Genomic DNA, 56,248 nt, shown 5'->3' with positions numbered 1-56,248 from the left:
TTCACCGGCGCGACCACCGGCCCCGACGGCTCCCTCACCCTGATCACCCCGGACGCGCTCGACGAGCGCGTGGCCGCCTACCGCGGCTTCGCGGCGGACCGCACGACCCCGGCGGAGCTCAACCACCTCGTCCAGATCGTCGCGCCGGGTCCCGCCCGGCGGGCGGCGGCCCGCGAGCACGCCGGGCGGCTGGGCCTCACCGAGGACGACGCGCTGGCCCACCCGGCCGTCCTCACCGGCACGCCGAAGGACATGGCCGAGCAGCTGCGGGCGCACCGCGAGCGCTACGGCTTCAGCTACTTCACCGTCCTGGAGCCGGCCATGGAGACCTTCGGGGCGGTGATCGAGGAGGTGCGCGGGGAGTGAGCCCCGGCCCGCCCCGGAACACTTTGCCGTTCCTTTACCATGGAGGCTCTGCGACCGCAGAAGAACCACCACCGACGAAAGGCGTGAGCGTCCTCCATGGGCGAGCCTCCCAGTAGCCCCCTCCGTCCCCGCCGGCACCGCGCGCCGCTGCGGCCCGTGTCCGACCATGGGACGGAGGTGACCGCCCGATGACCGAAGCGCTCCTGCTGGCACTGACCGTGCTGCTGACGCTGGCCTGCGCCGTCTTCGTCGCGGCCGAGTTCTCCCTCACCACCGTCGAGCGCGGCGAGCTCGAACGCGCCGCCGAGGCCGGCGACCGGCGTGCCCGCGGCGCGCTGCGCGCGGTGCGGGGGCTGACCTTCCAGCTCTCCGGCGCCCAGCTCGGCATCACCGTCACCGGCCTGGTCATCGGCATGATCTCCAAGCCGTCCCTGGCCAAGCTGCTCACCGGGCCGGTCGCGGCCCTCGGGCTGCCGCACGCGGTGGCGGTCTCGGTGGCACTGGCCCTGGGCACCGTGCTGTCCACCGTGGTGCTGATGGTCGTCGGCGAACTGGTGCCCAAGAACTGGGCGATCTCCCGCCCGCTGCCGGTGGCCCGCGCCGTCGCCGGGCCGCAGCGCGCCTTCTCCCGCCTCTTCCGTCCACTGATCCGGCACCTGAACAACACCGCCAACCGCGTCCTGCACCGCCTCGGCATCGAGCCCGCCGAAGAGCTGGCGACCGCCCGCGGCCCCCGCGAGCTGGCCGCCCTCGCCCGGCACTCCGCGCGGCAGGGGGCCCTGGAGGCGGACACCGCCGAGCTGTTCGTCCGCACCCTCAACCTCGCGGACCTCACCGCCGGGCACGTGATGACCCCGCGCGTCCAGGTCACCGCGCTCGACGAGCGGGCGACCGCCGAGGACGTGGCCAACGCCACCCGGGCGACCGGTCTGTCCCGCTTCCCCGTCTACCGCGGCAGCCTCGACTCCGTCGTCGGCGTCGCCCACATCAAGGACGTGCTCGCCGTCCCGGCCGACGAGCGCCCGCAGCGGCCCGTCGCCGCGCTGCTGCGCGAGCCGCTGCTCGTCCCCCAGTCCCTCACCGTCGACCGGCTGCTGGACCGGCTCTCCGCCAAGCGCAGCATGGCCGTCGTCATCGACGAGTACGGCGGCACCGCGGGCGTGGTCACCCTGGAGGACATCGTCGAGGAGGTCGTCGGCGAGGTCCGCGACGAGCACGACCCGGCCGAGCGGCCCGACCTGGCCCCGGCCGGCACCGACGCCGACGGCCGGCGGCTCTACGACGCCGACGGCGCCACCCGCACCGACGACCAGCTGGAGACCATCGGGCTGCGGGTGCCCGAGGGCCCGTACGAGACGCTGGCCGGCCTGATCGCCGCCGGCCTCGGCCGCATCCCCGTCCGCGGGGACACCCTGGAGGTGGCCGGCTGGCGGGTCGAGGTGACCGACGCCTCCGGACGGCGCGCGGCCCGCGTGCGGCTCACCGCCCCCGCGACCGGCGGAACGGCCGGCCCCGCGACCGGTGGGGAGGCCGGCCGATGACCGCCGTCCAGCTGCTGATCGGCCTGGCGACCCTGGTCGCCAACGCCTTCTTCGTCGGCGCCGAGTTCGCCCTGATCTCCGTGCGCCGCGACCAGGTCGAGCCGTACGCCGAGCGCGGCGACCGGCGCGCCCGCGCGGTCCTGTGGGGCCTGGAGCACATCTCCGCGCTGATGGCCGCGGCCCAGCTCGGCATCACGCTGTGCACCCTGGTCCTCGGCGTGGTCGCCGAACCGGCCTTCGCCGCCCTGCTGGAGCCCGCCCTCCACGCGGCCGGGGTGCCCGAGGGCGGCATCCACGCCATCGCGTTCGCCGTCGCGCTGGCCGCCGCCACCTATCTGCACATGCTCTTCGGCGAGATGGTGCCCAAGAACATCGCGCTCGCCGAGCCGGTGCGCACCGCGCTGCGGCTCGGCCCGCCGCTGGTCAGGCTCTCGCGCACGCTGCGCCCGGTGGTCTTCACCGTCAACCGGCTGGCGAACGGCCTGCTGCGGCTGCTGCGCGTCGAGCCCAAGGACGAGGTCACCGCGGCCTTCTCGGACGACCAGCTGGCCCGGCTGGTCGCCGACTCCAGCGCCGCCGGGCTGCTCGACGAACGCTCCACGCAGCGGCTGCGCGACGCCCTGGCCCTGGGCAAGCGCCCGGTCGAGGACGTGGTCATGCCGGTCGGCCGGGTGGTCGCGGCCCGGATCGGCGTGACCCCGGAGGGCCTGGAGCGGCTCTCGGCCGAGTCGGGCTTCTCCCGCTTCCCCGTCGTCGACGGCACCGGCCGCATCCTCGGCTACCTGCACGTCAAGGACGCGCTCGACGCGAGCCCGCGCGATCTCCCCTTCCCCACGGGCGCCATGCGCCCCATCGCCCGGGTCCGGGCCGACACCCCGCTCGACGACGTCATCACGGCGATGAGCCGCACCGGCGCCCACCTGGCCGCCGTGGTCGGCGCGGACGACCGGCTCGCGGGCCTGGTCACGCTGGAGGACGTGCTGCGCCGGCTCGTCGGGCGGCAGCTGTGAGCCGGGCGGCGGCGGCGAGGGGTGCGCGGGGCGAGGAGTAGGATCGCGGCGCCATGCCGATGAATGCCACGTACACGTACTCCAGTTTCGTCGCGGTCGGGGACTCCTTCACCGAGGGCATGTCCGACGCGCTGCCGGACGGCTCGTACCGCGGCTGGGCCGACCTGCTCGCCACCCGCCTCGCCGCCCGCACGCCCGGCTTCCGCTACGCCAACCTGGCCGTGCGCGGCAAGCTCATCGGGCAGATCGCCGACGAGCAGGCGGCCCCCGCGGCGAAGCTGGACGCGGACCTGGTGACGCTGGTCGGCGGGCTCAACGACGTCCTGCGCCCGAACTGCGACGTGGAGCTGGTCTGCGCCCGGCTGGCCGCGACCGCGGACCGGCTGGCGGCGGGCTCCGGGCGGCTGGTGCTGATGCGCAGCCCGGGCCGGCGCGGGCCGGTGCTGGAGCGCTTCCGCCCCCGGATGGAACGGCTCTTCGGGTTCATCGAGGAACTGGCCGGACGGCACGACGCCGTGCTCGTCGACCTCTTCGGCTCCGAGGCGCTGGGCGACCCCCGCATGTGGGCCGAGGACCGGCTGCACCTCAACGCCGAGGGGCACCGGCGGGTGGCCGAGGCGGTCTGGCAGGCGCTCGGCCACCCCGCCGAGTCCGACTGGCGGGCGCCCCTGCCGCCGGCGGCCCGTCCCCGCTGGGCCGCCCGGCGCGGCTCCGACCTGCGCTTCGCCCGCGAACACCTGGGCCCGTGGATCGGCCGGCGGCTCACCGGCCGGTCCTCCGGGGACGGCCGGGTGGGCGCCCACTTCTGCGCCGAGCGGGGCGAGGCGTTCTTCGTCACGCCGGTGACGGATCCGCCGGGGTGCGTGACCGGCTGGCGGCGGGCGGACGGCTAGCGGACCCCGGCCTCGTACGAACGCACGATCAGCACCGCGGCACGGGCCTGCGCGTTCCGCCAGTAGACTTGCGTCACGTGACTGCAAAGCCCCGCATCCCCAATGTCCTGGCCGGCCGCTACGCCTCCGCGGAGCTCGCCGTGCTGTGGTCCCCCGAGTACAAGGTGAAGCTCGAGCGGAAGCTGTGGCTCGCCGTGCTCCGCGCCCAGAAGGACCTGGGGATCGAGGTGCCCGACGCCGCCCTCGCCGACTACGAGCGCGTGCTGGACGAGGTGGACCTCGCCTCGATCGCCGAGCGCGAGAAGGTCACGCGCCACGACGTGAAGGCGCGGATCGAGGAGTTCAACGCCCTCGCCGGCCACGAGCACGTGCACAAGGGCATGACCTCCCGCGACCTGACGGAGAACGTCGAGCAGCTGCAGATCCGGCTCTCCCTGGAGCTGGTCCGCGACCGCGCCGTCGCCGTCCTGGCCCGCCTGGGCAAGCTGGCCGCCGACCACGCCGAGCTGGTCATGGCCGGCCGCTCGCACAACGTCGCCGCCCAGGCGACCACGCTCGGCAAGCGCTTCGCGACCGCCGCCGACGAACTCCTCGTCGCCCACGGCCGGGTGGAGGAGCTGCTGGCCCGCTACCCGCTGCGCGGCGTCAAGGGCCCGGTGGGCACCGCCCAGGACATGCTGGACCTGCTCGGCGGCGACGCCGCGAAGCTGGCGGAGCTGGAGCGGCGGATCGCCGAACACCTCGGTTTCGGCGAGGCGTTCACCTCCGTCGGCCAGGTCTACCCGCGCTCGCTGGACTACGACGTGGTCACCGCGCTGGTGCAGCTCGCCGCCGCGCCGTCCTCGCTCGCGAAGACGATCCGGCTGATGGCCGGCCACGAGCTGGTGACCGAGGGCTTCAAGCCCGGCCAGGTCGGCTCGTCCGCCATGCCGCACAAGATGAACACCCGCTCCTGCGAGCGCGTCAACGGCCTGATGGTGATCCTGCGCGGCTACGCCTCGATGACCGGCGAGCTGGCGGGCGACCAGTGGAACGAGGGCGACGTCTCCTGCTCGGTCGTGCGCCGCGTGGCGCTGCCCGACGCGTTCTTCGCCCTCGACGGCCTGCTGGAGACCTTCCTGACCGTCCTGGACGAGTTCGGCGCCTTCCCCGCCGTCGTCGCCCGCGAGCTGGACCGCTACCTGCCGTTCCTCGCCACCACCAAGGTCCTCATGGGCGCGGTGCGCGCGGGCGTCGGGCGCGAGGTCGCCCACGAGGCCGTCAAGGAGCACGCGGTCGCCTCCGCGCTGGCCATGCGCGAGCGGGGCGCCGAGCGCAACGAGCTGCTGGACAAGCTCGCCGCCGACGAGCGCATCCCGCTGGACCGGGCCGCGCTGGACGCGCTGATGGCCGACAGGCTCTCCTTCACCGGCGCCGCCGCCGACCAGGTCGCCGCCGTCGTCGCACGGATCGAGGAGATCGTCAAGTCCCGCCCGGAGGCGGCCGGTTACGTGCCGGGGGCGATCCTCTGACGCGCCTTTCGCCCGAGGAGCTGGAGGCCGCCCGCGACCGTCTCGTCCCCGACGTGGTCGCGGCCGGTCTCCGCGTGCTGTTCTGCGGCATCAACCCCGGTCTGATGTCCGCCGCGACCGGCCACCACTTCGCCCGGCCGGGCAACCGCTTCTGGCCCGTCCTGCACGCCTCCGGCTTCACCCCGCGCCGGCTGCACCCCTCCGAGCAGCACCTGCTGACCGGGTACGGGCTGGGCATCACCAACGTGGTGGCGCGCGCCTCGGCACGGGCGGACGAGCTCACCGAGGAGGAGTTCCGCGAGGGCGGGCGGCTGCTCGTCGAGAAGGTGGAGCTGCTGCGGCCGCGGTGGCTGGCGGTGGCCGGGGTGACGGCGTACCGGACGGCGTTCGGCGACCGGCACGCGAGGATCGGGCCGCAGGAGCGGACGATAGGCGGCACCCGGATCTGGGCGCTGCCCAACCCCAGTGGCCTGAACGCCCATTGGACGCCGGCGCGGATGGCCGAGGAGTTCGCCCGCCTGCGGGAGGCGGCCGGCTGAGGAACCGCCCCGCCGGGGCCCGGACGGCAGAACTCCCCTCCCCGCCTCCCACCGGCTACGATCCGGTGCGGCAAAAGGCACGCAAAGCGAGGAGGCGGCGACGTTGGGGCGGCTCACCGGCGGGGACCCGTCCCTGTTGCGGCGGATCAATTCGGCCGTGGTCCTGCACGCGCTGCGCGCCTCGGCGTCCCCCGCGTCCCCGACGCTCACCGACCTGGTCAAGGTCACCGGGCTGTCCCGGCCGACCGTCGAGGGCGCGGTGGAGGGCCTGATCGAGTCCGGCCTGGTCGAGGAGGCGTCCGCCGAGGAGGGGGTGGCGCGGCGTCAGGGGCGGCCCGCGCGGCGGTTCCGCTTCCGGGTCGAGGCCGGGCACCTGCTGGGCATCGAGATCGGCGCGCACCGGGTCGCGGTGCTGCTGGCCGATCTGAGCGGCCGGATCACGGGCGCCGCGTCGGCGGAGGTCGCCGAGACCGCGCCGGCCGACGAGCGGCTGGCGCAGGTGCGCACCGCGGTCACCGACGTCCTGCGCCGCTCGGGGGTGCCGCGCGACGCGCTGCGCGCGGTCGGCGTGGCCAGCCCGGGCATCGTCGAGGCCGACGGAACGATTCGGCTGGGCACGGCCCTGCCGGGGTGGACGGGACTGCCGCTGGGCGACCGGCTGCGCCGCTCGTTCCCCTGCCCGGTGCTGGTGGAGAACGACGCCAACGCGGCGGCCGTGGCCGAGCACTGGAAGGGCGCGGCCCGGGACTCGGACGACGTGGTCTTCGTCCTCGCGGGGCTGAGCCCGGGCGCCGGTTCGCTGATCGGCGGGCGGCTGCACCGCGGTTTCGGCGGCGCGGCCGGGGAGATCGGCGCGCTGCACCTGCTGGGCCGGGAGGCCACCCCGGAGGAGGTGCTCTCGCCCACCGACGTGCCGCTGCAACCGCTGGACGAGGCCCAGGTGGTCCGGGTGTTCGCGCTGGCCAGGGAGGGCGACGAGCCGGCCCGTACGGCGGTGGACCGCTATCTGCGGCGGCTGGTGCACGACGTGGCGGCGCTGGTGCTGGCGCTCGACCCGGAGCTGGTGGTCGTCGGCGGCTGGGCGGCGGGGCTGACGGGCATCCTGGAGCCGCTGCGCACCGAGCTGGCGCGGTACTGTCTGCGGCCGCCGCGCGTCGCCCTGTCGCTGCTGGGCGATTCGGCGGTGGCGACGGGGGCGCTGCGGCTGGCGCTGGACCACGTGGAGGAGGAGCTGTTCGCGGTGAACCCGCGGACACCGTGAGCGCCGTGGGCCTCGGCGGGCCTCGGCCCCCGGGTGCCCGGGGGCCGCTCGGGGTGCGCGGAACGTCCGCCGTCGGCGCCCGGGAGCCGGGCCTCCGCCATCGGCACGGAACCCGGCGGCAGGACCCCGAACTGGCAGGGGGCCCAAAGGAGTTGACGGCCCGTCAGGCGGCCGGCAGCCCGACCCGGTCCGCGTCGCCGAAGGTGAGCCGGCACGTGTCGGCCCGGTAGGTGGCGACGGCCACGGCCGCGACGCCGCCGTCCACGATGTAGCGGGTGGTGACGAGGAGGACGGGCGAACCTGGCAGCCGCTCCAGCTGCTTGGCCTCGTCGGCGCGGGCCGAGCCCAGCTCCACCGCGCGGTCCTGGCCCTCCAGCGGCAGGTCGCGCAGGGCGCGCAGGACGGCGCGGGCGCGGGCGGGACCGGAGGAGGCCGGGTCGGGCGCCTCCACGCCGGGCAGGCGGGCGGCCGGGACGTACAGCGACTCGGCGGCGACGGGCCGGCCGTGGCTGCTGCGGGTGCGGCGGACGGTGTGCACGGGCTCGCCGGGGGCGACGCCCAGCAGCGGGGCGACGGCGGCGGGCGGGGCGGCGAGCCCGGCGTCCACCGGCTGCCAGTCGTCCTCGGCGCCGCCGGGCCAGCCGTGCCCGGCGTCGGCCACGGCGACGCCCACGCGGGGCGGGGCGACGGTGGTGCCGACGCCGCGGCGGCGCTGGAGCCGGCCCTCCAGCTCCAGCTGCTCGAGCGCCTGGCGGAGCGTGGCGCGGGCGACGCCGAAACGGGCGGCGAGTTCACGCTCGTTGGGCAGGATCTCGCCCACGGCGAACTCCGAGTCGAGCGCGTCGCCGAGGAGCGTCTTCAGGTGCCAGTACTTCGGCTCCGGCACCGTTTCCAGCTGCGTCGTCCCCACCCTCATCCTCCGCAGGCTTTTCGCGCGCTTCTTTATTAAAGGTTGTTGCAGTATGCCTGTGACCATAGGACGGTGTGCGGACTTGGTCAAGACCAATGCAGTACACCTGGCGCACGCACCCGGTGCGCGGGCGCGCGGAAGGGCGCGCCTCGCACCCGCACTCCCCTTGCGTCCATGGAGAGTTGGGGAGCGCGGCGCGGAACCCCCGGGCGCGGGGCCGCCGTTGCGGCAGGCGCCCCGGTCCCGGGTCTACCCTCCGGTAACCATTGCTGACATCCTGTCCAAGAAGCCCGCCGAGGACGAGGACGAGCAGGAGCCGCACCGTGCCCGAGACCACCGCAACCGCCGGGACCATACCGAGCCTTCAGGACGCCGGGACCGTCCGGACCGTGACCTTCCCCGTCGACACCCCCGCCGGACGGCGCACGGCCGAGGTGGCCTACCGGCGGACCGGCGCCGGGGCACCCCTCGTCCTGCTGCACGGCATCGGCCACCACCTCGGGGCGTGGGATCCGGTCCTGGAGATCCTCGCGGCCGAGCACGAGGTCGTCGCCCTCGACCTCCCCGGCTTCGGCCGCTCCCCCGCCCTGCCCGACGGAGTCCCCTACGACCTGCCGAGCGTGAGCGCGGCCCTCGGCTCCTGCTTCGCGGCGCTGGGGCTGGAGCGCCCGCACGTCGCCGGCAACTCCCTGGGCGGCCTGCTCGCCCTGCGGCTGGGGCAGGACGACGCCGTCCGGTCCGTCACGGCGCTCTCGCCCGCCGGCTTCTGGACGGAGGCCGAACGGCGCTGGGCCTACGCCGTCCTGCGCGGCATGCGGCGCACCGCCCGCCGGCTGCCGCCGGAGCGGGTGGCCCGGCTGGCCGCGACCCCCGCCGGGCGCACGGCGCTGGGCTGCTGGGTCTACGCCCGCCCCGCGCGCCGCGACCCCGAGGCCATGGTCGCGGAGACCGAGGCGCTGCGCGGCGCCCAGGGGTTCGAGCCCACCCTCGCCGCCGGCCGCTCGGTGCTCTTCACCGACGCGCTCGCCGGGCTGCCGGTCACCATCGCCTGGGGAACCCGCGACCGGCTGCTGCTGCCCCGGCAGGGCGTGCGCGCCAAGAAGGTCGTCCCGGGGGCGCGGCTGGTCCGGCTGCCCGGCTGCGGGCACATCCCCATGAGCGACGACCCCGCGCTGGTGGCCCGGGTCGTGCTCGACACGGCGCGCTGAGCGGGGCAGCCGGGCGGCCCACATAAAATCCCCCGGACCAGCACTTTCGATCATGGGGGATTTTCGCAGTGGGTTCCACCGCGCGCACCGTCCTCGTCCCGGCCGCCACGGTCGTGACGCTCCTCGCCGGCCTCACGGCCTGCGGCTCCGGCTCCGGTTCCCCGGACGGCCCGGCGAAGGGGAAGACCACCGCGTCACCGCGGGCGGCCGCCTATCCCGGCAAGCCGATACCGGGCCTGGCCCGGACCCCGGCCTGGACCCTGCCCGCGACGCCCGGCGGCGCCTCGGTGTTCGCCGTGGGCGACGCCTTCGCCGTCGTCACGGGCGGGCCGAAGGCCACCCGCCCCGGCGGGCCGGAGGCCGACACCGCGCCCGCCGAGCGCACGGGCCCAAGGCCGTCGAGTTCCGCGACGCGGCCGGCGGCCGGGTGCGGGCGACGGTGCGGAAGGACGACGCCCGGGTGTACGCGGCCACGTGGCACGGCGCCCCGGCCCTGCGCGTCGACGTCGTCAGCACGAAGGCGTCCGACGGCATGACCTCCGACCGGAGCTCCACCGTCTCCGAGCTCTACGACGCCCGGGGCAGGAAGCTCGGCAGCGTCCCGGCCGACGGGGACCACGAGCTGTCGGACGGCTGGGTCGCCACCGACAAGGGCGCGAAGGTCGCCCCGGCCGAGGGCGGCGACGCGAAGTCCTTCGACGGCGGCAAGGAGCTCCGTCCCCTCCAGACCGCCAGGAGCCGGGAGAAGAACCGGGAGGCGACCGGCCCCCGCTTCGGCGGCGGGTACGGCTTCTCCCGCGAGGAGGCGAAGACGGGCCCGTACAGCCACACCAAGCGCCTGGTGGTCACCGAGCTGAGCACCGGCCGGCGGGCCTGGACCTCCAGCGCGGCGGGCCGCCCCGACAAGGCGGTTCCCGAGGAGAAGTCCAAGGCCACCAACGTCGTCCCCGTCACCGTGCTCGGCGACCGGATCGTCCTCGCCTGGCAGACCGAGGGCAAGGACGGCGGCACCGAGCCCTGGCAGCTGTCCGTGAACGACCTCAGGACCGGCCGCCTTCTGACGACGGGCCCCGTCGTCGAGGCCGACGCCTCCAGCAACATGGCCGAGATCATGCAGTCCGACGACAAGCCGGTCTTCTACGTGACGCACGACCCGTCCACGGACGTCCTCACCGTCGCCGGCCGCCGCGACTACAAGTGGCTGGCCACCGCCTGGGAGGTGAAGACCGGCAAGCAGCTCTGGACGCAGGCCGGCGACGAGAACCCGTTCACGCCGGTGGCCTCCGGCAACGGCGTCGTCTACGGCTCCACGGACCGCTACGAGCCCCTCGCCGTCGACGTGCGGACCAAGAAGGTGCTCGCGAAGGACCTGGAATCGGTGCGCCGCGTCCCCGTCTTCAGCGCCGACGGCCACGGCGCCGTCGCCCTGGACGAGGGCGTGTTCGTCTTCGCCAAGGGCTAAGTCGCCTCGTGCGCGGGCCCGTTGTCCCCGGCGGCGACGGCCCCGCGCACGAACCCGCCCACGAAACGAACCCGTTCGGCGACCGAGGCGCGCGGCAGCTCCACCGGTTCGTAGCCGAACTCCCGGTAGGCCGCGGTCACCGCCTCGTACGTGCGCACCGCCTCCGCGTACGACTGCCGCCGCTCCGCGTCGCGTTCGTAGATCTCCGGCCAGGGCGGGGCGGCGAGCACCCGCCGGTGGTAGCGGAACCGCCGTGCCGCCTCCCGGAGATGCCCCGGCACCGGCCGCCCCTCCAGCCGCAGGTAGCCGACGATGTCGGGCACGCCGCGGTCGAAGAAGACGGTCCCCGGCCGTCCGGCCGCCTCGTGGTGGGAGCGCAGTTCCCACCCCAGCATCAGCTCGGCGAACAGCTCGGGGTCCGTCCACGGCAGCCCCCGGCCCCCGAGCGCGGCCTGGTCCCGGATGACGCCGCGCCCGGCCTCCTGCGACCGGGCGTGCCCCGCCGCCTCCAGGGCGTCGATCAGGGTGCTCTTGCCGGCCCCCGGCCCCCCGGTCACCACGATGTAACGGTCATGGCCCATTGGGCCACCGTACCCGGCCGTGTGGCGCCGTTCCCCGGGGGCTGGCAGGGTGGACCGGACGTCCGTGTACGCGACGGAAGCGGGGTGCGCTGTCATGACCGAGCAGTCCGGGCGGGCCGAGCGGGCCGGGCAGGCCGAAGAGGTGGACGTCGTCGTCATCGGCATGGGCCCCGGCGGCGAGCACATCGCCGGGAGCCTGGCGGAGGCCGGCCTGCGGGTCGTCGGCGTGGAGGCGGAGCTCGTCGGCGGCGAGTGCCCGTACTGGGGCTGCGTGCCCAGCAAGATGATGATCCGCGCCGGGAACCTGCTGGCCGAGGCCCGGCGGATCCCCGGCATGGCGGGCCGGGAGCAGGTCGCGCCCGACTGGACGCCGGTCGCCGACCGGATCCGGGCCGAGGCCACCGACGACTGGGACGACCGGGTGGCCGCCGACCGCTTCACCGGCAAGGGCGGCCGTCTCGTGCGCGGCCGCGGCCGGCTCGCCGGGCCCGGCCGGGTCACCGTCGACGGGCCGGACGGCCGCAGCACCTTCACGGCCGTCCGCGGCGTCGTGATCGCCACCGGCTCGCGGCCGCGCGTCCCGCCCGTGCCCGGCCTGGCCGACGTGCCGTTCTGGACCAACCGGGACGCGATCGCCGCCAAGGAGCCCCCGCGGTCGCTGCTGGTCCTCGGCGGCGGCTCGATCGGCGTCGAACTCGCCCAGGTCTACGCCCGGTTCGGCACGGACGTGACGGTCGTGGAGGCGGCGGACGCCCTGGTCCCCATGGAGGAGCCCGAGGCCGGTGAGCTCCTCGCGCGCGTCCTGGCCGCGGAGGGGCTGACCGTGCGCACGGGCGCGCGGGCCGCCTCCGTCCGCTACGAGGGCGACGCCTTCGCCCTCGCCCTGGAGGACGGCGGCGAACTCACCGGCCACCGCCTGCTGGTGGCGACCGGCCGCGGCGCCGACCTCTCCGACCTCGGCCTCGACACCGTCGGCCTCGACCCCGGGGCCGCGTCCCTGCGCACCGACGGCCTCATGCACGCCGGACACGCCCTGTGGGCCGCCGGCGACGTCACCGGGCACGGCGCCTTCACCCATGTCGCCATGTACGAGGCGGACATCGTCATCCGCGCCGTCCTCGGCGAGTCCGGCCCCGAGGCCGACTACCGCGCGCTGCCCCGCGTCACCTTCACCGACCCCGAGATCGGCGCCGTCGGCCTCACCGAACACGCCGCGCGCGAGCGGGGGCTGACCGTCCGCACGGGCCTCGCCCAGGTCCCCTCCTCCGCCCGCGGCTGGATCCACAAGGCGGGCAACGAGGGCTTCGTCAAGCTCGTCGAGGACGCGGAGCGCGGCGTGCTGGTCGGGGCGACGACGGCGGGCCCGATGGGCGGCGAGGTGCTGTACGGGCTGGCGGTGGCGGTGCAGGCCGAGGTGCCGGTGGAACGGCTGCGGCACATGATCTACGCGTACCCGACGTTCCACCGGGGGGTGGAGGACGCGCTCCGCGCCCTGAGGTGACGCGGCGGGGGGGCGCTTCGGGGGGGGACACGCCGGGAGGCCTCGGGCGCGCAGTGTCCGTTTACGGGTCGTTGATCGTTCATACAGCGGCACCGGGGAAGGTCGGACCACCCCAACCGGAAAGGTCCCGCCATGCCGCCGAGAACACGCCGTTCGCCCCTCGCCCGCGCCGCCTCCGCCACGGCCGCCGCCCTCCTCGCCGCCACCGGCCTCCTCACCGGCGGCGGCACGGCGCACGCCGCCGCCCCCGACACCCTCCCCAACGGCGGCACCCTCGCCCCCGGCGCGAGCCTCGCCTCCGGCGACACCCGCCTCGTCATGCGGCCCGACGGCGACCTCGCCCTCTACACCACCGGCACCGACGGCACCGAGGACCAGCGGCCGCGCTGGCACTCCGGGACCACCGGCGAGGGCAACCGGGCCGAACTCCGCCCCGACGGCGACCTCGTCGTCACCTCCCCCGACGGCGGCACGCTCTGGCGGAGCCGGACCGGCGACGGCGACTGCGCCCACCTGCCGTGGACGAAGCTCACCGTCCGCCCCGGCGGCGACATGTCCATCCTGGCGACCACCAACAGCGAGGCCCCCTACTTCGTCCGGCTCTGGTCGGCCTCCTACGGACCCCAGTTCCCCTGCACCCCCTCCCCCCGGTGAACTCCCCCACGCCGACAGTGGAATTCGCGCTGCTCGGCCCGGTGCGGGCCCGGTGCGACGGCGCGCCGGTCGACCTCGGGCAGCCGCGCACGCGGGAGGTGCTGGCGGTGCTGCTGGCCGCCGCCGGCCGGACGGTGTCGCTGCCGCTGCTCGTGGACGCCGTGTGGGACGAGGCCGACCGCCCGTCCCGCCCGGAGCACTCCGTCCGCACCCATGTGTGGCGGCTGCGCCGGGCGCTGGCCCGGCACACCGCCGAGCCGCTGCTCGTCACCGTCGGCGAGGGCACGAGCGGCGGGTACGCGCTGCGCGTGCCCGCCCGGGCCGTGGACATCCGGTCCTTCGAGCGCGCGGAGGCGCGGGCCGAGGAGGTCCGGGCCCGCGGCGGCACCGCCGCACAGGCCCGTGCCGTCCTCGCCGCCGCACTGGAGCTGTGGGCGGGCGAGCCGCTGGCCGGGCTCCACGGACCGCACGCCAGGACCCTGCGCGCCCGCCTCCAGCGGGTGCGGCAGTCGCTGCTGGAGGCCCGGCTCTGCCTCGACGCCGAGCTGGACGACCGGCCGCACCTGGCCGCCGAGGCGGGCGCCCTGGTCGTGGAGTTCCCCGCCCGCGAGCGGCTGCGCGCGGTGCAGATGCTGGCGCTGTACCGGGAGGGCCGCCAGGCCGAGGCGCTGGGCGTCCACGAGGACGCCCGGCGCCGGCTCGGCACCGCGCCCGGCCCCGAACTCGCCGCGCTGCACCGGCGGATCCTGTGCTCCGACCCCGCCCTGCGGCCGCCCCGGCCCGACGCGCCTCCCCCGGGCGGCGCCTTCCCCTCCCCCGCCCCCGGCTTCACGGGCCGCGACGGCCAACTCCGCGCGCTGACGGACATGGTGACGCGCCGGGACGCCCCGGCCGTCGTCGTCTCGGCGGTCAACGGCATGGCCGGCGTCGGCAAGACGACCCTCGCCGTACAGGCCGCGCACGGGCTCGGCGACGACGCGTTCCCGGACGGGCGCCTGTACGCGGACCTGCGCGGCGCCGACGCCGAGCCCCCGCACCCGCAGCACGTCCTGGGGGAACTCCTGCGGGAGTTGGGCGTCGCCGACGAGGACGTCCCCGCCGACGCCGGCGAACGCGTCGCGCTCTACCGCACCCTGCTCGCCGACCGCCGGATGCTCCTGCTGCTGGACAACGCGGCCTCCTGCGAACAGATCGCGCCCCTGATCCCCGGCGCCGCCGGCTGCGCCGTCCTGGTGACCAGCCGCGCCTGGCTCACCGGCCTGGCCGGGGCGCACCACCTGCGGCTGGACGTCATGCCGCCGGAGGAGGCCCTCCGCCTGCTGCGGCGCACCGTCGGCGACCGCGCCGTGGACGCGGAGCCGGAGGCCGCCCGCGCGCTCGTGGCCGCCTGCGGGTGTCTGCCGCTCGCCCTGCGGATCGTCGCCTCCCGCCTGGCGGCCGAACCCGGCCGGTCGCCCGCCGGCATGGTCCGGCGACTGGCGGACGAACGCCGGCGCCTGGACGAACTGCGCACCGGCGACGCCGCCGTGGACGCCGCCTTCCAGCTCTCCTACGCCACCCTCACACCCGAACAGGCCCGCGCCTTCCGGCTGTTGGCCGTACCGGACGTCCCCGACCTCGCCCTGCCGGGCGCGGCCGCCCTGCTCGGCGCGGCCACGGACGAGGCGGAGGAGCTGCTCGAATCCCTCGTCGAACTCAACCTGCTGGAGTCGCACCGCCTGGGCCGCTACCGCTTCCACGACCTCGTCCGCGCGTTCGCCCGGGCCCGGGCCGCCCGCGAGGACTCCCCCGGCACGGCGACCCGCGCCCTCGCCCGCCTGCTGGACTTCTGCCTGGCCACCGCGCGCAACGCCGACGCGGTCGCGCACGCCGCCGAGCCGGACGAACGCACGCTCATCGACGCCGCACCGGCCTCCCCCGGCCTCGCCTTCGCCACCGCACGGGAAGCCACGGCCTGGATGCGCGAGGAGACCGCCCTGCAACGGGCCCTGATCGCCCACGCCTGCGCCGACGACGGCCTGCCGTTGACCCAGGCCGCCGACCTCGTCGACCGGCTCAACACCGTCCTGTCCGGCATCACCCACCTCACGGCCGTGTCGGAACAGGCCCGGCAGGTCGCCGAGGTCGCCGCCCGGCGCGGCGACCGGCCCTCCGAGGCCCTCGCCCGCTACGTGCGCGGCAACGCCCTGTGGCACGCCAACGCCTTCCCCGAGGCCGAGGCCGAGCTCCACCGCAGCCTGGAACTCTGCGACCGCGACGCCGGCCTGCGGCTGTGCGCCTCGGCCCACCTCACCCTGTGCGCCCACGCCCGGGTCCGCGGCCGCTTCGCCGACGCGGTCGCGCACGGCGAGGCGTCGGTGCGGTTCTTCCGGACGCTGGGCGCGGCCACCGCCGAAGGCACCGCGCTCGGCGAGCTGGCCTTCAACTACGCCCGGCAGGGCCGACTTTCCGAGGCCCGGTCGGCGGCCGGGCGCGGCGCGGAGCTGCTGGCCGGCCGGGAGTCCGTCTCCACGGCCATCGGCCTGTACTACCTGGCCCGGGTGCTGCGCCTGTGCGGGGACCACGACGAGGCGCTGCGCCGGGCCGGCGCCGCCCTGCCCCTCTTCCGCACCCTGAACGTGTCCTCCTTCGAGGCGGCGTCGGGCAACCTGATCGCCGAACTCCACGCCGAGCAGGGCGATTTCGCGCTCGCGGCGCGGACGGCCGAGGAGTTCCTGCCGCTCGCCCGCAAGGTCAGCGCGATGCTGGAAGCCGGTCTGCTCCGCACCCTGGGCCGCGGCCTCGTCCACCTGGGGCAGCCGGCCCGCGCCGGCGCCTGCCTGCGGGCCGCCCTGGAGCTCTTCGCGGGGCTGGGGGCCGAGCAGGACGCCGCCCAGCTCCGCGGGCTGCTGGACGAGCACGCGGCGGCGTCCACCGGACGGTGAAGGGGGGCGGCCCGCGCAGCGCGCACGGCCGCCGCCAAGCCCTCCCGGACCGCCGCCAAGCCCTCCCGGACCGCCGGGAAGGCCCGGCCCCTCCGGGGAGACGTCGGGCAAAACGCCCTTTAACCCATCGGACATCACCCGTTCGTGATCGCGCAACACCACCCCGCCAGGGTGGGCCCATGACCGACGACACGAGCAGCCACCCCTGGCGCCGCGATCTGGCGGAGGTGGCCGCCCTCTTCGCGGCCGTGGCCACCGCCGACTCCGTGGCGGACACGGTCGTCCACGGTCCCGACGGCCCGCCCCTCCTCATCGGCTCGGCGGCCGCCCTCCTGGCCACCGCCGCGTTCCACAGCTGGTGGCTCCGGCGCGGCAGGCGCCGGCGGAGGGCGGCCGCCCCCGCGGCGGAGCCCGGCACCCCGCCCGCCGGCGCCACCACCCTGTGGCGCATGCGCACCACCGTCCGCGACGAGCCCGGCACCCTCGCCGCCCTCTGCCAGTCCCTCGCCGCCCGGCGGGCCGACATCCTCGCCCTCCAGACCCACCCCCTCCCCACCGGCACCGTCGACGAACTCCTGCTCCGCGCCCCGGCGGGCCTCTCCCCCGCCGAGCTGAGGCGGGCCGCCGCCGACGGCGGCGGCAGCGACGTCTGGCTCGAACGGGCCGACGCCCACGACCTCGTGGACGCCCCGACGAGGGTGCTGCGCCTGGCCACCCGCACCGCCCTCGACACCGCCGAACTCCCCCTCGCCCTGCGCCAGTTGCTCGGCCGCTGCACGATCCGCTCGGTGCCGGCCGGCGCGGGGGCGTCGGCGGCGGACGACGAGGACGGCACGGGCACGACCATCCGTCTGCGCGACCCCGCCGGCGGCACGATCACCGTCGAGCGCCCCTGTCTCCCCTTCACCCCCGCCGAGTTCGCCCGCGCCCGCGCGCTCGTCGAGCTGGACGAGCGCCTGGGCCCGCGCTTCCCGCAGCGCAGCGACGTCCTGACGCTGCCGGAGGGCGACGAGGTGACCGTCCGCCGGGCGGGCGCCGGCGACCTCGCGGCGGCCCGCGCGATGCACGAGCGCTGCTCCCCCGCGACGCTGGCGCTGCGCTACCACGGCCCGGTCCGCGACCCGGCGGCCGCCGACCGCTACCTCGCCCACCTGCTGAGCCCGCGCTTCGGCCGCACCCTCGCCGCGTACACGGCCTCGGGCCGCCTGGTCGCGCTGGGCCACCTGCTGTGGGACGGCGAGGAGACGGAGGTCGCGCTCCTCGTCGAGGACGCGTGGCAGCGCCGCGGCGTCGGCTCCGAACTCCTCGGCCGCCTCACGGCGTTGGCCCGCGAGGCGGGCTGCGAGAGCGTCTACGCCGTGACGCAGGCGTCCAACACGGGCATGGTGGCCGCGATGCGCTCCCTGGGCCTGCCGCTGGACTACCAGATCGAGGAGGGCACCCTCGTGATCACGGCCCGCCTCGCGCCGGCCCCGGTGCCCCTGGTGAAACGCGCGTGACGCGACCGGCCCGGCCGTACGAGGATGGGCCCATGCCGAACATCACCACGGACCCCGCCACCGCCGCGTCCGGGCCCCTGCCCCGCCAGGTCGCCGACGCCTACGTCGACGCCGTCGCCGCACTCGATCCCATCACCGGCACCTACCTGGGCGTCCCGGCCGCCGCCCGCCGGCTGCCCGACTTCTCCCCGGAGGGGCAGCGGGCGCTGGCCGACCTGGCCCGCACCACGCTGGAGGAGCTGGCCGAGGCCGAGAAGCGGGACGGCGCGGACAGCGAGGCCGAGCGGCGCTGCGCCCGGCTGCTGCGCGAGCGGCTGACCGCCGAGCTGGCCGTGCACGAGGCGGGCGAGCACCTGCGCGCGATCAACAACCTGCACTGCCCGCTGCACGCGGTGCGCGAGGTCTTCACGCTGATGCCGGTGGAGACCGCCGAGGACTGGGACGCGGTCGCCGAGCGGCTGCGCGCCGTCCCGGCCGCGCTGGAGGACTGGCGGGCCTCGCTCACCGAGGGCCTGGCGCGCGGGCTCAAGGGCGGTCCGCGCCAGGTCGCGACGGTGCTGGAGCAGCTCGCCGAGTGGATCGGCACGGACGGCGGGTGGTTCGCCGACTTCACCGCCGGGGGGCCCGAGGAACTGCGGGCCGGGCTGGACGCGGCCGCGGCGGCCGCGACCGGCGGCCTCGTCGCCGTCCGCGACTGGCTGCGGGACGTCTACGCCCCCGCCGTGGAGGGCGCCCCGGACGTCGTGGGCCGCGAGCGGTACGCCCGCTGGTCGCGCTACTGGAACGGCACGGACCTCGACCTGGACGAGGCGTACGCGTACGGCTGGTCCGAGTACCACCGGCTGCTGGGCGAGATGCGCGCCGAGGCCGAGAAGATCCTGCCGGGGGCGCGCACCCCGTGGGAGGCGCTGGCGCACCTGGACGAGCACGGCACCCACATCGAGGGCGTCGAGGAGGTCCGGGAGTGGCTCCAGGGCCTGATGGACGAGGCGATCGAGGCGCTGGACGGCACGCACTTCGAGCTGGCCGAGCGCGTCAAGCGCGTCGAGTCGCGGATCGCCCCGCCCGGCGGTGCGGCCGCACCGTACTACACCCAGCCGTCGGAGGACTTCTCCCGCCCCGGCCGCACCTGGCTGCCGACCATGGGCCAGACCCGCTTCCCGGTCTACGACCTGGTGTCGACCTGGTACCACGAGGGCGTGCCCGGCCACCACCTCCAGCTCGCCCAGTGGACGCACGTGGCCGACCGGCTCTCCCGCTACCAGGCCACGATCGGCATGGTGAGCGCCAACGCCGAGGGCTGGGCCCTCTACGCGGAGCGCCTCATGGACGAACTGGGCTTCCTCACCGACCCCGAGCGGCGGCTGGGCTACCTCGACGCCCAGATGATGCGCGCCGTCCGCGTCATCATCGACATCGGCATGCACCTGGAGCTGGAGATCCCCGCGGACTCCCCCTTCCACCCGGGCGAGCGCTGGACGCCCGCGCTGGCGCACGAGTTCTTCGCGTCGCACAGCAGCCGCCCGGCGGACTTCGTCGAGAGCGAGCTGGTGCGCTACCTGGGCCTGCCGGGCCAGGCCATCGGCTACAAGCTCGGCGAACGCGCCTGGCTGGCGGGCCGGGAGGCGGCGCGGAAGCGGCACGGGGACGCGTTCGACGCGAAGGCGTGGCACATGGCGGCGCTGTCGCAGGGGTCGCTGGGGCTGGACGACCTGGTGGACGAGCTGTCGGCGCTGTGAGCGGGCACGGGCGGGCGGCCCGGCGCGGCGGGGCAGCCTCCGCGGCCGCCGCGGCCCGCCCGCCTGTGCCATCGCACGACCCCGGCCCCGGCGACGGCCACTGCGATAGCCCCGGCAATGGCACGGCCGTGTACCGGCGTTAGGGTTCCCCCATGGCGGACAACATCACGGCGGTCGTCACCGGAGGCACGCGCGGCATCGGCCGGGCGGTGGCGGGGGAGTTCGCGCGGCGCGGGGTACGGGTCGTGGTCGTGGCCCGGAACCGGGACGCGGGCGAACGGACGGTCACGGAACTGGGCGGCGGCGCGGAGCTCGTGACCGGGGACCTCTCCCTCCTCTCCGACGTGCACGCGGTCGCGGACCACCTGCGGGAGCACTGCGACCGCATCGACGTCCTGGTGCACAACGCGGGCGTCTGGCCGACGCGGCTGGTGCGCACCGAGGACAAGCTGGAGGAGTCCTTCACGGTCAACCACCTGGCGCCGTTCCTCCTCAACCACCTGCTGGAGGAACGCCTCAAGGCCGACCGCACCCGCGTCGTCCAGCTCACCGCCGGCCTGTACGCCCGGGGCCGGCTGGACCTGCGCCGCACCCCGACGGGCGCCGACTTCCACCGCGTCCGCACCTACGCCACCACCAAGCTCGCCAACCTCCTCACCGTGCCGCTGTTCGCCCGCCGTTGGGAGGGCACCGGCATCCGTATCGACGCGATCCACCCGGGCGTGGCCAACACCTCGCTGGGCGACGGGGGCCGGGGGCTGCGCGGCCTCGTCCTGAAGGGCATCAAGCGCGCCTGGGCCCCGCCGGAGATCGCCGCCCTCCCGGTCGTCCGCCTCACCTTCGCCCCCGCCGACGGCCCCTCCGGCCGCTACTTCGACTGCGAGCGCCCCGTCGACCTGGACCCCATCGCGACGGACGAGAGCCTGGCCCAACTCGTCTGGGAACAGGCCGTGGACCTGACCGGCCTGGGCCCCGAGGCCGCACCCCCGCCCCTGCCGGACCCCACCGCCCCGCTCACTCCCGCCCCGGAGGAGTCGGAGGAGTGAACACACAGAACTCGTTCCCCTCCGGATCCGCCAGCACGTCCCACTCGATCTCGTCGTCCCGCCGGCGTATCACCGTCGCCCCGAGCGCGACGAGCCGTTCCGTATCGCCCCATACATCCAGGTGCATGCGGTTCTTGACCGTCTTCGGCTCGGGCACCGGCACAATCCAGATCACCGGCCCCACCCCCGCCGGATCCCCGATCGGCGCCGTCCGCTCCCCCTCGGGCACGGGCCGCCGTACATAACCCAGCGCCGCACACCACCAGTCGGCCAAGGACTGATAGTCGGTGGCGTCCAGGACAAGATCCTTGAACCGGGCCGCTGCCGCCTTCGTCTCACTCATGCACGCCATCCAAGCACGCCCCACTGACAATCGCCCTTGCCCGCAAGGCGTCCGGAGGCGGCCTGCCCCTTGTGGATCGAGTACGCGTACTCGGTGGGGGCGCATATTGGAGCCGGTGCTTCCAGCGGGCCGTCCGCCTGCCGACCGAGCGCCTGGAAGTCCAGCTCGCCTTTCACGAACACCGAAACAATCCAGTGGCACGGAACCTTCCCCACCGCCTACCGTACGGTCCACAGGGACGAGCGAAAACACGGTCCGGTCGGTAGTCCGGGCGCCGTCGGTGCTGGTCGCCGCCGGTCAGTAACCTCCCTCCCAGGGTGTCCGGTTCGTCCTTCTCGATCGACAATCATGGGAGGACGAGATGCCGAGCACGTTCAGCGTGTTCTTCGAAGGCCCCTTCTGGGTCGGCGTGCTGGAGATCGCCGGGCCGGACGGGGTCCGTGCGGCGCGCCATGTCTTCGGCGGCGAACCCACCGGCGCGGAGCTGGCGGAGTTCACCCGTCGCGACTTCGACGCGCTGCTGGCCCGCGCCCTCGCGGCCCCGGCGGTGCCGGCCGACGCCTGCCCGCCGCCCGCCCGGCGGGCAGGCGCCAAGCGCGCGGCCCGCGCCGCCGCGCGGGAGCAGGCGGCCCGGCCGGTGACGACGGGGGCCCAGGAGGCCCTGCGCGAGGCGTTCGAGGAGACCGCGCACCTCAACCGCGCGGCCGCCAAACGGCAGCGCGCCGCCGAGGCCGAGCAGCGGCGGGCCCTGGCCCGGGCGAAGGCGAAGGCGCGTCACCGGGGGAAGTGAGGTTCGGGCGGCAAATGCCGCCCTGCTTACGGACGTTCGGACGGGCGATCGCTGGTGTCGGTGCGGGGCTGGGGCGAGGGCTCTTGCCTGCCGTCCGCATGAGGATTGACGTGTGGAGGGCGGAGACAGCAGCGAGCGCCCCTTACCGCCGGCCGCCTCTTCGTCTCGAATGTGACACACCTTGGCCAACGTTCCGTCATGTCAACGCCCCGCGAAATCAAGCATGTTCATCCCGGCGAGTGGATTGGGGCCACGAACGGCACTATCGGCGTATTTCCGGCCCAGGTGGCACCATCATGGGGGCCGACCAGCCCGCGCCCACCCACCGAAGGGAATCCGCCATGCGCCTTCCCCCCGCGCTGCTCGCCCTCGCGAGCGCCCTCGCCCTGACCCTCTCGTCCGCCGCCGCCGCGCACGCGCAGGACGAGCTCGGGCTCAACTACAAGTACTTCGACCCCAAAACCGAGACCGCAGTAGGCACGTCCCTGGCGGAGCAGCCCCCCTTGAACGAGTGCATCCTCATCCAGGACGTCGAACAGCTCTCACCCGACCAGCCAAACTCGAGCGCATTCGGGCCTCAAAACATCAGCACCAGGGCCAACGCCCAGCTCTTCGCGTCCGACGACTGCACGGGCACCCCCAAGGCCGTGCTCAAGCCGGGGAGCGACCAGCAGCCGGACAGCCTCACCTTCCGGTCGGTGAAGTTCGTACTGCCGTAATCCGCCTCATAAGCCGGCCTCCGGACGCGGCTCGGGGTCCCGCGGTGCCGAACGCAGGGCCCCGAACTCATGACACCGGAGAGTACCGCTCGGAGTTCAGCCCTTCGCCTTGCGGAAGACTTCCCGGTTTTTTCCAGAGAGGCCGCCACGGTCGTCCACATCGCAGCCGCTCGCCGCGGCCCCGGCGCGGAGCCGCACGACGTCGGCGCCTTGCCCGCCAACCACCTCTCCGTGCCGAGGGTGACACACCCTGACCAATGCTCCGTCAGACCAACTAACGTGAAATGCAGGCCAGTTCATCCTGCCGGGGTGGATTGGTTTCACGAACGGCACCGTCGGCGCATTTCCGTCCCGGAGGCCGGAACCATGGGGCCGAACAGCCCATGCCGCCCTCCCACCAAGGGAATCCACCATGCGCCCGGCCGGGGCGTCTCCCGCCAACTCCGGTCGGTAACCGCTACGTTCCGGCCGCCCACGACAACAACGACCGCCCTCCCATCACCCGGTGGGGGCGTGACCGACTCTCCTCCAGTCCGTTTACCAGTCCGAAGCGACCGGACGCAGATAATCCGGTTACCTGCTTCGGCCTTTGCCCCCACTCCACCCCAGTGAGGACACTCCATGACCGGAAGCTTCCGTACCCGTATCGCCGCCGCCCTGGGCACCCTCGCCCTGGTCGCCGGAGGTGCCGTCATCGCAGCGCCCGCCGCCCACGCCGGCGGCCCCGACTGCGCCAACTACCTCGCGGGCGGCAACCCCCACCGCGGCGGCCCCATCGCGGAAGTCGCCTGCGGGGTCGGCTCGACCGGGCTCCCGACGGCCAGCAAGCTGCTGTGCGAGACCGTGATGGGCAAGGTCGGTCAGGTCGGCCCGGCCAAGACCGACACCGCCTGCAAGCAGGCCGCCGGCTGACACGGACGTAACGGCGCTGTGAGCATCTCCCTGCTCACAGCGCCGTACGCGCACCCCGGCCGCGCAAGCCCCGGCCGCAGCCCTGACCGACCGGATGGCCTCGCGGTCGCCTGCACGCGCGCCTGCACGGCCGAGTCGCTCGCGGCGCGCGAGGACTGTCTGGCTCCCCGGCACGCGCGCCGTGCACGGCCTCGCGTCGGCCGCCGCCCGCCTCCGCCGCGAGGCCGGCCTGACCGGCCGTCTGCTCGCGCGGACCCCGTGGCGCGTCCTGCGCATGGACTCGGGAACGCTCAACGCCCAGGCGGCATTTGCCCACGCAACGCCACTTGGCGGCAATGCCCGGCTTGCCAACAGGGCTGCCGCGCACGTGACTTCGGCCGGTGCGGGTCAGCCGGAGCCCCCGGCCGGCGCTCCGAGGAAGCCGAGCAGGTCCGGCAGGCGTCCCGAAGCGTGGAAGGCTCCGAGGAAGTCCAGGTAGTCGTAGGCGTGGACGACCAGGCCGTCGCGTACGCGCAGGATCAGCAGACCGGAGAGCGTGATCGGGGCGGCGTCGGGTGCGAATCGGGCGGTGGCCCGCCAGAGGCCGACGACGATCTCCGGGTCGGCACCGTCGAAGACGGCGACGTCGTGGATCTCCTGGAGGCGGACCGGCGTCCGCGCACCCCACGACGCCCGGTAGCCGGCGCGGATCTCCTCGCGGCCCCGGTAGCGGTCGGGCCGCCCGGGGGTGAGGAAGGGGAACTCGTGGACGCCGTCGGGCGCGTAGAGGTCGGCCAGGTCGTCCGCGGACAGGGCGAGGATCGCCCGGTGGTAGGCGGCGAGGACGTCACGGGGTGAACGCGGCATGGTGGAACCCCTGTTCGCCGAGCGGGAGAACGGGCGACCACGATACGCCGAGATGAGGCCGCGGCGCCTGCGGCACCACGGAAACACGGCAACAGTGCCGCGGGAGCACTCAGTTCGGCCGGTCGTGTCCGGCCGGATAGTGGGTGCGGCGGAGCGGCGGGTGGTTCCGGCGAGGCACCGCCCGGATGCCAGGGGCGGCGCAAGGGCGTTGGGCCAGAACGTGGTTGACGCCGGACCAGCCGGATTCCTGGGCGACGGTGAGCGCCGCCATGTACAGCCGCCAGGCACGGGCCCGTACCGGTCCGACGAGTTGGACGGCCCGGTCCCAATTCCCCTCCAGGTTGCGGGACCAGGCGCGGAAGGTCAGGGCGAAGTGGTCGCGGAGGTTCTCCACGTCGGCGATCTCGAAGCCGGCCCGCTCGTAGTGGCCCAGCGTGCGGTGCAGCGGAGCGACATGGAGGTCGGGGAAGACGTACGAGCGCAGGAAGGCGCTGCGCCGGAGGGCCTGGTTGTCGTGACGGACGCTGACGTGCTGGTCCAGCAGGAGGCCGCCGGGGGCCAGGAGGCGGTGGAGGACGGCCGAGTACCCCGCCAGCCGGTGGCGCGGCACGTGGTGGGAGATCTCCAGGCATGCGATGGCGTCGTACGGCCCGTCGGTGAGGTCACGGAAGTCGCCGTGGCGGACGTCCGCCCGGCCGGCGAGTCCCTCGCGTTCGAGCATGCGCCGGGTGTGACGGGCCTGTGCGGGAGAGAGGGTGACGGCGACGGCCGTCGCGCCGTAGTGCCGGACGGCGTGCCTCGTCAGCGCGCCCCAGCCGCAGCCGGCGTCCAGGAGGCGTGTCCCCGGGCCGAGTCGGAGTTTGCGGCAGACGAGGTCGAGTTTGGCCCGCTGGGCCTCGGACAGGCCGTCGCCCGGTCCGTCACCGTGGGGCGGCGCGGTCCAGTAGGCGCAGGAGTAGACCATGCCGGGGCCGAGGACGAGGCGGTAGAAGCTGTCGCTCATGTCGTAGTGATGGGCCACGGCCGCCGCCGGCCGTAGCCGACGATGCACTTCCTGCCGGGGCGGACGGGGTGGAAGCGGGGGAACGCGCAGCCGGCGGGCCGTGGCGAGGGCGTGGAGGACCTCTCCGGGGCCCGGCGCAACCCCGAGAACCGCTCGCGGGGCTCGGCGCAGGAACTCCGTCAGGTCCCCCTCGACGTCGGCCTCGCCGAGGACGAGCGCGCGGGCCAGGCCCAGTTGGCCGGGGCGGTAGAGCATGCGGGTGACGGCACGCGGGGTGTGGACCACCAGGACGGGGGCGTGCTCGGGGCCCGCGCGGGTTCCGTCCCAGGCCCTGACGCCGATGCGGGAGCTTCCGCCGAGGCGCCGGCGGAGCAGCTCGGCGAGCTCGGACGCGGTGGTGGTGTGGACGGCCATGGGGGCTCCTCCCTGAGGGACGGGCGGCGGCGGACGGCAGCGGACGGGGCTCGGCGACAAGGCCCGCGCCGGCCCGGCCGGGTGGGTCACGCGGTGGTCAGGACGAGGACGGCGTTCTGGCCGCCGAAGCCGAAGGACGTACTGATCGCCGTGCGCAGCCGGGCCCGTCGGGGGGCGCCCGCGACGACGTCGGCGACGATCGCGGGGTCGGTGCGGTGGTGGTTGGCGGTCGGAGGAATGACCTGGTGGTGGAGGGTCAGGGCGGTGCCGGCCGCCTCGATGGCTCCGGCGGCCCCGATGGCATGGCCGGTCGCGCCCTTGAACGAGGTCACCGGGGGATGGTGGGGGAAGAGTCGGTGGAGAACCCCGGCTTCCGTACGGTCGTTGAGGGGCGTGCTCGTGCCGTGGGCGTTGATGTGATCGATGTCCCGCGGCCGCAGCCCCGCACTGCGCAGGGCGCCGCGCACGGCGCGTTCGATGCCGTCGGCGGAGGGCGCGGTGACGTGGTGGGCGTCACAGCCCGCGCTGTACCCGGTGAGCAGCGCGTAGGCGCGGGCACCGCGCTCGCGGGCGGTGGTGGCCCGTTCCAGTACGAGCACGGCGGCGCCTTCGGCCAGGACGAAGCCGTCACGGTCCCGGTCGAAGGGGCGCGAGGCTTCCGCGGGCGCGTCGGTGCGGGTGGACAGCGCGCCGAGTTGGGAGAAGCCCACGCTGGAGATGCGGTTGCACACGGATTCGGCTCCGCCGGCCAGTACGGTGTCGCACTGGCCGGCGGCCAGGAGGGTCATCGCGATGCCGATGGCGGTGGCGCCGGAGGCGCACGCGGTGCTGACGGTCAGGCTGGGCCCGTGGGCCGTGATGTCGAACGAGACCTCTCCCGCGCAGATGTTGGGAATGCTGCGGGGAATGATCAGCGGGGAGACGGCGCGGTGGCGTCCGTTCAGGAGTTTGCCGATCTCCGTGTCGTACCGCTCCATGCTGGTGGCGCCGGTGCCCAGGACGACCCCCGTGCGCTGCGGGTCGTAGCCGCCCGGCGGCAGGCCGGCGTCGGCCATCGCCTCGCGGGCGGCCAGCAGGGCCATCTGGCTGAAGCGGTCCAGGCGCAGCGCCAGGCGGGGGGTCAGGCGGGCCGGGGCGTCGAGGCCGTCCACGGCGCAGCAGAAGTCGACGGGCAGACCGGCCAGGACGGGGTGGGTGCGGGCGGCCGAGCGTCCTCGCAGCAGGCCGTGCCAGGTCGCGGCGGTTCCCACGCCGACCGGGGTCACCATGCCGATGCCGGTGACGGCGACGGGGGTGGTCATGCGCCCGGCTCCGGTCCACCCTGGCCCAGGTCCGCGAGGCGCTCGCTGACCTGGGCCAGGGTGGACCGCTCGGTCAGGTCGGCGACGCTCCGTCCGGTGCGGTCCTCGACGATGACGGCCAGCTCCGCGAGGGCCAGGGAGTCCAGTCCCAGGTCTTCGAGGGTCGCCTCGGCGTGGAGCAGGCCTTCGGGCACGCCCAGGTCCTGGGTGAGGGTACGGATCAGCAGGGGGTGGAGGTGGGTGGGCACGGGAGGTCACCTCTGGGGTTCGGTGCCCGAGCGGGCGCGAACGGGTGGTGCGAGGGCCCGGCGCAGATAGCCGGGGTCGAGGACGTCGGGGTCGGGCAGGTGGGGCAGGAGCCGGCGGAGGGCGGTGCGTTCGTAGTCGCGTTCGAGGGTCGTGTAGAGGTGGGCGCCCTGCGCCATCCGCAGCAGGAGCGTCTCCAGCGGGGTGGGCCGGTCGGCGTCCGGCGAGAGGGTGAGGTCCAGGCCGGGAAGATGCCCGGCCAGAGCGTCGAGCAGGGTCTGCACCGGTGTGCCGCGCGCATGGACGAGGTGGACGACACCGGCCTGCCCCGCGGGCGGCGGCGGGACGCGGGTGACCAGCTCGACCGCGGCCTCCGCGGCGTAGGGCACCTGGAGCAGGTCGAGCGTGGCCCGCGGGGAGCCGGGGATGCGGGCGGTGGCGGGCCGGGCGGGTGAGAAGAGCGCGTCCGGGCCGGCCCGGGAGGAGAGTCTGAGCAGTTCGGCGGCCTTGGCCCCCAGCACGCCCAGCGGGTGGTTCGGCAGCCCGGGGCGGTACGGCCGGTCGGTGACCAGGACGCCGGGCCGCAGGATCAGGGCCGCGCGCCCGTGGCGCTCGCAGTAGGCGCGGACCAGGCACTCCGCCTCGTACTTCGACTCCTCGTAGGGGGACAGGAATCCCCCTTCGGGCGGGACGATCCGCTCGGGGGCCGTGCCCCTGCGGCGGGCGCCGGCGACGTAGGCGGTGCTGATGTGCACCACCCGTACGTCCGGGGACGCGGCGGCGGCCAGCCGCAGGACCTCCGCGGTGCCGCCGACGTTCGTCGGGCGCAACCGGTCGTGGGCGGTCAGGCCGATGTGCCCCGCGAAGTGGCAGACGGCCTCGGCGTCGGCGGCCAGGGCCCGGTACTCGGGCCCGCCCAGGCCCAGGTACGGCGTGGACAGGCGGATACGTACCGGAGTCACGCGGTCGAGTGCCGCGTCGTCCAGCGTCCGCCCGGTGTGTTCGAGGGCCGCTCTCAACCGCTCGCGCGCCGGTGCGGGGTCGTTGCGCACGAGGGCGACGACCCGGGCCCGGGGCCGGGCGGCCAGCAGCGCGGCGAGGAAGTGGGAACCGTAGAAGCCGGTGGCACCGGTGACCACGTACGACATGGGGTCTCATCCCTCCCGCCGGGACGGGCACGCGCCTCGCCGCGGGACGTCGGGCACACCGGCGGTCTGAGCCGGGGGTGTGAGCCGGGGCGTGACGTCCACCGAGACCGGCCGCACGCACGTGTCCCGCCCGCGTGGTCGGCGCATGCGCACCTTCCGGACAGCATCATCCACACGGCAACGGCGGAGGGAAGCCCGCGTTCCGGGCGACGGGAAGCGCGACGGCGGAAGCCTGGACGGCCACCGAGCCGCAGGAACGTTTCACCTGGTAACCGTCAACCGCCTGTTCGGTTCCGAACGGCTGTGGCCTCCCCGCACTCGCACCCCCCTGCCACCGGGACCACCCCGCATGCCCATCTCCCCCACGACGCGCGCCCCGCGCACCACTCCCGCCGCCGCGTCCGCCCCCGCTGGCGCGCGGGCGCGGAAGCCGGCACCCGGACTCCGGGAAGTCCCGCATATCTGTCCACGTCTATCTGTTGTCCTCGTCCTGTTGTCCCCGTCCATCTGTACACGTCTCTCTGTCCACGTCCGGATCCGCCGAGCAGGATGCGCCGGGACCGCACTCGGCCTCCGCGGTCCGGTACCTTCCGGACAGAACCTGTCGGACGATGACCGCCGGAAAGGTGAGCAGATGACCAGGCCCGCCCCGGTCGACGCACTCACGGCGTGGAACGCCCCCGACCTCGGCGAGGCGGACTGGCTGCTGCCGCTGCCGCCCGCCTGCTCCCGCGCCCTGGACACCTTGACAGAAGGGGCAGCACGGGGGGACTTGGCCACGCGGGTCACCCAACGCGTGCGCGACGGGCGCGGGTTCGTCGTGATCCGCGGCCTTCCGGTAGCCGGACGCACCGACCAGGAGTGCGCCGCGATGTGCCGGCAACTCGCCGCCCCGCTGGGCGCGGTGAGGCCCGCGGACCCCGGTGACCTCATCACCGTGGCCGACAACGCCGGCCGGGGCAAGACCGACCTCGCCCTGGGCCTGCACACGGACCGCACCCCGGCTCCCCGTCCCCCAAGGCTGCTGGGACTGCTGTGCGTACGGCTGGCGGCACACGGCGGGGACACCCTCCTGGCCAGCGGCCACACCGTGCACAACAGACTGCTCACCGGCCACCCCTGGGCCCTGCCCCGCCTCTACCAGGACTTCCACTTCGGCCGGGGAACCGGCTTCGACCGGCGCCGCCCCGTCTTCCAACGGCACGGCACCGCCCTGCGCGTGCACTACAACCGACGCGGCATCGAACGCGCCCACCACGAAGCCGGCGCGCCCCTGACACCCGACGAGCGAGCTGCCCTCGACGCCGTCGACCAGGCCCTGACCGACCCACGCACCGTCCTGCGCCTCCCCCTGCGCCCGGGAGACCTTCTCTTGATGGACAACACCGTCGTGCTGCACGGCCGCACCGCCTTCACCGACGCGCCCGACCCTCAGGCGCGTCGATGCCTGGCCCGCGTGTGGGTGGACTGATCCCGGAACCCTGCTCCGGCGTTGATGCCCCGCGGCCTGACAGTCCGCGGGGTGCCGGCCTCGAACCCTGGCCCCGGCAGGTTGACGGCGAGGCTGCGGCGCCCGAGCACGGCGCCATTCCGCGGGACGGCTACAGTCACACCATGAGTGTTGGGGAGCGGGGGCCAGAATGGACATCGCAGGGTGTAGCGGAGCTGCGGGCAGGAGACGCCGACCGGGAATCGGTTGTCGAGCACCTGCGGATTGCCGCGGGTGAAGGCCGGATCGACGTTACCGAGTTGGAGGAGAGGCTCGATCGGGCCTATACCGCGAAGACGTACGGCGAACTCGACATCCTGGTGTCCGACCTGACGCGGGAGCGGTCTCCTGTTTCGCGTTTCGGAGCCGACGGGGAAGCACTCGTCCTCAAGACCAGGCTGAGCAACATCAAGCAGAACGGCCCCTGGACGGTTCCCCCGAAGATCGTCGCCGAATGCAAGATGCTCAGCATTGTGATCGACTTCACCGAGTCGGTCTGTGCGCACCGGGAGGTCACCGTCGAGGCACGGTGCGGAACCGGCACTATTCAGTTGTTGGTCCCGCAGGGGTGGGCGGTACGGATCGACGGGTCGAGCACCAATACCGCTCACATCAGCAACAAGGTCACCGCGCCGGCGGACCCCACCTCCCCGACCCTCAGAATCGTCGGACACCCGCGAGCCGGCCGCATCAGGATCCAACAGGCCCGCAGGACGCGATAGCCCGGGCGCGCGCGGACCCGGTGGCCCGGCAGGGGAATGCCGGATCACCGTCACGAAGCAGGCGGTCCCCTGTTTCAGTTGGTTCCGACTGGAACAGGGGTGATAGTGCACTTCATGAAGAGCTCGCTGCACCGGAAATACCCGCACCATGAGTGGAACGCTGTCACCGACGGGGACTCCGGCGCCTTCGTTCACCGCCTCACCGGGCCGCAGCCCGAGCTCTACGCGAAGATCGCCCCGCGGGCCCTGGACAACTCGGCCTTCGATCTGGCCGGCGAGGCCGATCGGCTCGATTGGCTGGCCCGGCACGGCATCCCGGTTCCCCGCATCGTCGAACGCGGGGGCGATGACACCTCCGTCTGGATCGTCACCGAGGCCGTGCCGGGCGTCTCGGCCGCAGAGGAGTGGCCGGAGCACCAACGGCCCGCCGTCGCCGAGGCAATGGCCCGCATCGCCCGTACCCTGCACGACCTGCCCGTGGCGGAATGCCCCTTCGACCGTTCCCTGGCCGTGGCGATGGACGAGGCCCGCCACAACGTGCGCGCGGGGCTGGTGGACCTCGAGGATCTGGACGAGGCGCGCCGAGGCTGGTCCGGCGCGCAGCTCCTGGCCGAACTCGACCGAACCCGCCCGGAAACGGAGGACATCGTGGTCTGCCACGGGGACCTCTGCCCGGACAACGTCGTGCTGGACCCCGAGACGTGCGAGGTCACCGGAGTCATCGACGTGGGCCGCCTCGGTCTCGCCGACCGCCACGCCGACCTCGCCCTGGCCACCCGCGAGCTGGAGATCGAAGAGGATCCGTGGTTCGGTCCGGAGTACGCCCGGGGCTTTCTCACAGAGTACGGCGGCCCCGGTGTCGACAAGGACAAGCTGGCCTTCTACCGGTTGCTCGACGAATTCTTCTAGCCCAACACGTCGGCCGGGGGCTGCGAGGCCCTCTCTGAAATCTCTGGGCATTCAGGCTGCAGAGCATCGGGGAAACAGCAAATAGTGTACGCATGCGACCCGGTACGGCGGCTCACCCCTGCGCCATGGAGCAGCCGGCGGAGGGCGACGGCCCTGCGGACGATGGCGATCAGTGCGGTGCCGTACCAGCGGTCGAAGACGATCGCCGGAGACGTCCGGGGCGGCAGTCCGACCGCCAGGATCGACTGACCCTGTCCGCACCCCCGCCCGCGGCGTCCCCTCGTCAGGCGCCCGCGTTCGCGGCCTCCTCGATGAGGTCCGCGACCGGGCCGGGCCGGGAGGCGAGGGAGGCGTGGCCGGTGTCCAGTTCGATGGTCTTGCGCGGGTTCATGCGCTGAGCCATCCGGCGTTCGTTGTCGGGGTGGATCATGCGGTCATCGGTGGAGACCTGGTACCAGATCGGTTTCGCGCGCCAGGCCGGTGCGGTGACCTTGTCGCCGAACGTCGAGCCGAGCGGCGCCTTCTGCGTCACGGCCATCACGAGCGCCTCCTCCTCCGACAGGTCCTGGGCGAAGCTCTCGCGGAACTTGTCCTGCTTGATCCAGAGGTATCCGTCGGAGTCCGGAGCGAGGTTCTCGAACGCCGCCGGGGGCCTCTCCTGGCTGATCTGGCCCGGGCTCTCGCCGGCGTCCGGGGCGAAGGCGGCGATGTAGACGAGTCCGGTGACGTTGGGCAGATCCCCGGCCTCGGTGATCACCGCGCCCCCGTACGAGTGGCCGACCAGCAGCACCGGCCCGTCGGTCTGCTTGACCATCTTGCGGGTGCGCTCGGCGTCGTCGGCAAGCGAGGTCAGCGGATTCTCCACCGCGTGCAGGGAGCCGAAACCCCGGCGGTGGAGCTCGGTGATGACCTTGGCCCAGTGCGCGGCACCGCCCCAGAAGCCGTGGACCAGGACGACGGCGGGCCTCTCAGCCATGGGAACCGCCCTTTCAGCGGGGTCGAGGGGTGTCCCGTCCAGCAGATCTCAGTGCCACGGCCGTCGCATCCCGGGGCCGCCACCCGGGTGGTCGGCGCGGCGTCCTGTCCGGCCGGGGCCGGTGCCGGGCGCCGTGGCGCGCCGGGGCGTCAGCCGGGGAGCGGGGCCGTCCGCAGGTGGACGGAGGAGCCCGACCGGCCCTTGGTGACGCGGAGTTGGGCGGGGATGCGGCGGCGGAGGTCGGGGACGTGGCTGACGATGCCGACGGTGCGGTCGCGTTCGCGCAGGGAGTCGAGGACGTCGAGGACCTCGTCGAGGGTCTGCTCGTCCAGGCTGCCGAAGCCCTCGTCGATGAAGAGGGTGTCGAGGCGGATGCCGCCCGCCTCGTCGGTGACGACGTCGGCGAGGCCGAGGGCGAGGGCGAGGGAGGCGAAGAAGGTCTCGCCGCCGGAGAGGGTGGCGGTGTCGCGCTCGCGGCCGGTCCAGGCGTCGACGACGTGCAGGCCCAGGCCGGAGCGCCCGCCGCCGGCGGTGCGGGCGTCGGAGTGGACGAGGGTGTAGCGGCCGCCGGACATGCGGTGCAGGCGCACGGTCGCGGCGGCGGCGACCTGTTCGAGGCGGGCGGCCAGGACGTACGACTCGAGGCGCATCTTGCGCTCGTTGTGGACGGAGGTGCCGGCGGCGAGCGAGGCGAGCGCGGCCACGCGGTGGTACTCCTCGCGCAGCGGGGCGAGGCGGCGGGCGTCGGCGGCGGCCTCGGCGGAGAGCCGGTCGAGGGCGTCGCAGCGGCGCCGGGCGTCGGCGTCGTGGGCGGAGGCGGTGCGCAGGTGGAGGGTCGCGGCGTCGGCGGCGGCGCGGGCCTCGTCCACGGCGGCGGGCGGCAGGGCGGCCGCCTTCGCCGCCTCGGGGTCCGCGAGCGCGGCGGCGACTGTCGACTCCTCTTGGCGGCGGGCCTCCAGACGGTCGTTCAGGTCCCGCTCGGACCGCTCGTCGAGCAGGGCCTCGGCGGCCCGGGCGGGCGTGGTGAAGCCGGCCCGGTAGGCCGCGTCGGCGAGGCGGGCGTCGGCCTCCTTCAGGCGGGCGGCCGCGTCGGCGGCGGCGCGGGCGGCCTGCGCGGCGGCCGCGAGCAGTCCCGCGCGCTCCTCCAGCAGGGCGGCCCGGCGGGCGACCGACCCGGCGCCGCCCCGCGCCCGCTCCAACTCCTCCCGCAGGGACTCCTGTTCGCGTTCGAGGTCCTCGCGGTGCGAGGTGCGGGCGGCGGCGCGCAGCCGGGTCTCGTGGAGGGCCGCGGTGCGGCGTTCGTGTTCGCGCTCCGCCTCCTGGAGGGCGGCGAGCGCGGCGGGGGCGTCGGCGGCGGCACGCCGGGTCCGGGCGGTCGCCTGCTCCAACTCCTCCAGCTCGGAGGCGAGTTGGGCGGTCGGGGTGTCGCCGGCGGCGGCCGTGGCGGCGGCGAGGGCTTCGCGCAGCGGGCCGTGGCGGCGGTCGGCCGCCTCGCGGGCGGCGTCGGCCCGCCGGTACGCGGCCTCGGCGGCCTCCTCGGCGGCCCGGTCGACCTGGCCGGCGTCGGCGCGGGCGGGCGCGGGGTGGTCGGCGGAGCCGCAGACGGCGCAGGGCGCGCCGGGCCGCAGGGCGGCGGCGAGTTCGGCGGCGATGCCGCGCAGGCGGCGTTCCTTGGTGTCGAGCCAGTGCTCGCGGGCGGCGGCGGCCGCGTCGCGGGCGCGGGCCAGGGTGTCGGCGGCGGCGCCGGCCTCGCGGGTCAGGGTGTCGCGGCGGCGGGCGGCGTCCAGGCGTTCGCGCGCCGGGCCGACGCGGGCGGCGAGCTGCTCGGCGCGGGCGGCCGCCTCCTGGGCCGCCTCGACGCGGCGCCGGCGGTCGTCGCGCAGGGCGGGCCAGGCGTCGAGCCAGGCCGCGTCCTCGTCGAGGACCTGCTCGTCGGCGCGGGCCTGGCGGTCGAGGACGGCGAGTTCGTCGGCGACGGCGGCGGCGCGGCGTTCGGCCCGGCGGGCGCCGGCGAGGGAGCCGAGCTCCTCGCGGTGGGCGCGTTCGAGGGCGAGGAGCTGCTCGGCCCCGGCGTCGTGGTGCTCGCGGGACAGGCGGGCGCGGGCGGCGCGTTCGGCCGCGGCGGTCGTGTCCCGGTCGCGTTCGGCGGCGGCGCGCAGCTCCAGCGCGGGGGCGACCGCGGCGGCGGCGCGGGCGCGCTCCAGGCGGGCGCGGAGGGCGTCGTACGCGGCGGCGCTCGCGGCGAGCCGGTCCGCGGCGCGCTCGGCGTCGGCGTACTTCCGCTGGAGACGGGCGAGTTCGGCGGTCTCGGCGGCGTGCCGCGCGGCGTCCTCGTGCCGTTCCTCGGCGGCGCGGAGGGCGGACGCGGCGATGTCGCGGCGCTCGCGGGCGGCGGAGCGGGCCGACGCGGCCCATTCCAGGACGCTTTCGGCGAGTCCGGGGTCGCCGGGGGCGAGGGGGACGGCCTCGGCGGACCGCGTCCCGGCCTCCGGCAGCGACGGGTCGTCCGCCGCCTGCCCCATCCGGTGGGCGAGCGCGAGCAGCCGCTCGTCGCCGGTGCGGACACGGGCCTCGGCGACGCGGCGGAGCTGGGCGAGGCGTTCCTCGACGGCGGCGAAGCGGCCGGTGTCGAAGAGCCGGCCGAGCAGGCGGGCGCGCGCGGTGTCCTCGGCGCGCAGGAAGCGGGCGAAGTCGCCCTGGGGCAACAGGACGACCTGGCAGAACTGTTCGCGGCTCATCCCCAGCAGCCGCGTGATCTCCTCGCCGATCTCCTGGTGGGAGCGGCTGAGTCCGTGCCAGTCGCCGTCGCGGTGCTCGCGCAGGGCGCTGTACGCGCGCTCGCGGGTGAAGCCGCTGCCGCGCCGCTTGGGGCGGAGCTGTTCGGGGCGGCGGGTGATCTCCAGCCGGCGGCCTGCGACGGTGAGGTCGAGGACGACCTCGGTGGGGGTGTCCGGGGCGGCGTGGTCGCTGCGCAGTCCGCCGCCGCTGCCCTGGCGGGCCCCCGGGACGGAGCCGTAGAGGGCGTAGCAGACGGCGTCGAGGACGGAGGTCTTGCCCGCGCCCGTGGGACCGTGCAGCAGGAAGAGGCCGGCGGCGGACAGGTCGTCGAAGTCGATCCGCTGGGTGGTGCCGAAGGGGCCGAAGGCCGTGATCTCCAGGCGGTGCAGCCTCATCTGCCCGCCTCCTCGCGCCCGGCGCGGTCCAGGCGCACGGCGTCGAGCGCCTCCGTCAGCACGGCGCGTTCGCGCTCGTCGGGGCCGTGGCCGCCGCGGACGTGGGCGACGAAGTCCTCGGTGATCTGCCGGTCGGAGCGGCCGCGGAGGCGCTGGGCGTAGGACGCGAGGGCGTCCTCGGGGGCGCCGTCCGGTTCGAAGACCAGGCTCAGGACGTGCGGGAAGCGGCGGGCGAGCCGGGCCATGGGGTCCTGGGGGCGGACGGGGTCGGTGAGGGTGACCTCGGCCCAGGAGTCCTCGTGGCGGTCGAGGGCCGGGTCCTCCAGGATCTCCTCCAGGCGGCCGCGGAGGCGGGCGAGCGGGCGGGGCACCGGGCAGTCGACGCGCTCGGCGGTGACGGTGCCGTCGCCGTCCAGGTCCACGAGCCACATCGTCTTGCGGTGGGCGGCCTCGGAGAAGGAGTAGGCGAGCGGGGAACCGGAGTAGCGGACGCGCTCGTTGATCGTCTGGCAGCCGTGGAGATGGCCGAGGGCGGCGTAGTCAACGCCGTCGAAGATCTCGGGCGGGACGGCGGCGACGCCACCGACGGTGATGTCGCGCTCACTGTCGCTCGCGGCGCCGCCGGTGACGAAGGCGTGGGCGAGGACGACGGAGCGGGTGCCGGCGGGACGCGCCGCGAGGTCGGCCCGGACCTTGTCCATCGCGGCCGAAAGGACGGCCGCGTGCCCGGCGGCGGGGGCGCCGAGGGCGTCCTTGACCAGTGCGGGTTCGAGGTAGGGCAGGCCGTAGAGGGCGACGTCGCCGTGACCGTCGGCCAGGACGACGGGGGTGCCGCAGGCCGCCGGGTCGGTGCGCAGGTGTATCCCGGCCCGTTCGATGAGCCCGGCGCCGACGCCGAGACGGCGGGCCGAGTCGTGGTTGCCGGAGATCATCACGGTGGGCACACCGAGGGCGGCGAGCCGGTGCAGGGCCTCGTCGAAGAGCTCGACGGCGGCGAGCGGCGGGACGGCCCGGTCGTACACGTCACCGGCGACGAGGACGGCGTCCACGGACCTGTCGCGGGCGGTGCGGACGAGGTGGTCGAGGAAGGCGCGCTGGGCGTCGAGGAGGTTCACGCGGTGGAAGGACCGGCCGAGGTGCCAGTCCGAAGTGTGCAGCATCCTCATGCCAGGGCTCCGACCTGCATGTTCTCCACTCCTCCGCGCTCTTGGCCAGCACCGCCCCAGCACGGTACTCGATGTCGGCACCAACCACATCGGCCCCGGACGGGGCGTGGTCCATCACCGTGTGCAGTGTGTCACCCGAGCCAGGCGTGAGGTGACCTCGGGTGTCAGTGGCGACGCCGGGCACGGCCCGGCACGGCAGCGGAACGACGGTAAGGGCAGGGTGAAAGACACAATCGCCTTTTGTGGCAAGGAAGTTGGCTTTATGGCACGCGTGCCGCACTGCTACCGTGCCTCACGTCGTCAGGACCACTGTCAGGCGACAGCCGCGTCAACGGACTGGTCCGGCCGGTGCGCCCCGGCGGCCGGCTCCCCCTTTCCTTCCCGCTCTCCTCCTCGTGCGGAGATTCCCGATGCATTCATCAGCACATGCGCGACCGCAGCGGCCCGAGCCGCTGGACGACGACGAGCGCTTACTCGAAGAGCTCGGCTATGCCCAGCAACTGCACCGGCGCATGGGCGCCTTCGGCAGTTTCTCCGCGTCCCTGTCGGTCATCTCGATCATGTCCGGGACGCTGCTGCTCTTCGGCTACGGCCTGAACAGCGGTGGTCCCGCGGTGGTGGTGTGGGGCTGGCTCGCCGTGGGGCCGCTGGTGCTGTGTCTGGCCGCGGCGCTGGCCGAGATCACCTCCCGCTACCCCACCAGCGGCGGCCTGTACTACATGGCCCGCCAGCTCGGCGGCGAGCGGTGGAGCTGGTACACCGGCTGGCTCAACCTCCTGGGACTGCTCGGCGGGATCGCGGCGCAAGACTACGGCATCGCGACCTTCACCGCGGCCTGGGCGAACCTCCAGTTCGGCTACGTACCGACGCCGGAATCCCTGCTGGTCATGTACGCGGTCATCCTCGCGCTGCACGCGCTCATGAACCTCTTCGGCACCCGCCTGATGAACGCCCTGACCTCCCTGAGCGCGTGGTGGCACCTGGCCGGGGCCGTCGTCATCATCGGCGCCCTGACCCTCGTCCCCTCCCACCACCAGCCCGGCCGCTTCGTGTTCTCCGAGTTCACCAACAACACCGGCTGGTCGAGCCCCGTGTACGTGATCCTGCTGGGCATGCTGCTGCCGTGCTTCGCCCTGGCCGGCTACGACACCTCCGCCCACCTGAGCGAGGAGACCAGCGGCGCCTCCGTGGCCGCGGCGCGCGGGGTCATCCGCTCGGTGGCGGTGTCCTGGATCGCCGGCGGCATCCTGCTGGCCCCCCTGCTGTTCGCCGTCCAGGACTACGCCGGGACGCTGGGCAGCGAGACCGGGGTGCCGGTGGCGCAGATCCTCCTGGACGCCCTGGGGGCGGCGACGGCGAAGGCACTGATGCTGGTGATCATCATCGGGCAGTTCCTGTGCGGCTACACCACCGTCGCCTCGGCCAGCCGCATGGTCTACGCCTTCGCCCGGGACGGCGCCCTGCCCGGCTCGGCGCGCTGGCGGAAGGTGACCCGCCGTACGGCCGTCCCGGCCAACGCCGTGTGGCTCGTCGTCGCTGTCGCCTTCGTGCTGGCCCTGCCGTCCCTGTACTCCGCCACGGCGTTCTCCGCGGTGACCGCGATCTCCGTCGTGGGCTTCACGCCCGCCTACGCCATCCCGGTGCTGCTGCGCCTGCGGCACCGGGACCGGTTCACCCCCGGGCCCTGGCACCTGGGCCGCTGGAGCCGGCCGATCGGCTGGGTGGCCGTGCTCTGGGCGGCCGGGGCCTCGGTGCTGTTCCTGCTGCCGCAGTCCAGCCCGGTCACCGCCGAGAGCTTCAACTACACCCCCGTCGCCCTGCTGGTGGCCCTGGCCATGGCCGCCCTGTGGTGGCGCACCGGACGCCGCTCCTACCGAGTTCCCCGCTCCGGCACGGCGAACGCCCACGACCGGATCGAAGAGGCCGAGAACATCATCACGCCATGGAGGCACCGTGACCGTTCCCCCTGAGTCCATCGAATCGGTACAGCAACTCACCACGGTCTGGCGGACCCTGGTGCTCGACCACGACGCGGACGCGGACGTGCGCGACCTCCCGGGCATCGCCGTCCGCTGGGCCGACAGCCGGTTCGCCTTCTGGAACTGCATCACCTTGACCGGGACGGACACGGGAGCCGAGCTCCTCGGGCACCGCCTGGGCCGGGCCGCGGACATCATGCGAACGAAGAACCACCCGGGCTACCTGTGGCTCTTCGAAGACCTCCTCGACGACGAGGCCCGCTCCGCGCTGGAGACCACCGCCGAACAGGCCGGCCTCCAGTACGCCTTCCCCGGCACGGGCATGGCCGGCGACCTCCTCTCCATCCCCGAACCGGCCCACCCCGACCTGACGTTCGCCCGCGTCCGCACCGACGAGCAGTTGCGGGCCTACGCCGACCTCCAGTCACGCGCCTACGGGTTCCCCCTGGAGGAGGGCCGCGCCGGCCTGACCGGATCCACGCTCTGGAAGAACGACATCCACGCCTACCTGGCCCTGCGGGACGACGAACCGGTGGCCTGCGCCGCCACCATCGAGGCACAAGGCCGCCTCTTCGTCGCCTACGTCGCCACGGACCCGCGGTGGCAGCGCAAGGGCTACGGCGAAGCCGTCACGCGCAAAGCGCTCCACGAAGGCGCACGGGCCACCGGGCTGACCCGCGCCACCCTGCACGCCACCGCCGCCGGAGCCCCCGTCTACCCGCGCATCGGCTTCAAACCGAACACACCGATCCACTTCTACGGCCTGAAAGGCTGATCCGGCGGGCCGGCTCCACCCTGCCACCGGCGAGAGCCGCCGCACGGCGGCCGCGGCCCGTGGGCCGGGCGCCCCGAAGGGCCGGCCCGTCACACGTCCCCGTACGCCTCCCCGCCGAGCTCGAAGCCGGCCGTGCCGGCGGTCGCGTCGGCGAGCCAGGCGCGGAAGTCCTCGACCTCGGCGTCGGGGAGGCCGATCTCGATGCGGACGCCGGCCCCGTACGTCACGTCGCGCACGGACCGCCCGGCGGCGCGGAGTTCGTTCTCCAGCTTGCCGGCGCGCTGGTGGTCGACGGTGACGGCGGCGAGGCGGTAGCGGCGGCGGGTGATCGTGCCGAGGGTGTCGAGGGCCTCGCCGACGACGCCTCCGTAGGCGCGGATCAGCCCGCCCGCGCCGAGCTTGATGCCGCCGAAGTAGCGGGTGACGACGGCGACCGTGTACCGCACCTCCCGGCGCACCAGCATCTGGAGCATCGGCACCCCGGCGGTGCCGCCGGGCTCGCCGTCGTCGCTGGCGCGCTGCACCGAGCCGTCGGCGCCCAGGACGTAGGCCCAGCAGTTGTGCCGGGCGGTGGGGTGCTCCGCGCGGATGCGGGCGATGAACGCCTGGGCCTCCTCCTCCGTCGCGACGGGCGCCAGCGCGCAGATGAAGCGCGACCGGTTGATCTCGATCTCGTGGACGCCTTCGCGGGCGACGGTGCGGTACTCGTCTTGCATCCTGTCCTTCAAGGGTCGGTAAACGGGAGGCCTGCTGGAATCAGGCTAGACGAGAGGTCACTTCGCGTATCGAGGCCATTTCGCGCAGAGAGGTCACTCCGCGGATCGCGGGAATCCTGCTTCGGGCGTCGGACGTCACCGCCGGGGAAGCGTGAACGCGTAGGCGCGCCGCGCGGCGCATCCCTGGCACCTGCCGACGAAACGGGAGAGAAGACGCCCGTCCGCTTCGGAAACGGTGTTGCGCCAGAAGCAGCGGAATTCCCCGCAGGCGCAGGACCGGTGACTGATGTCGGTGAACGCGTGGGTGTTGGAGTCGTGACCGTTCTCGGCCGGTGGCCGGCGGGCGGTGTCGCCGTCGTCGGCTTCGGGGAGTCCGTATTCCTTCCGCTTCCAGGACATCGCCTCGGCGGGGAGGGAGCCCCGCCCCGCGCATTCCACGCAGTTGCCGGGCCCGGCGTTGTTCGCGGCACACCAGCACCGCCCGTAGCCGCCGCTGCCGCCGCTGTAGGGCCTGCCTTCGCAGAGCAGGCACATGCCCCAGCCGTGGCAGTCGTCGCAGAGGACGCCGTCGGTATCCACGTCAACGGTGCTGAGCGTGAAGTGGGGTTGGGCCAGGTGCTCTTCGGGGAAGACGACCGGTGTCCAGCCGGTGACCGTCAGGATTCCGGGGCCGGCGCCCTCGTAGAGCCTGGCCCGGAAAGGGCCGCGCCGGGCCGTCGCCTCGTTCTCCCCGGGACCGCACGGGGCCTGTCGGCGCACCGTCCAGCCGGCCGCGGCGAAGGCGTCCAGGAGGCCCTGGAGACCGGGGGACGAGGGGCGGCGGTCGTCCCCGCCGACAGCCATGAGGGACAGGAAGCGGTGACCGACCGGGGCCGGGTCGCGGAGCCGTACCGGGTCGGTCCACTCGCGGACCACCACCGGAGGCCGGTCCGGGTACAGCGCCGAGGCCGTCTCCAGCAGGTGCCCTCTCAGCCACGACCCGCTCTCCTCTGCCGGAACGGCGGGCGTGCTGCGGTGTTCCTGTCCGGCGGCCGGGTCGGTCATCGCGGATCCCTTCCCCTTCTCTTCTTCTCTTCTTCTCTCGCCGGTCAGTCACCGCGGGCCCGGTCGAGCCGGAATTCGGCGCCCCCGGCGGGGCTGATGTGCCTGTCCCGCCCAACCTCGCCCCGGGGCGGGCGACTTGTCCACCCGCCCCTATACGATCGACCACGACCGCCCGTTCCGTACGGACTTCATGAAAGGGTTCCCCATGGCTCAGGTGGCGCGAAAGCTGATCCTCGGGGCCGCCCTTGCGCTCTCTCTCACCGCCTGCACGGACTCTCTCACCGCCCCCACGGAGGACGGTGAGAGATTCGTCCCTCTCGGCCGGCTCGAAGCGGTCGACGTGAGTGAAGCCCTTCCCTCCGCGGAGGAGGCCCCTGCGCCCGGGGAACGTGAAGTGGAGGACCCTCATGTGATCGCCGAGGTGCGCAAGGGCCGTCGCCGTCTCATCGCGTACACGCGAGCGGGTTCCTGTGGCCTTCTCGTGACCGACTCGGGCGGCTCCCGGCGATCGCCGATCGACATCACCTCGGCATGGCCGAGAAATGGTGAGGAGGGGACTGGACACTACCCGGCCGGGCCTTACAGCGTCGCCTCCGCGAGAAGTACGGACGGAGCGTCCACGTGGGCCTCACTGTATTGCGGCAAGGCGGCGATGGTGATCGATTACTCCTCCGAGGACCACGCCCCCGTCTCAGGCCGGAAGGGCAACGTGTCCGTGACAGAAAGCGCCGGCTCCCTGGCTCTCGTCATCGGTTCGCCGGAAGCGCGCGGAGAAGTCCTGCCCCACGTCCGGTCCGCCCGATATCCGCAGGCGGCGGGGGTCGTCGCCCCGGCCCGCCCGGCGGCGACGACCACGCGGTTGGCGGACCGCTCCAGCAGCGCGGCGCCGTAGTGCTCCACCAGCACGGCGGTGTCGGCGACTTCGGGGGCCGTGTCGACGTACAGCACCCGCTCGGCGGGGACGGGGCCGTGCCAGGCGCGCAGGGCGTCGGCGACGGGCGGCACCAGCAGGTCCAGCCGGTCGAGCGCGGGCCGTACGTCCTCGAAGGCATGGAACGGGTCGGTGTCGGCGAGCACGGCCACCAACGTGGCGGACGGGCTCAGCGGGCGGGCGGGACGGAGACGACCATCGTCATCTCCACCGGCTCCGTGCCGTCGTTGCGGTAGCCGTGGGGCAGTCCGGCGTCGAAGGTCGCCGCGCCGCCCGCGGGGACGGCGTGCTCCTGCCCGTCCACGACGAGGGTGAGCGTGCCGGCCGTCACGCGGACGATCTCGACGCTGCCGGGCGGGTGCGGATCCGAGCTGCTGCCGTCGCCGGGGGCGATGTGCCACTCCCACAGCTCCAGCGGTCCGGGGGCCTCGGCGCCGACGAGGAGCAGGTTGTGGCTGCCGGAGCCGGTGGTCCACATCCGTACGGCCTGGCCGGCGGGGACGAGGCGGACGGGCTCGGTCTGCTCCTGGTCGAGGAGCGTGGCGATGCTGACGCCGAGCGCGTCGGCGAGCTTGACCGTGGTGCCGACGCTGGGGTTCGTCCGGGCCTGCTCGATCTGGATGATCATGCCGCGGCTGACGCCGGAGCGGGCCGCGAGGGCGTCGAGCGTGAAGTTCCGCTCGGCCCGCCAGTGTTTGAGGTTCCGGGCGAGCGACTGGGTGAGCCGGTCGAGATCCGTCACGTTCCATCCAAAATAGTGGTCGATCGGTGCAGCGGAGTGAACTAGGGTGGGGCCTCCCCACCATTCATCACACTGTACTGCGAGGTTCACCCGATGACACCGCTCTTCGCGCTGGCCACCAGCCTCCTGTGGGGGCTGGCCGACTTCGGCGGCGGGCTGCTGACCCGGCGCATACCGGCCCTGACGGTGGTGCTCGTCTCCCAGCTGCTGGCCGTGGCGACGCTCGGCGCGATCGTGGCCGCCACGGGCGGCTGGTCGGAGCTGGGCCCGCAGCTCTGGTACGCGGTGGCGGCGGGCGTCGTGGGACCGGCGGCGATGCTCGCCTTCTACCGGGCGCTGGCTCTCGGCCCCATGGGCGTGGTCGCCCCGCTCGGGGCGCTCGGCGGCGTGCTCGTACCGATCGGCGTGGGGCTGGCCCTCGGCGAGCGCCCGGGATTCGTCCGGTTCGCGGGCATCGCGGTCGCCGTGGCGGGGGTGGTGCTGGCGAGCGGCCCGGGCGGGGGCAGCGCCGTCGGCCGCACGTCCCTGCTCCTGACCCTCGGCGCGGCGGCCGGCTTCGGCACGGTGATGGTCCTGATAGCCCACGCCTCGCACGACCTCACCGGCCTCTTCCTCGCCCTCTTCGTCCAGCGGCTGTGCAACGTGGTCGTGGGCGGCGGCGCGCTCCTCGCCGCCGCGCGCCGGGGGGCCGCGGTCCTCCCCGGGGGCGGCCTCCCCGAGATCCGCGGGGCCCTCCCCGCCCTCGCCTTCGTCGGCCTCGCCGACGTCGCCGCCAACGGCACGTACAGCCTCGCCGCCCACCACGGCCCCGTCACCGTCGCGGCCGTGCTCGCCTCCCTCTACCCCGTCGTCACGGCCCTCACCGCCCGCGGCGTCCTCAACGAGAAGCTCCGCACGGTCCAGGCGTCCGGCGCGGGTCTCGCACTGCTGGGGACGGTGCTGCTGGCGTCGGGGTGAGCCGGGGGCGGCCGCTTTCAGCACGGCTGGAGGGCGCCGGTTCCGAGCGCGAATCCGAAGGGCTCCGGAATGTGCACGGATTCACCGAACGAGACGTCCTCACGCAGCCGGTACCGGCCGTTCTCGGGCTCGCTGAAGAGTGCGACGGTCTTCTGACGGGCGTCGACCGGCCGACTGCGCTGCGTCGGGCTCATCCTGTTCCCTCCTCCCCCGCCCCGGACGGAGCAGCACCTGCCGCGCCGTCCGCCCGGAGGGCGTAGAAAGGGAGGGGCGGACGGAAGGGACGGGCCGGATGCAGGTCGTGGTGGATCTCAACCGGTGCCAGGGGTACGCCCAGTGCGTGTTCCTGGTTCCCGAGGTGTTCGAACTGCACGGTGAAGAGGCCCTGATGTACACGCCCCGGGTGCCCGACGGGCAGCGCGAGCGGGTGCTGCGGGCGGCGGTGGCGTGTCCGGTGCGGGCGATTCTCGTCGGCGAGCCGGCCGGCGCGGAGTGAGCGGCCGGTCCGGCGCGAAGGAGCCCGCATGTCCTCCGAAACCCTCTTCCGCCGGATCACCGACCCGGCCGCCCGCGCCGATCCGTACCCGCTCTACGCCGAGTTGCGCGAGCACGGCGTGGCGCGGCAGGAGGACGGCCGGTACCTGGTCGGCACGTACCACGAGATCGAGGCGCTGCTGCACGACCCGCGCGTCAGCTCGGACGTGCGCAAGCGCACCGCCCCCGATCCGGACCTGCTGCCGGTCGAAGGGCTGCCGCCGGCCTTCATCGGGATCGACGACCCCGAGCACGACCGCCAACGCCGCCTGGCGATGCGGCCGTTCGGGCCGCCGCACTCCCCCGGCCGGATCGACGCCCTCCGCGGCGGGATGACGCGCGTCGCCGAGGAGCTCGCCGACGGGCTCCGCGGGCGGCAACGCGTCGACCTGGTCGAGGACTTCGCCTTCCCGCTGCCCATCACGGTCATCTGCGACCTGTTCGGCGTCCCGGAGTCCGACCGCCACCAGGTGCACGTCTGGGCCGACACCGTCATCGCCGGCCTGGACTTCACGCCCGGGGAGGACCCCGGCCCGCGGCGCCGCGCCGCGCACGAGGCCCGCCTGGCCATGGGCCGGTACCTGGGCGGGCTGGCGGCCGAGCGCCGCGGCCACCCGGCGGGCGACCTGCTCTCCGGCCTCGCCGACGACGACGGCCCGGACGGCCGGCTCACCGATCAGGAACTCATGCTCACCGCGGTCCTGTTGCTCATCGCCGGGCACGAGACGACCGTCAACCTCATCACCAACGGCATGCTCACCCTCCTCCGCCACCCCGCCGAGCTGGAGCGGCTGCGCGAGCGTCCGGAGCTGATGCCGTCCGCCGTGGAGGAGCTGCTGCGCTACGAACCGCCGGTGCAGCTGCTGCCCCAGCGCACCCCGCTCGCCGACGTCGAGGTCGGCGGCGTCACCGTTCCCGCGGGGGCGCCCCTGATCCTCGTCCTCGCCTCCGGCAACCGCGATCCCCTGCGCTTCCCCGACCCCGACCGCTTCGACCCCGCCCGCGAGGACAACGTCCACTTCGGCTTCGGCAGCGGCGTGCACGCCTGCTTCGGCGCGCCGCTGGCCCGCCTGGAGACGCAGATCGCGCTCACCACGCTGCTCGCCCGCCTCGACCGCCCCCGGCTGCTGGAGGACCCGCCCCCGTACCGTACGAGCCCGGTGCTGCGCGGCCCCCGGCACCTGCCGCTGGCGCTGGGGTAGCGCCCCGCGGCTAGCGCCGCGGCTCCGGGATCCAGCCCCGCTCCTCGTCCCAGCGGCGGACGACCTTGGCGGGCACCCCGGCCACCACCGCGTGGTCGGGCACCTCGCCCCGGACGACCGCCCCGGCCGCCACCACGACGTTGCGCCCCAGCCGCGCCCCGGGCAGGATCACGGCCCCGGCGCCCAGCCAGCTCCCGGAGCCGATGGACACCGGTGAACTGCGCGGCCACTGGCGGCCTATGGGCTGGTGCGGGTCGTCGTAGGAGTGGTTGTCGCTGGTGATGTAGACGTAGGGGCCGCAGAAGACGTCGTCGCCGATGGTCACTTCGCGCGTCGCGATCACATGGCTGCCGCGGCCGAGGACGACGCCGTCGCCCAGCCGCAGGACGGGGTCGGGCCCGAGGTCGTGTCCGGGCATCATCCCGGCGGTGAGCGTGACCTGTTCGCCGACGATGCAGTGCTCGCCGAGTTCGATCCACCGCTCCCCGAAGACCGTGCCGAGCGGGAACGCGAGCCGCGTGTGCGCGCCGATCCGCCGGAAGCGGTACGGGCCGGGCCGCTCGGCGGTCACCGAGCCGGCGTCCTGGACCCACCGCCAGCCGCGGTGGACGGCGCGCGACAGGGCGCGGCGCCGCCAGGCCGCGAGGGCCCCGGCGGCGCCGGACGGGAACGTGTTGCGGTACTTCGGCACCCGCTCACCGTAAACGGCGGCGACCGGGCCGCCCGGGGCCGGGTGCTGTGATCTTCGCCCCAGGCGGCCGTGCCCGGGAGCCGTGCGCCGGGCAGGGCCCTGCCGGCCTCAGCCGGCCGTGACGCGCCGGCGGCGCCGGCGGCCGCGGCGCAGCAGCAACGCGCCGCCGGCCAGGGCCGGCGCGGCGGCGAGCCCGCCGAGGAGCAGCGGCTCGGAGGAGTCGGGCGTCCGCCGGGGGCTGTAGCCGCTGGAGTAGCCCTTGGTGTCGTAGTCCGAGCCGGGCTGCTTGTCGGCGTAGCGCGCCTTGACCAGCTTCTGGTAGTCGGCCAGGGAGACCGACGACTGGCCGCCGAGGCCCTGCCGGGCGGCGTCGTTGAGCGGTTCGACGGTGGTGAGCCTCAGCTGGTAGTAGCCGTGGATCTGCGGCTCGGTGAAGACGGTCGTGGTCGCGTCGCCCTTGCCCGCGTAGGCGGCGTCGGTGTCGCCCTCGCGGACGGCGGCCAGGTGCCAGCCGGTGGTGCCGGTGGGGGCGAGCAGGACGGTGGCGCTGCGCCCGCCGGTGACGCTGACCCCGGCCACGGCGTATCCGAGCCTGACCGCCTGGGCGAGGACGGGCTGGGCGGTCCCGGCGGCGAACTCCGGGGTGATCTCGTTCAGCGCGACCGGGTCCTTGATCGTGAAGGAGGGCAGGCCCGCGCACGGGTCGGCCTTGGCGGGGAGCTGCACCGGGCCCTTCGTGGAACCGTCGGGGAGCGGTGCGCTCAGGAAGCGGCAGATCGCCTCGTGCGTGGCGGCCGACTTGAGGGTGTCGAGGGCCGCCTGCAGGTTGGGCAGGTCCGCCGGGGCCTTGGCCGCGGCGGCCGGGCCGGCCAAGGGCAGCAGCGCGGAGGCGCCGAGGGCGAGGAGGGCGGCCAGGCGGGCGGGCCGGCGCGGCGTGGACGTTCTCTGGTCTCGCATGGTGCCTGCCTTACTGGGAGATGCCGATGCGGGAATGGGTCCACTTGAAGGAGCTGTTGCTCACGTAGTCGTTGTAGTTCCACCATGTGTAGGTGTCGGTGTCGGGCCAGGGGTCGCCCACGCCGATGGTGGTGTTCGACGTGTCGTAGCCGTAGACGACGTTCATGTGGCCGCCGCCGGAGTTCCAGCCGATGCGGACCGCGACGGGACGGGCGGCGTCGACGTCCGTGCGCACCTCGTCGAAGGTGGCCGCGCGGGACAGGCCCGTTCCGGTGTGGGTCATGCCGAGGTCGCCCCAGGCGTAGGCCATGTCCTGGAGGGTGGCGGGCTGGTTGTCGCAGCTCAGGCTGGAGTCGTGGCGGGCGGCCCGGTTGCAGAAGTCGGTCTGGGTGGAGCCGTAGCCCTGGTACTTGGCGATGGTCAGCCCGGAGGCGTCCCAGCACCACTGCGTCTTTTCCTGCTTGTACATGGTGATGTCGTCGTAGGCGGAGTCCGCCCGTGCCGTCCCGGTGGCCGCGAGGGCGCCGGAGACGGCCAGGGTCAGGGCGGAGACGATCGCCGTGCGCTGGATTCTGCCCATGGTCCTGCCTTCCCGTTCACGGGGGCCGACGGGCGGGTGACCGGTTCGTCGTCCGGCACCCGCGCTGGACAGAGCTATGACAGCGCACCTTCCGCCGGGCATATACAGATCGCGCAGGAATTGACCCGGACGGCGGCATGGTCCTACGAATGTCCTTGGAAGGGGCGGGAGTTGTGCGGCGGCACCGGTGTTCTCGCCGGTGCTGTCGGGGCGTTGGCCGCGAGCTGTTGCGGTCGTGTATCGCTGTGGCGGCTCAGGTGGCGCCGGGGCCGCGGCGGACGGCGTTCAGGACGTGGTCGCCGGCCCGGTCGGCCGAGACGGCGAGATCGCGGAGCATGACGAGCAGCGGGTCGGTGCTCCGCCGGACCCTCTCCGCGCAGGAGGCGCCGGTGGTCCGCAGTTCCCCCCGGACGGACGCCCCGGCGTCGTCGCGGCGCAGGGCGTAGTCCCCGGCGAGGACGGACCGGTAGCCGTCGCCCGAGGCCCAGTGGTCGAGCTCGGCGACCCGGGCGACGGCCAGGGGGTGCGAACGGGGCTGTTCGATCAGGAACTTGACGACGCTGTCGCGCAGATCCTCGCCGCGCCGGTACTCGGCCGCCTGGCGCAGGAACTCCCCGGCGTCCATCTCGCCCAGGTGCGCGCCGCCCGCCAGCTTCATCAGGGCGCGCAGGCACGGTTCGCGGTCCTGGACGACGAGCAATCCGGCCCGGTCGCAGGAGAGTTCGGACATGCGCATCCATTCGCCGAGCGCGAGCCGGACGGCCTGCAGGCCGAGGCCCCCCATGGGGACGGAGGCGAGCACGCGGCCCGCTTCGGCGAGGAAGCGGGCGATCGTCCCGTACACCAGGTGCCCGCTCATGGCGTGGCCGAGCTCGTGGCCGATGACGAAGCGCAGCTCCTCGGCGTCCATCAGCTCCAGCATGCCGCTGCTGAGCACGACGAAGGGCCGGTCCACGCCGACCGTGGCGGCGTTGACGTCCCGGTCCAGGCGGACGAACAGCTCGGGGGTGCGGTCGAGGTCCAGCACCCGGGAGGCCTCGCGCATCGTCCGGTGGACCGTGCGGAACTGCCGGTCACTGGTGCGCACCGCCTCCCCCAGGGCCTCCATGCGCAGGGCCCGTTCGAGGAAGGCCCCGCGGAACTTCCGTACGAACGTGTCCAGTCCGCGCAGCTTGCGCAGGGCCACCAGCGCGGCGCGGTCGGCCGGGTGCTCGTAGGCGCGCGAGGAGATCCCCGGGAAGCGCGTACGGGCCGGAGCGCCGGAGCGCCGCGCGGTCCCCTCGTCGTCGGCCTTCATCGACTGTCCCCCTCGTCGTGAGAGCACCCTTCGTACGACGAGGCTAGGGCGCAACACGCCAATGACGGAAAGGATTTGGTCAAGGACGGGTACGTGCCGGGTCAAGCCCGCGAGGAGGTCCGGCGTCCGTTGCGAGGCTCCTCCCCTAGGCAGGGAGCTCAGCGTGGGGGACCGAAGGACGCACCCCGGGGACGCCGCCGTCGTCGCCGAGGCACTGACCGACACGGCGGAACACCTGGACTTCGTCCGGGGGTCGATCGACGGCCTCGGGCCGGCCCCCGAGCGGGCGGCGGCCGTCGGCGCGGCCCTGGCGCAGGTGCACCGGAGGCTGGCGGACGACCGTCCGCACCTGGCCGTCATCGGCGAGTTCTCCAGCGGCAAGAGCACCTTCGTCAACGGCCTGTTGCGCATGCCGCTGCTGCCGGCCGACGTGCTGCCGACCACCGCCGCCCCCGTCGTCATCGAGTACGGGCCGACGCCGCTGCTCCGGGTGCGGCTGGACGGCGACCCCCGCCGGTACACGGTCCGTTCCGACGGCGGCGGCACCCGCAAGCGGCTGACCGCCGCGCTGCGCGAGCGGTGCCCCGACGACGAGATACCGGGTGAATTCCGCCCGCTGCTCGCCCTGTTGACGGCGGGCCCCCGGATCGCCCCCCTGGTGTCGGAGCTGCGGGTCGAGGTCCCGGCCGCCGCGCTCGCCGACGGCCTCGTCGTCGTGGACACCCCCGGCGCCAACGGGCAGGCGGAGCACGACGGGACCGTCCGCCGGGTGATGGCCGAGACCGCCGACAGCGCGGTGGTGCTGACCTCGGCGCTGGTGCCCGTGCCCCTGTCCCTGACCGCCTTCCTGGAGGACGCCCTCGACCGCGCGATGCTGACGCGCTGCGTCTTCCTCGCCACCTATGCCGACCGGGTCCCGGACGCCGAGCGGCCGGACGTCGTCCGGGCGATCCGCGCCCGGCTGCGCGCCCGCCTCGCGCTGCCCGGGGCGGCGGTGGAGGCGGTCTCCGCGGAGGCGGTGGTCCGCGGGGCGGCGGGCGAGCCGCTGTCCCCCGAACAGGCCGCGTGGGCACGGCGGTTCGCGGAGACCGAGTCGCGGCTGCGCGAGACCCTCGGGCGGCAGCGCGCCGTCGCGGTGGGCGACAGCACGCTCCGGCTGCTGGACCGGGCCATGCGGCTCGTCCGCGAGGAGACCGACGCGCGCCGGGCCGAGCTGGACGCCGAGGAATCGGCCCTCGCGGCCGCCCGCATCCCGGACCTCGCGGGGTTCCTGGAGCCGTACCGGAGCCTGGGCCTGCGGCAGCTCGCGCAGGCGGACGCCCGGGTGCGCGCCGGGATCGGCCGCACCTACGAGGAGGCGCTGGCCCGCACCGCGGACGACTGCGCCGGGCTGGTCGAGTCGGCGGGGACCGTCGCCGTCCTGCGCACCGCCGTGGAGGAGGGCGTCACCGCCCGGCTGCGGGACGGGCTGCGGCAGTGGGACGAGGCCCAACGCCGCGTCGTGCGGGACGCGTTCACCCATGCGGCGCTGACCGCCGGACGGGAGGTGGCGGCGGCCTTCCGCACGGAGTACGCACGCCTCGGCGAGGCGCTGGGCCGGCCGCCGGACGTGCGCGAGCCCGCGCCCCCGCCCTGGGCGCCGGCCGCCGACGGGGCCGGCCCGCTTGTCCCCCGCGGTGGCGGCGGCGCGGCAGGCGCTGAGCTCGGACCGGTGGGGCCGGTTCGGCGGGTGGGCGGTCGGCACCGTGGTGGGCGGGATCGTGGGCGGCCCGGTGGGCGCCGGTGTGGGGGCGCTCGTCGGCCAGGCCCTCGGTGCCCGGAAGCTCGCGCCCCTGAAGGCGGAGCTCGCCACCCGCGTCCGCGCCACGGTCCGGGCCGCCTTCGAGGCGGTGCGCGCCGACCTCGAAGGCGCGGTGCGCGACCGGCGGCGGTCCGCCGAAACCGCCTTCGCCGCCTGCCTGGACGGCTACCGCACGGGCTACCGGGACGTGATCTCCGGTATCGCCGCCCGGCAGCACGAACGGCACGCCGCGCTGGAGGAGCGGCGCGCGGCGCTGACGCACGTCCTCGCCGAGGCGGACCGGCGCCGCTCCGCCATCGAGCGCCGGCGGGCCCTGCTCGCCGGACCGTGAAGCATCGTCTTCCGGCCCATCACCCCGACCGAACAGGACGGCCCCCATGCCCGACTCCGGCCAAGACCCCGCACTCCCCCTCGAAGCCTGCCTCGCCGAGGCCGAAGCGCTCGCACGCGACCACGGACTGCACGGCGTGCTCGCCGAGTTGGCGGGCATGACCGGGCAACTCCACCGCCCCGCCTGCCGGATCGTCGTCGCCGGTGAGGCGATGAGCGGCGCGCCGGAGCTGACCGGGCGGCTCGCCGGACCCGGGGCGGAGGCGTCCGTGGTCCAGGAGGGCACCGGGAAGTTCCCCGCGCCCCGGCTCCTGCTCCGCTCCTCCCCGCTCGGCGAGGACGTGGAGCTGGTCGAGGCACCGGCGCTCAACCAGGCGGCGGAGGCGGACGAGCTGGCGTGCCGCCTCGCGCACCACGCCGACGCCCTCGTGATGACGACCAGGGCCGTCGCCCCCTTCGGCCGCACCGAGACGGACTTCGCGGACCGGGCCCTCGGCCGTGGCCGCCTGCGCCGCGTCGCCCTGGTGCTCACCGGCGAGGACCGGCTCCCCGAGGACAGGCGCGCACCCGTCAGGGAGCACGTGCGGGCCCGCGCCGAACGCCTCGGCCCCGGCATCGCCGTCCTCGGGGACCGGGACGGGCTCGACGCCCTGCGCGCGCTCGTCCGCTCCTGGACCGGCGCGGAGGACCGGCAGGCGTCGCGCCGGCGGCAGATCGCGGCCCAGCTGGCCGACCTGTGCGCCCGGATGGCCGCGACGGGCCGCCGCGACGAGGCCGCCGCCCGGCGGGCCGCCGAGGAGCGGGCCGGGCGGGACGCCGCGGGGGCGGACGCCGAACGCGCCGGCCTCCGCATGCACGTCGACCGGCGGCGCACCGAGGCCGTCACCGAACTGCGCGGCCGCCTGGAGCGCGAACGCACAGGCCTCCTGGAGGAGTTGCGGCGATCACTGGCGGAGTCGCCGGACGCCGGGCACTGGTGGGACACCTCGCTCTCCTACGAACTGCACCGCGGCCTGCTGGACGTGGCCGGGCGGCAGGCCGAGTGGTTCGGGCACCGGCTGGAGACCGAGGCCCGGTGGCTCGCCGAACGGCTCTCCGCCCTCGAAGGCGCCCCGGTCGCCGCACAGGACACCGCCGCCCCGGACGCCCTCCTGGAGCTCGACGAGCCGGTCCGGCAGCGGCTGCACCTTCAGGACCTCGGCGGAAGGAAGCTGCTGTACCAGCGGCTCGGGCCGGTCGGGGCCGGGCTGCTCGCGGCGGTCGCGCTGCCCGGCCCCGCCCTGCCGGTCGCCCTGATCGGCGGGGCCGCCGCCCTGGCGGCCGGTGAGACGCGCTTCCAGCGGCTGGCCGAGCACCAACGGCAGGCGGTGGGCGAGGCGTTGACGCGGATCGTCCGGCAGGCGGTGGAGGAGTTCGCCGACGCCGCGGCGCGGCACCTCCGGTCGGCCTACCGGGACCTGGCCGAGAACGCCCTGGCGCCCCCTCGGCACGAGCCCGGGGCCCCCGCGCCGGAAGGGCTCTCGCTCTCCGCCGCGGCGGCCCGCCTGCGCGCCCGGCTGCCGGCCGGGACCGAACCCACCCCACGCGACCACGGCTGAGAGGCGAAACGATGAACGGCTACGGGATCTTCGAGGAACACCGCCAGTCCCTCCTCGCCCTCATCGGCAGGCTCCGGCCGGTGCTGGAGGCGGTCAACGTCGAGGCCAACACCGAGCGGCTGCGCGTGATCCAGGAGCGTGTGGAGTCCGACACGTTCAAGGTGATGTTCGTGGGCGAGTTCAAGCGCGGCAAGAGCACGGTGATCAACGCGCTGCTCGGCGCGGAGGTGCTGCCGACGGACATCCTGCCCTGCACCGCCATCGTCAACGAGGTGAAGTGGGGCGCCGAGCGCCGGGCCAGGCTCCACCCGATGCCCACGGCCGGGAAGGACGCCCCGGACCGGCCCCTCGACATCCCCGTCGAGAAGCTGGCCGAGCACGTGACCATCCAGGACGGCGACGACGGCGGGCCGCGGCCCAATCCGTACGAACGGGCCGAGGTCTTCTGGCCGTTGCCGCTGTGCGAGAACCACGTCGAGATCATCGACTCGCCGGGGCTGAACGAGGCGCCCGAGCGCGAGCGGCTCACCCTGGGCTATCTGGACCGGGCGGACGCCCTGGTCATGGTGCTGCTGACCACCGCCCCGCTGTCGCTGAGCGAGCAGACCTTCCTCGACGTCCACGTCGCCGCCCGGGGACACGAGGACGCGTTCTTCCTCTTCACCCGGATCGACGACGTCCCGCCGAACCGGCGCGACGCCGTCGTCGAGAGCGTCCGCAACCGGCTGGCCCCCTACCACCCCCGCGACGACCGGGTCTTCTTCGTCAACGCCAGGGACGCGCTGGAGGGCCGGGTGCGCGGCTCGGGCGCGGACGGCCGGGGGGCGACCGGATTCCCGCCGTTCGAGCAGGCGCTGGAGCGCTTCCTCGTCCGCGACCGGGGGCGCGCCAAGGTGCTCGTCCCGGTCCTGCGCCTGCAGAACGTGGTGACCGCGGCGCGGCGGGACATCGAGCTCCAGCAGGGGATGCTGCGGCGGACCTCGGCCGGCCTGCGCCGCGAGTACGAGCTCCAGCAGGTGCCGCTGCGGCAGGTGGCGCAGCGCAGGGACGCCATCCTGGGCCGGGTCGACTCCCACCTGCGCGACGTCCTCGACGAAGTCGGCGCGATGGCGCGGCGGTTCTACCGGGGGACGGCGGACGCCGTCGAGGAGTGGGCCCGCGAACTGCCCCTGGAGAACCGGCTGAAGGGCCTCAACCCCTTCACGCGGACGGCACGCGTCGAGGCGCTCGAGGAGGAGCTCTCCGCGAAGCTGAAGGCCAGGGTCCAGGAGGCGTCGGCCGCGTGGCAGCGCGACGAGCTCCAGGTGTTCCTGGAGGAACGGGTGCTGGCGCTGGAGGCGCAGATCGAGACGGACCTCACCGAACTCGTCGAGCGGGTCGACGGGATCCGCTACGAGCTGGCGGCCGTGCCCCGGCGGGAGCGGCCGGGCGCCGTGGCCGGGGGCGTCGAGCGCGTCGTCGCGGCGGGGCTCGGAACGGTCCTCGGCGGGCCCGGCATGGGGCTGGCGGGCGCCAACTTCGGCTTCAAGGGCGTCACGCGGGCGGTGCTCCCGACCGTCGCGGTGGCCGTCGTCGGCGCGGCCGTCGGCCTCGCCGCCCTCCCCTTCTCCCTGGCGGTGCTCGCGGCCAACCTCGTCAGCGGCTCCCTGGCGACGTCCCGGCTCGAACAGGAGCTCAAGGAGAAGGCCGCCCAGGACTGCGCCGACGCCCTCCGCGACCGGACCGACCGGATCGTCACCGAGCTGTCCGCGACCGTGCGGGAGCAGCTCGACAAGGTCCGCGAGATCGTCGCGGAGGGCATCGAGGGGGAGCTGCGCAGCGTGCGGCAGGAGGTGGAGAACGCGCTGGAACGCCTGGAGAGCGGCGAGGCGGAGCGGGAGGCCACGCTGGCGGAGCTGAGCCGGCAGGGCTCCGTCCTCAACGATCTGGACGAGATTCTCGCGGAGTTGGTCGCGGCCGTCGCGATCTGACGCGGCCCTCAGCCGCCGAACGACTCCCGGTGGGTCTTCGCCAGCTCCTCGTACACCGCGGCGTTGGCGCGGATGCGCTCGCGCTCCTCGGCGGTCAGCTCCCGCCGGACCTTGGCGGGCACGCCGGCCACCAGGGAGCCGGGCGGCACGTCCATGCCCTCGGGCACCAGCGCCTGGGCGGCGACGAGCGAACCGGCGCCGATGCGCGCCCCGTTGAGGACGGTGGCGCCCATGCCGACGAGGACGTCGTCCTCGACGGTGCAGCCGTGCAGGACGGCGTTGTGGCCGACGGTCACGCGCTCGCCGACGGTGACGGGGAATCCGGGGTCGACGTGGACGGTGCAGTTGTCCTGGACGTTGCTGCCGGCGCCGAGGGTGATCGGGCCGCCGTCGCCGCGCAGGACGGCGTGGTACCAGACGCTGCTGCCGGCGGCGAGGGTGACGTCGCCGAGGACGACGGAGGTGGGTGCGGTGAAGGCGCCGGGGTCGATCCGCGGCTCCTTGCCGCCCACGCCCGCGATCAGCGCCCGGTCGTCCGTCATGGTCTGCTCCTCCTCGCCGCTGCGGCCCCCGTCCTCACGGGCACGCTAGGCGACGGCCGGGGCGGGGCGGCCGGGATGGGACGGAGATCACATCCCGGGCCGCCGGGGGTCACTCGGCGACGGCCGGCTCGGGCTGCTCGGCGGCCTCGTCCGGGGCGTTCTTCTGTGCCTTCTTGGCCTTGATCCGCATGACGACGAAGGAGCCGGCGCCGAAGAGCACGGCGGCGACCAGGCCGAGGTAGGAGAACTGGTGCAGCCACTTCTCGGCGACCTTGCCGACGGAGTAGATGACGGCGACGGTGCCGCCGGCCCAGGCGATGCCGCCGAGCACGTTGGCGATGAGGAACTTCCAGTACGGCATCTTCAGGACGCCGGCCAGCGGGCCGGCGAAGATGCGCAGCAGCGCGATGAAGCGGCCGACGAAGACGGCCCACATGCCCCACTTGGTGAACGACCGCTCGGCGGTGGCCACATGGTGGGGCCCGAAGTGCTTGGGGAACTTGCGGCCGAGCCAGGCCAGCAGCGGCTTGCCGCCCTTGCGGCCGATGAGGTAGCCGATCGAGTCGCCGATGATCGCGCCCGCGACGGCGCAGGCGCCCAGGACGTAGGGGTTGATGTGGTCCTGGCTCGCGGCCATCAGCGTGGCGCTGACGAGGACGATCTCACCGGGGAGCGGGATGCCCAGGCTCTCCAGCCCGATGACCCCGCCCACCAGCAGGTAGACGGCGACCGCCGGCACCGATTCGAGCCATTCCTGAACGTGCAACGCCGGTTCCTCCCCGGTTGACGACCTTGATGCC

General features: G+C 74.6%; 51 protein-coding genes (1 of these 51 cut by a window edge). 29 read left to right on the top strand and 22 right to left on the bottom strand.

Annotation, left to right across the window (positions count from 1 at the left end):
• The 7 genes from AC230_RS04655 to AC230_RS04625 form a co-directional block, all read left to right on the top strand.
• Positions 1-366, top strand: the final stretch of a protein-coding gene (locus AC230_RS04655) for a TIGR03621 family F420-dependent LLM class oxidoreductase (RefSeq protein ID WP_049714616.1). 495 nt of this gene lie to the left of the window's left edge; only the last 366 of its 861 coding nucleotides appear in the window; its start codon lies off the left edge, out of view; its stop codon occupies positions 364-366.
• Between the two features lie 188 nt (positions 367-554).
• Entirely contained in the window at positions 555-1,907 is a 1,353-nt protein-coding gene (locus AC230_RS04650; protein WP_049714615.1) for a hemolysin family protein, read from the top strand.
• Positions 1,904-2,917: a hemolysin family protein gene (locus AC230_RS04645; protein WP_049714614.1), complete on the top strand. Its 1,014-nt coding sequence runs from the start codon at positions 1,904-1,906 to the stop codon at positions 2,915-2,917. Before AC230_RS04650 ends, AC230_RS04645 begins: the two co-directional genes overlap by 4 nt.
• 53 nt (positions 2,918-2,970) lie before the next feature.
• Positions 2,971-3,810, top strand: a complete 840-nt coding sequence (locus tag AC230_RS04640) for an SGNH/GDSL hydrolase family protein (RefSeq protein ID WP_049714613.1) — start codon at positions 2,971-2,973, stop codon at positions 3,808-3,810.
• A gap of 77 nt (positions 3,811-3,887) precedes the next feature.
• A complete protein-coding gene (gene purB, locus AC230_RS04635) occupies positions 3,888-5,321 on the top strand; it encodes an adenylosuccinate lyase (protein ID WP_049714612.1) in 1,434 nt (477 codons plus the stop codon).
• Complete coding sequence (gene mug / locus AC230_RS04630) at positions 5,318-5,860, top strand: G/U mismatch-specific DNA glycosylase (RefSeq protein ID WP_049715021.1); 543 nt, start codon at positions 5,318-5,320, stop codon at positions 5,858-5,860. Before purB ends, mug begins: the two co-directional genes overlap by 4 nt.
• A gap of 103 nt (positions 5,861-5,963) precedes the next feature.
• Positions 5,964-7,121, top strand: a complete 1,158-nt coding sequence (locus tag AC230_RS04625) for an ROK family protein (protein WP_049714611.1) — start codon at positions 5,964-5,966, stop codon at positions 7,119-7,121.
• A 163-nt stretch (positions 7,122-7,284) separates the two neighbouring features.
• Here the strand turns inward: AC230_RS04625 and AC230_RS04620 are convergent, their stop codons facing one another.
• Complete coding sequence (locus tag AC230_RS04620) at positions 7,285-8,031, bottom strand: GntR family transcriptional regulator (RefSeq protein ID WP_049714610.1); 747 nt, start codon at positions 8,029-8,031, stop codon at positions 7,285-7,287.
• Positions 8,032-8,420: 389 nt separating this feature from the next.
• Between AC230_RS04620 and AC230_RS04615 the strand changes: the two genes are divergently transcribed.
• Together AC230_RS04615 and AC230_RS04610 are read left to right on the top strand one after the other, a co-directional pair.
• Positions 8,421-9,239: an alpha/beta fold hydrolase gene (locus AC230_RS04615; RefSeq protein WP_241833068.1), complete on the top strand. Its 819-nt coding sequence runs from the start codon at positions 8,421-8,423 to the stop codon at positions 9,237-9,239.
• Positions 9,240-9,678: 439 nt separating this feature from the next.
• Positions 9,679-10,701, top strand: a complete 1,023-nt coding sequence (locus AC230_RS04610; RefSeq protein WP_049714609.1) for an outer membrane protein assembly factor BamB family protein — start codon at positions 9,679-9,681, stop codon at positions 10,699-10,701.
• Here AC230_RS04610 and AC230_RS04605 read toward each other — a convergent pair.
• Positions 10,698-11,282, bottom strand: a complete 585-nt coding sequence (locus tag AC230_RS04605; RefSeq protein WP_049714608.1) for an AAA family ATPase — start codon at positions 11,280-11,282, stop codon at positions 10,698-10,700. The genes AC230_RS04610 and AC230_RS04605 overlap by 4 nt on opposite strands.
• A 94-nt stretch (positions 11,283-11,376) precedes the next feature.
• On the opposite strand from AC230_RS04605, the gene AC230_RS04600 reads away from it, so the two are divergent.
• The 6 genes from AC230_RS04600 to AC230_RS04575 all read left to right on the top strand — a co-directional run bounded on the left by AC230_RS04600 (position 11,377) and on the right by AC230_RS04575 (position 20,645).
• A complete protein-coding gene (locus AC230_RS04600) occupies positions 11,377-12,783 on the top strand; it encodes a dihydrolipoyl dehydrogenase family protein (protein WP_049714607.1) in 1,407 nt (468 codons plus the stop codon).
• A 132-nt stretch (positions 12,784-12,915) separates the two neighbouring features.
• A complete protein-coding gene (locus tag AC230_RS32885) occupies positions 12,916-13,437 on the top strand; it encodes a hypothetical protein (RefSeq protein ID WP_049714606.1) in 522 nt (173 codons plus the stop codon).
• Entirely contained in the window at positions 13,434-16,361 is a 2,928-nt protein-coding gene (locus tag AC230_RS04590; protein ID WP_198535412.1) for an AfsR/SARP family transcriptional regulator, read from the top strand. Before AC230_RS32885 ends, AC230_RS04590 begins: the two co-directional genes overlap by 4 nt.
• 179 nt (positions 16,362-16,540) lie before the next feature.
• Entirely contained in the window at positions 16,541-17,860 is a 1,320-nt protein-coding gene (locus tag AC230_RS04585; RefSeq protein ID WP_049714604.1) for a GNAT family N-acetyltransferase, read from the top strand.
• Positions 17,861-17,892: 32 nt separating this feature from the next.
• Positions 17,893-19,599, top strand: coding sequence for a DUF885 domain-containing protein (locus AC230_RS04580; RefSeq protein ID WP_049714603.1), 1,707 nt, complete (start codon positions 17,893-17,895; stop codon positions 19,597-19,599).
• Between the two features lie 152 nt (positions 19,600-19,751).
• Positions 19,752-20,645, top strand: a complete 894-nt coding sequence (locus AC230_RS04575) for an SDR family NAD(P)-dependent oxidoreductase (protein ID WP_078870944.1) — start codon at positions 19,752-19,754, stop codon at positions 20,643-20,645.
• Here the strand turns inward: AC230_RS04575 and AC230_RS04570 are convergent.
• Positions 20,614-20,988, bottom strand: a complete 375-nt coding sequence (locus AC230_RS04570) for a VOC family protein (RefSeq protein ID WP_049714602.1) — start codon at positions 20,986-20,988, stop codon at positions 20,614-20,616. The two genes, AC230_RS04575 and AC230_RS04570, sit on opposite strands and share 32 nt — an antisense overlap.
• 361 nt (positions 20,989-21,349) lie before the next feature.
• Here AC230_RS04570 and AC230_RS04565 point away from each other — a divergent pair, with 361 nt between their 5' ends.
• The 3 genes from AC230_RS04565 (at position 21,350) to AC230_RS04555 (ending at position 23,409) form a co-directional block, all read left to right on the top strand.
• Positions 21,350-21,778 carry a DUF2992 family protein gene (locus tag AC230_RS04565; protein ID WP_049714601.1) on the top strand — a complete coding sequence of 143 codons (429 nt, stop codon included), beginning with the start codon at positions 21,350-21,352 and terminating at the stop codon, positions 21,776-21,778.
• Positions 21,779-22,119: 341 nt separating this feature from the next.
• Positions 22,120-22,497: a hypothetical protein gene (locus AC230_RS04560; RefSeq protein WP_157868507.1), complete on the top strand. Its 378-nt coding sequence runs from the start codon at positions 22,120-22,122 to the stop codon at positions 22,495-22,497.
• A gap of 621 nt (positions 22,498-23,118) precedes the next feature.
• A complete protein-coding gene (locus AC230_RS04555) occupies positions 23,119-23,409 on the top strand; it encodes a hypothetical protein (RefSeq protein ID WP_049714599.1) in 291 nt (96 codons plus the stop codon).
• 387 nt (positions 23,410-23,796) lie between these two features.
• Here the strand turns inward: AC230_RS04555 and AC230_RS04550 are convergent, their stop codons facing one another.
• The 5 genes from AC230_RS04550 to AC230_RS04530 all read right to left on the bottom strand — a co-directional run bounded on the left by AC230_RS04550 (position 23,797) and on the right by AC230_RS04530 (position 28,367).
• Entirely contained in the window at positions 23,797-24,255 is a 459-nt protein-coding gene (locus AC230_RS04550) for a nuclear transport factor 2 family protein (protein ID WP_049714598.1), read from the bottom strand.
• Positions 24,256-24,364: 109 nt separating this feature from the next.
• A complete protein-coding gene (locus tag AC230_RS04545; RefSeq protein WP_049714597.1) occupies positions 24,365-25,672 on the bottom strand; it encodes an SAM-dependent methyltransferase in 1,308 nt (435 codons plus the stop codon).
• 86 nt (positions 25,673-25,758) lie between these two features.
• Positions 25,759-26,973: a beta-ketoacyl-[acyl-carrier-protein] synthase family protein gene (locus AC230_RS04540; protein ID WP_049714596.1), complete on the bottom strand. Its 1,215-nt coding sequence runs from the start codon at positions 26,971-26,973 to the stop codon at positions 25,759-25,761.
• Positions 26,970-27,221: an acyl carrier protein gene (locus AC230_RS04535; protein WP_049714595.1), complete on the bottom strand. Its 252-nt coding sequence runs from the start codon at positions 27,219-27,221 to the stop codon at positions 26,970-26,972. Before AC230_RS04535 ends, AC230_RS04540 begins: the two co-directional genes overlap by 4 nt.
• A gap of 6 nt (positions 27,222-27,227) precedes the next feature.
• Positions 27,228-28,367, bottom strand: a complete 1,140-nt coding sequence (locus tag AC230_RS04530; RefSeq protein ID WP_049714594.1) for an SDR family oxidoreductase — start codon at positions 28,365-28,367, stop codon at positions 27,228-27,230.
• 634 nt (positions 28,368-29,001) lie between these two features.
• On the opposite strand from AC230_RS04530, the gene AC230_RS32405 reads away from it, so the two are divergent.
• The 3 genes from AC230_RS32405 (at position 29,002) to AC230_RS04515 (ending at position 31,487) form a co-directional block, all read left to right on the top strand.
• Entirely contained in the window at positions 29,002-29,838 is an 837-nt protein-coding gene (locus AC230_RS32405) for a TauD/TfdA family dioxygenase (protein WP_049714593.1), read from the top strand.
• Between the two features lie 143 nt (positions 29,839-29,981).
• Positions 29,982-30,578, top strand: a complete 597-nt coding sequence (locus tag AC230_RS04520; protein ID WP_198535411.1) for a DUF1707 SHOCT-like domain-containing protein — start codon at positions 29,982-29,984, stop codon at positions 30,576-30,578.
• Positions 30,579-30,692: 114 nt separating this feature from the next.
• Entirely contained in the window at positions 30,693-31,487 is a 795-nt protein-coding gene (locus AC230_RS04515; protein ID WP_049715017.1) for an APH(3')-V family aminoglycoside O-phosphotransferase, read from the top strand.
• Between the two features lie 283 nt (positions 31,488-31,770).
• Here the strand turns inward: AC230_RS04515 and AC230_RS04510 are convergent, their stop codons facing one another.
• The 3 genes from AC230_RS04510 to AC230_RS04500 all read right to left on the bottom strand — a co-directional run bounded on the left by AC230_RS04510 (position 31,771) and on the right by AC230_RS04500 (position 36,802).
• Positions 31,771-32,463: an alpha/beta hydrolase gene (locus AC230_RS04510; protein WP_049714592.1), complete on the bottom strand. Its 693-nt coding sequence runs from the start codon at positions 32,461-32,463 to the stop codon at positions 31,771-31,773.
• Between the two features lie 149 nt (positions 32,464-32,612).
• Positions 32,613-35,636 carry an AAA family ATPase gene (locus AC230_RS04505; protein WP_049714591.1) on the bottom strand — a complete coding sequence of 1,008 codons (3,024 nt, stop codon included), beginning with the start codon at positions 35,634-35,636 and terminating at the stop codon, positions 32,613-32,615.
• Entirely contained in the window at positions 35,633-36,802 is a 1,170-nt protein-coding gene (locus tag AC230_RS04500; protein ID WP_049714590.1) for an exonuclease SbcCD subunit D, read from the bottom strand. The genes AC230_RS04505 and AC230_RS04500 overlap by 4 nt, the downstream gene beginning before the upstream one ends.
• Positions 36,803-37,212: 410 nt before the next feature.
• Here AC230_RS04500 and AC230_RS04495 point away from each other — a divergent pair, with 410 nt between their 5' ends.
• Positions 37,213-38,772: an amino acid permease gene (locus tag AC230_RS04495; protein WP_049714589.1), complete on the top strand. Its 1,560-nt coding sequence runs from the start codon at positions 37,213-37,215 to the stop codon at positions 38,770-38,772.
• Positions 38,756-39,556 carry a GNAT family N-acetyltransferase gene (locus AC230_RS04490; RefSeq protein WP_049714588.1) on the top strand — a complete coding sequence of 267 codons (801 nt, stop codon included), beginning with the start codon at positions 38,756-38,758 and terminating at the stop codon, positions 39,554-39,556. Before AC230_RS04495 ends, AC230_RS04490 begins: the two co-directional genes overlap by 17 nt.
• Positions 39,557-39,645: 89 nt before the next feature.
• Here the strand turns inward: AC230_RS04490 and AC230_RS04485 are convergent, their stop codons facing one another.
• The 4 genes from AC230_RS04485 to AC230_RS04470 form a co-directional block, all read right to left on the bottom strand.
• Complete coding sequence (locus tag AC230_RS04485) at positions 39,646-40,272, bottom strand: YigZ family protein (protein ID WP_049714587.1); 627 nt, start codon at positions 40,270-40,272, stop codon at positions 39,646-39,648.
• Positions 40,273-40,407: 135 nt separating this feature from the next.
• Positions 40,408-41,316, bottom strand: coding sequence for a hypothetical protein (locus tag AC230_RS04480; protein ID WP_053160988.1), 909 nt, complete (start codon positions 41,314-41,316; stop codon positions 40,408-40,410).
• 663 nt (positions 41,317-41,979) lie between these two features.
• Entirely contained in the window at positions 41,980-42,393 is a 414-nt protein-coding gene (locus tag AC230_RS04475) for a YbaK/EbsC family protein (protein WP_422125552.1), read from the bottom strand.
• Between the two features lie 23 nt (positions 42,394-42,416).
• Positions 42,417-42,989, bottom strand: a complete 573-nt coding sequence (locus tag AC230_RS04470) for a helix-turn-helix domain-containing protein (RefSeq protein ID WP_049714586.1) — start codon at positions 42,987-42,989, stop codon at positions 42,417-42,419.
• Positions 42,990-43,082: 93 nt separating this feature from the next.
• Here AC230_RS04470 and AC230_RS04465 point away from each other — a divergent pair, with 93 nt between their 5' ends.
• Positions 43,083-43,946, top strand: coding sequence for a DMT family transporter (locus AC230_RS04465; protein ID WP_049714585.1), 864 nt, complete (start codon positions 43,083-43,085; stop codon positions 43,944-43,946).
• 17 nt (positions 43,947-43,963) lie between these two features.
• On the opposite strand, the gene AC230_RS31765 is transcribed toward AC230_RS04465, so the two are convergent.
• Complete coding sequence (locus AC230_RS31765; protein WP_241833067.1) at positions 43,964-44,140, bottom strand: hypothetical protein; 177 nt, start codon at positions 44,138-44,140, stop codon at positions 43,964-43,966.
• A gap of 98 nt (positions 44,141-44,238) precedes the next feature.
• On the opposite strand from AC230_RS31765, the gene AC230_RS04460 reads away from it, so the two are divergent.
• Both AC230_RS04460 and AC230_RS04455 read left to right on the top strand, forming a co-directional pair.
• The gene (locus AC230_RS04460) at positions 44,239-44,442 is read left to right on the top strand and encodes a ferredoxin (RefSeq protein WP_049714584.1); all 204 of its coding nucleotides are present in this window, start codon (positions 44,239-44,241) and stop codon (positions 44,440-44,442) included.
• Positions 44,443-44,470: 28 nt separating this feature from the next.
• Positions 44,471-45,682: a cytochrome P450 gene (locus tag AC230_RS04455; RefSeq protein WP_049714583.1), complete on the top strand. Its 1,212-nt coding sequence runs from the start codon at positions 44,471-44,473 to the stop codon at positions 45,680-45,682.
• Positions 45,683-45,692: 10 nt separating this feature from the next.
• On the opposite strand, the gene AC230_RS04450 is transcribed toward AC230_RS04455, so the two are convergent.
• The 4 genes from AC230_RS04450 to AC230_RS04435 all read right to left on the bottom strand — a co-directional run bounded on the left by AC230_RS04450 (position 45,693) and on the right by AC230_RS04435 (position 49,207).
• A complete protein-coding gene (locus tag AC230_RS04450; RefSeq protein ID WP_049714582.1) occupies positions 45,693-46,373 on the bottom strand; it encodes an acyltransferase in 681 nt (226 codons plus the stop codon).
• 108 nt (positions 46,374-46,481) lie between these two features.
• A complete protein-coding gene (locus AC230_RS04445; protein ID WP_049714581.1) occupies positions 46,482-47,330 on the bottom strand; it encodes a hypothetical protein in 849 nt (282 codons plus the stop codon).
• A 10-nt stretch (positions 47,331-47,340) separates the two neighbouring features.
• Positions 47,341-47,910: a papain-like cysteine protease family protein gene (locus AC230_RS04440; RefSeq protein ID WP_049714580.1), complete on the bottom strand. Its 570-nt coding sequence runs from the start codon at positions 47,908-47,910 to the stop codon at positions 47,341-47,343.
• A gap of 253 nt (positions 47,911-48,163) precedes the next feature.
• Complete coding sequence (locus tag AC230_RS04435; protein ID WP_049714579.1) at positions 48,164-49,207, bottom strand: M48 family metallopeptidase; 1,044 nt, start codon at positions 49,205-49,207, stop codon at positions 48,164-48,166.
• Between the two features lie 163 nt (positions 49,208-49,370).
• Between AC230_RS04435 and AC230_RS30715 the strand changes: the two genes are divergently transcribed.
• From AC230_RS30715 to AC230_RS04415, 3 genes are read left to right on the top strand one after another with little or no spacing between them, the layout of a single operon-like run.
• The gene (locus AC230_RS30715) at positions 49,371-51,500 is read left to right on the top strand and encodes a dynamin family protein (protein WP_198535409.1); all 2,130 of its coding nucleotides are present in this window, start codon (positions 49,371-49,373) and stop codon (positions 51,498-51,500) included.
• On the top strand, positions 51,386-52,936 hold the full coding sequence (locus AC230_RS32400; protein WP_049714576.1) for a hypothetical protein: 1,551 nt from the start codon (positions 51,386-51,388) through the stop codon (positions 52,934-52,936). Before AC230_RS30715 ends, AC230_RS32400 begins: the two co-directional genes overlap by 115 nt.
• Before the next feature lie 11 nt (positions 52,937-52,947).
• On the top strand, positions 52,948-54,906 hold the full coding sequence (locus AC230_RS04415) for a dynamin family protein (RefSeq protein WP_049714575.1): 1,959 nt from the start codon (positions 52,948-52,950) through the stop codon (positions 54,904-54,906).
• A gap of 8 nt (positions 54,907-54,914) precedes the next feature.
• Here the strand turns inward: AC230_RS04415 and AC230_RS04410 are convergent, their stop codons facing one another.
• A complete protein-coding gene (locus AC230_RS04410) occupies positions 54,915-55,448 on the bottom strand; it encodes a gamma carbonic anhydrase family protein (RefSeq protein WP_049714574.1) in 534 nt (177 codons plus the stop codon).
• Positions 55,449-55,557: 109 nt separating this feature from the next.
• Positions 55,558-56,214 (bottom strand): DedA family protein, encoded by a 657-nt coding sequence (locus tag AC230_RS04405; protein ID WP_049714573.1) that lies wholly within the window; start codon positions 56,212-56,214, stop codon positions 55,558-55,560.
• Between the last annotated feature and the right edge of the window lie 34 nt (positions 56,215-56,248).

It is taken from the genome of Streptomyces caatingaensis, assembly GCF_001187435.1.
In the GTDB taxonomy this organism is placed as follows: domain Bacteria; phylum Actinomycetota; class Actinomycetes; order Streptomycetales; family Streptomycetaceae; genus Streptomyces; species Streptomyces caatingaensis.
This window is presented reverse-complemented; position numbering and strand designations above follow the sequence as displayed.

What these genes read in the sequence shown, in the direction of transcription:
- AC230_RS04460 (WP_049714584.1), top strand. Translation starts at nt 44,239, where the DNA reads ATGCAGGTCGTGGTGGATCTCAACCGGTGCCAGGGGTACGCCCAGTGC.
- AC230_RS04600 (WP_049714607.1), top strand. Translation starts at nt 11,377, where the DNA reads ATGACCGAGCAGTCCGGGCGGGCCGAGCGGGCCGGGCAGGCCGAAGAG.
- AC230_RS04435 (WP_049714579.1), bottom strand. Translation starts at nt 49,207, where the DNA reads ATGAAGGCCGACGACGAGGGGACCGCGCGGCGCTCCGGCGCTCCGGCC.
- AC230_RS31765 (WP_241833067.1), bottom strand. Translation starts at nt 44,140, where the DNA reads ATGAGCCCGACGCAGCGCAGTCGGCCGGTCGACGCCCGTCAGAAGACC.
- AC230_RS04555 (WP_049714599.1), top strand. Translation starts at nt 23,119, where the DNA reads ATGACCGGAAGCTTCCGTACCCGTATCGCCGCCGCCCTGGGCACCCTC.
- AC230_RS04640 (WP_049714613.1), top strand. Translation starts at nt 2,971, where the DNA reads ATGCCGATGAATGCCACGTACACGTACTCCAGTTTCGTCGCGGTCGGG.
- AC230_RS04485 (WP_049714587.1), bottom strand. Translation starts at nt 40,272, where the DNA reads ATGCAAGACGAGTACCGCACCGTCGCCCGCGAAGGCGTCCACGAGATC.
- AC230_RS04605 (WP_049714608.1), bottom strand. Translation starts at nt 11,282, where the DNA reads ATGGGCCATGACCGTTACATCGTGGTGACCGGGGGGCCGGGGGCCGGC.
- AC230_RS04530 (WP_049714594.1), bottom strand. Translation starts at nt 28,367, where the DNA reads ATGTCGTACGTGGTCACCGGTGCCACCGGCTTCTACGGTTCCCACTTC.
- AC230_RS04550 (WP_049714598.1), bottom strand. Translation starts at nt 24,255, where the DNA reads ATGCCGCGTTCACCCCGTGACGTCCTCGCCGCCTACCACCGGGCGATC.
- AC230_RS04540 (WP_049714596.1), bottom strand. Translation starts at nt 26,973, where the DNA reads ATGACCACCCCCGTCGCCGTCACCGGCATCGGCATGGTGACCCCGGTC.
- AC230_RS04570 (WP_049714602.1), bottom strand. Translation starts at nt 20,988, where the DNA reads ATGAGTGAGACGAAGGCGGCAGCGGCCCGGTTCAAGGATCTTGTCCTG.
- AC230_RS04515 (WP_049715017.1), top strand. Translation starts at nt 30,693, where the DNA reads ATGAAGAGCTCGCTGCACCGGAAATACCCGCACCATGAGTGGAACGCT.
- AC230_RS04565 (WP_049714601.1), top strand. Translation starts at nt 21,350, where the DNA reads ATGCCGAGCACGTTCAGCGTGTTCTTCGAAGGCCCCTTCTGGGTCGGC.
- AC230_RS04440 (WP_049714580.1), bottom strand. Translation starts at nt 47,910, where the DNA reads ATGGGCAGAATCCAGCGCACGGCGATCGTCTCCGCCCTGACCCTGGCC.
- AC230_RS04465 (WP_049714585.1), top strand. Translation starts at nt 43,083, where the DNA reads ATGACACCGCTCTTCGCGCTGGCCACCAGCCTCCTGTGGGGGCTGGCC.
- AC230_RS04415 (WP_049714575.1), top strand. Translation starts at nt 52,948, where the DNA reads ATGAACGGCTACGGGATCTTCGAGGAACACCGCCAGTCCCTCCTCGCC.
- AC230_RS04500 (WP_049714590.1), bottom strand. Translation starts at nt 36,802, where the DNA reads ATGAGGATGCTGCACACTTCGGACTGGCACCTCGGCCGGTCCTTCCAC.
- AC230_RS04650 (WP_049714615.1), top strand. Translation starts at nt 555, where the DNA reads ATGACCGAAGCGCTCCTGCTGGCACTGACCGTGCTGCTGACGCTGGCC.
- AC230_RS04580 (WP_049714603.1), top strand. Translation starts at nt 17,893, where the DNA reads ATGCCGAACATCACCACGGACCCCGCCACCGCCGCGTCCGGGCCCCTG.
- AC230_RS04505 (WP_049714591.1), bottom strand. Translation starts at nt 35,636, where the DNA reads ATGAGGCTGCACCGCCTGGAGATCACGGCCTTCGGCCCCTTCGGCACC.
- AC230_RS04495 (WP_049714589.1), top strand. Translation starts at nt 37,213, where the DNA reads ATGCATTCATCAGCACATGCGCGACCGCAGCGGCCCGAGCCGCTGGAC.
- AC230_RS04545 (WP_049714597.1), bottom strand. Translation starts at nt 25,672, where the DNA reads ATGGCCGTCCACACCACCACCGCGTCCGAGCTCGCCGAGCTGCTCCGC.
- AC230_RS04455 (WP_049714583.1), top strand. Translation starts at nt 44,471, where the DNA reads ATGTCCTCCGAAACCCTCTTCCGCCGGATCACCGACCCGGCCGCCCGC.
- AC230_RS04520 (WP_198535411.1), top strand. Translation starts at nt 29,982, where the DNA reads ATGAGTGTTGGGGAGCGGGGGCCAGAATGGACATCGCAGGGTGTAGCG.
- AC230_RS04585 (WP_049714604.1), top strand. Translation starts at nt 16,541, where the DNA reads ATGACCGACGACACGAGCAGCCACCCCTGGCGCCGCGATCTGGCGGAG.
- AC230_RS32885 (WP_049714606.1), top strand. Translation starts at nt 12,916, where the DNA reads ATGCCGCCGAGAACACGCCGTTCGCCCCTCGCCCGCGCCGCCTCCGCC.
- AC230_RS04645 (WP_049714614.1), top strand. Translation starts at nt 1,904, where the DNA reads ATGACCGCCGTCCAGCTGCTGATCGGCCTGGCGACCCTGGTCGCCAAC.
- AC230_RS04510 (WP_049714592.1), bottom strand. Translation starts at nt 32,463, where the DNA reads ATGGCTGAGAGGCCCGCCGTCGTCCTGGTCCACGGCTTCTGGGGCGGT.
- AC230_RS04575 (WP_078870944.1), top strand. Translation starts at nt 19,752, where the DNA reads ATGGCGGACAACATCACGGCGGTCGTCACCGGAGGCACGCGCGGCATC.
- AC230_RS04480 (WP_053160988.1), bottom strand. Translation starts at nt 41,316, where the DNA reads ATGACCGACCCGGCCGCCGGACAGGAACACCGCAGCACGCCCGCCGTT.
- AC230_RS04410 (WP_049714574.1), bottom strand. Translation starts at nt 55,448, where the DNA reads ATGACGGACGACCGGGCGCTGATCGCGGGCGTGGGCGGCAAGGAGCCG.
- AC230_RS32400 (WP_049714576.1), top strand. Translation starts at nt 51,386, where the DNA reads ATGCCCGACTCCGGCCAAGACCCCGCACTCCCCCTCGAAGCCTGCCTC.
- AC230_RS04560 (WP_157868507.1), top strand. Translation starts at nt 22,120, where the DNA reads ATGCGCCTTCCCCCCGCGCTGCTCGCCCTCGCGAGCGCCCTCGCCCTG.
- AC230_RS32405 (WP_049714593.1), top strand. Translation starts at nt 29,002, where the DNA reads ATGACCAGGCCCGCCCCGGTCGACGCACTCACGGCGTGGAACGCCCCC.
- AC230_RS04445 (WP_049714581.1), bottom strand. Translation starts at nt 47,330, where the DNA reads ATGCGAGACCAGAGAACGTCCACGCCGCGCCGGCCCGCCCGCCTGGCC.